Source organism: Streptomyces sp. NPDC005878 (assembly GCF_040629815.1).
Lineage (GTDB): Bacteria > Actinomycetota > Actinomycetes > Streptomycetales > Streptomycetaceae > Streptomyces.
In genome coordinates, this window is sequence record NZ_JBEXWK010000033.1 from 55006 (window position 1) to 96099 (window position 41094).

The following is a 41094-nucleotide window of genomic DNA, read 5'->3' on the forward strand; positions in this document are numbered from 1 at the left end:
ACCGCTCGGTGGGGAGCCCGGCGTGGCAGTCGGAGGAGATGATCAGGTACGGGTCGTGGTGCCCGCCCTCGGGTGTGCTGTGCTGCTGCGGCATGACGGACTCCTCGCGGGTCAGTCGAGAATGAAGCTCTCCAGGTACGACGGGTTGGCCCGGTCCAGCATCGAGCGCGACCTCGCCCTGATCTGGCGGTCGCTGTGCTCGCTCTGCGGGAGCATCCAGAAGCGGTCGGCGCGGATGCCGTCGACGACCGTTCCGGCGACCTCCTCGACGGGGGTGAACGCGATCTCGTGCCCGGCCTCCCGCATCGCCGCCTCCCACTGGCCGAGGCTGCGGTAGGGCGCCCTGCGCGGGCGCTCCTTGGCGTACCGGGCGGGCCGGTTGCGGTGCGACTCCCACAGGCCGGTGCGCAGCATGTGGGGTCCGGGGAAGAGCACGGACGCGCCCACGCGCGCGTGCTCGGCCCTCAGATGCGCGTACAGCGACTCGGTCATGGTGACGACGGCGGCCTTGGTGACCGCGTACACGGAGGCGGTCGGCAGCGGCGCGATCCCCCCGTCGGCGGAGGAGGTGTTGACGACGTGGCCGGGCTCGCCGGACGCGATCATGCGGGGGACGAACGCCTGGATGCCGTGGAAGACGCCCCACACGTTGACCGCGAAGGCCCACTTCCAGTCGTTGACCTCGTGCTCCCACATCCGGCCCTCGGCGCCCGAGCCGACGCCCGCGTTGTTGCACAGGACGTGGACGGCGCCGAACGTGTCGTACGCCGCGTCCGCGAGCTCCCGCACGGACGCGCGCTCGGAGACGTCGACCACGCGCGCGTGGACCCGCGCGCCCTCCTCGCGCAGCTCCGCGGCCGCCTTCTCCAGGGCCGCCTCCTCGACGTCCGCGAGGACCACGCGCAGCCCCTCGGCCGCGAACCGGCGGGCGAGGGCCAGCCCGATCCCGCTCGCCGCGCCGGTGACGACGGCGACCTGCCCCTCGGCGAGGCGCATCACACGCTCCCCGCGGGCGGCCCGTCGAGGATCTGCGCCGGGTCGTCGTAGCGCTGGTGGATGTACGGCAACAGGTCGCGCGCGCTGACCCGTGTCGCCACCCGGCCGCGCTGGTCGGTGGTCTTCTCCCCGATCGTGATCTCCACGACGCGGTGCACGGGCAGGTCCGCCACGGGGTCGTACATGGACTCGCGCAGCACCACGTCGCCGGTGATCCGCTCCAGCTTGCGGACCTTCTCGTGGCGTACGCAGTGCACCAGCACCGGGTCCGCGTCGAAGCCCTCGCCGTCCACGGCCGGCAGGAACTTGAAATAGAAGTCGACCTTCTCGGCGGGCTCCGGCAGCGGCAGGGTCCGGTCGACGGCGCCGCGCACCTCCACGAAGGCGATGCCGTGCCGGGCGAGCGCGGCCCGCACGACGAGTCCGTCCCGTTCGACGGTGACCTCGCCGAGCTTCTTGGGTTCGCCGAACACCTCGCGTCCGCCGGTCAGGGCCCGCTCGTGGGTCATCGGCATCACCAGCGGATACCAGCCGGGCTGCCCGTCGTGCACGGCGGAGACCGCCACCGAGCCCGCGCCCAGCGGGTAGCCGGGCAGGTCGACCCGGCTGATGTTGGCCCGTACGAGTGAATCCCCGGCGGGCTTGAGCGGCGGTGGCAGCACGGCCGCCACCGCGTCGGGATCGCTCTCCCAGACGGCCACCACCCCGGTGGACCAGATGTCGGGGAGACGTGAGCTCGCGGTGCGCGCGGCCCGGATCTCGTCCTCGGTCCGCGCGCCGTACCGTACACGTGCCATGGCGTACCACCCTTCCTGGGTCGTGCCTCGCCGTGCGGTCCCCCGGGTCTGTAACACAGTTACACCGAGCCCGATGAAGGGTAAAGAGCCGTGCGGGCACCGGAGTTGGGAGGCGCGGGCCATGACGCGTACGTCTCTGAGCCGTGAGGAGATCCTGGCGGCCGCCGGGTCCCTGGTCAGACAGCACGGCCCGGCCGCCCTGACCATGCGCAAGCTGGCGGCGGAGCTGGGCACGGCGGTCACCTCGATCTACTGGCACGTCGGCAACCGCGAGTCGCTGCTCGACGCGCTCGTGGAGCGGACCGTGCGGGAGCTGGGCGAGATCCGGCCGCGCGGGCGCACCCCGGCCGCCCGGATCGTCTCGGTCGCCACGGCGCTGCGCCGGGAGCTGCGCGCGCGCCCGCACCTGATCGCGATGGTCCACGAACGCGGCCTGACCGACCGGATGTTCCTGCCCGCCCAGCAGGCCCTGGTCCACGAGGTGCACACGGCGGGGCTGCGCGGGAGCGCGGCCGCGCGGCTGGTGCGGGCCGTCCAGTTCCAGGTCGTCGGCCACGTCCTGGTCGAGCGCTACCGCGAACGCGCCCCCGCCCAGCACCCCGGCGAGGACGAGCTGTGGCACACCGCGCCCGCCGGGCACGACCCGGAGCTCGCCCGCGCGCTGGCCCGGCCGCCGGACGCGGAGCGGCTGTTCGCGGTGTCGGTGCGGGCCCTCGTGGACGGCCTGCTCGCACAGCGGCGTTGACGGGCGCCGGTCGGACTGTCAGTGCGGCCCCGTATTCTCTGTGACCATGCTCGACGACCGTACGACAGCAGCAGCGACGTGGCCGGCCGCCTACCCGCAGGGGTACGCGGTCGTCGACGTGGAGACCACCGGCCTCGCCCGCGACGACCGGATAGTCTCTGCTGCCGTCTACCGCCTGGACGCCCAGGGCAACGTCGAGGACCACTGGTACACGCTGGTGAACCCCGAGCGCGATCCCGGCCCGGTGTGGATCCACGGTCTGACCACCGACGTCCTGGCGGGCGCGCCGCTCTTCCCGGACATCGCCGGGGAGTTCGCCGAGCGCCTGGACGGGCGGGTCCTGGTCGCGCACAACGCGATCTTCGACTGGCAGATGATCGCGCGGGAGTACGCACGGGCGAAGAGCGCGGCGCCGGTGCGCCAGCGGCTGTGCACCATCGCGCTCTCCAAGGAGCTCGCCCTGCCGCTGCCCAACCACAAACTGGAGTCGCTGGCCGCGCACTACGGAGTGGTGCAGCAGCGCGCGCACCACGCCCTGGACGACGCGCGCGTGCTGGCCGAGGCGTTCCGCCCGAGCCTGCACCAGGCGGTGCGGGTGGGGGCGCGGCTGCCGCTGCTCGAATGCCGCCCGCTCACCGAGTGGTCGGACGGGCCCGCCACCCCGCGCATCGGCTACCAGGCGACGGGGCCGTACGGACGGAGTTCGAGCTGGCGCCCCGCGCGCAAGCGCCCGGCGTGTCCGTACCCCAACCCCGGGCGTTACGAAGCGGACAAACCGCTCAAGCAGGGCATGCGGGTGGCGTTCTCCGGTGACACCTCCATCGACCGCGACCTCCTGGAGGACCGCGCGGTCGAGGCCGGGCTGCACGTGGCGAGCAGCGTCTCGCGCCTCACCAGCCTGCTGGTCACCAACGACCCGGACTCGGCGACCTCCAAGACCGTGAAGGCGAAGGCGTTCGGCACCCCGGTCATCGACGAGGCGGCCTTCACCCAGCTGCTGCGGGACGTGGCTCCGGCAGACGGGTGACCGCGTGGCGTGCCGCCCGGTGTTCCGGCGCGGCACGCTCCACCCTGTGGCGCATGGCACGTTGCGAGGTCTGCGGGAACGACTACGGGATGTCCTTCGAGGTGCACGCGCAGGGCGCGGTGCACGTCTTCGACTGCTTCTCGTGCGCCATCCACCGCATGGCGCCCATCTGCGAACACTGCCGGGTCCAGATCATCGGCCAGGGCGTCGAGGTCGAGGGGCACTGGTACTGCGGCGGGCACTGCGCCCGAGCGGAGGGCCAGGTGGGCATCGTCGACAAGGTCTGACCCGCGTACCCCGACCCCCGTGAGAACACCCCGCGCCGGAGTTGTACCGTCGTGGGGTGTACCGCTTCCTGTTGTCCCGGCAGTGGGTGCTCGTCACCCTCCTCGCCCTCGTTCTCATCCCCACGATGATCGAGCTGGGCTTCTGGCAGCTGCACCGCCACCAGCACCGCGTGGCCCAGAACGGCGTCATCGCGGCCAATCTGAAGGCCGAGCCGGTCCCGGTGACCGCGCTCACCTCCCCCGGTCACACCGTCCCGCACGCCCAGTACTGGCGCCGGGTCACCGCCACCGGCACCTACGACACCGCCCACGAGGTCGTGGTGCGCCGCCGCACCGCCGCCGACGGACGGGTCGGCTACCACGTCCTCACCCCGTTCGTCCTCGACGCCGGGCCCACCGTGCTGATCAACCGCGGCTGGGTGGCGGACAACGGCAGCCAGACGGAGTTCCCCCGCATTCCGGCCCCGCCCCGGGGCGAGGTCACCGTCACCGGACGGCTGATGGCCGACCAGACGACCGCGGCCAGCGGCATCAAGGACGTCAAGGGCCTGCCGCCCCGCCAGGTGATGCTGATCAGCAGCGCCCAGCAGCAGAAGACGCTCGGCCGCCCGGTCCTGGGCGGCTACATCGAGCAGACCGCGCCCGAGCCCCCCGGCGACTCCCCCGAGCTGATCCCGGCCCCGGACCACTCCTCCATCGGGCCCCACATGGCGTACGCCGTCCAGTGGTGGCTGTTCACCGCCGGGGTCCCGGTCGGCTGGGTGATCCTGGTGCGCCGCGAGAAGCGCGACCGGGCCGAGGCCGCGGCGAAGGGCGACACGGCCGCGCCGGCGCCCGCGGCCGCCTGACCGGCGCGCCCTCGCGCCCCCGTCCGCGCCGGTCGGGAGCGTCCGGCCGTACGGAGTGACGCACCTGTCTGATTGACAATTCCACCGGGCGGGAACACGCCAGAGCGTGACGCGACGCATCCAACGCATCGAGGACTACGCCCTCATCGGCGACCTCCAGACCGCCGCCCTCGTCGGCCGGGACGGCTCCATCGACTGGCTGTGCCTGCCGCGCTTCGACTCCGCGGCCTGTTTCGCGGCGCTGCTGGGCGACGACGACAACGGCCACTGGCGGATCGCCCCGGCGGGTGCCGGGGACTGCACGCGCCGCGCCTACCTCGACGACTCGCTCGTCCTGGAGTCCGTCTGGGAGACCCGCGGCGGGACCGTACGCGTCCTCGACTTCATGCCGCAGCGCGACACCGCGCCCGACGTCGTCCGGATCGTCGAGGGCATCAGCGGCAGCGTGGAGATGAGCTCCGTGCTGCGGCTGCGCTTCGACTACGGCCGGGTGGTGCCCTGGGTGCGCCGCGCCGACGGCCACCGGGTCGCGGTCGCCGGCCCCGACTCGGTCTGGCTGCGCACCGACCCCGAGGTCAAGACGTGGGGGCAGCAGCTCAGCACCCGCTCGTCGTTCACCGTCGACGCCGGCGAGAAGGTCGCGATGGTGCTGACCTGGCACCCCTCGCACGAACCGCGCCCGTCGATAATCGATCCGTACGAAGCGCTGGAGCAGAGCCTGGAGGACTGGCGCGCCTGGGCCGGCAAGTGCCGCGACTGCGGCCCCTACCGGGACGCCGTCGTCCGCTCCCTGATCACCCTCAAGGCCCTCACCTACGCACCGACCGGCGGCATCGTCGCCGCCCCCACCACCTCCCTCCCCGAGGAGATCGGGGGCGTGCGCAACTGGGACTACCGCTACTGCTGGCTGCGCGACTCGACGCTGACGCTGGACGCGCTGGTCTCGGCGGGCTACCTCGACGAGGCGGCGGCCTGGCGCGACTGGCTGCTGCGGGCGGTCGCGGGCGACCCGGCCGACCTCCAGATCATGTACGGCCTCGGCGGCGAGCGGCGGCTGCCGGAGCTCGAACTGCCCTGGCTCAAGGGCCATCTGGACTCCGCCCCGGTCCGGATCGGCAACGCCGCCGTCAAACAGCTCCAGCTCGACGTGTACGGGGAGGTCATCGACTCCCTCCATCTGGCCCGCACCTCCGGCATGGCCGCCAAGCGGCACACCTGGAACGTCGAGCTCAGCCTGCTCGGGTTCCTGGAGGCGCGCTGGCGCGAGCCGGACGAGGGGCTGTGGGAGGTGCGCGGGGAGCGCCGCCACTTCGTCCACTCCAAGGTGATGGCGTGGGTCGCCGCGGACCGCGCGGTCAAGGCCCTGGAGTCCGACCCGTCCCGGCGCGGGGACGCGGAGCGCTGGCGGCGCATGCGGGACGAGGTGCACCGGGAGGTGTGCGAGAAGGGCTTCGACGCCGAGCGGAACACCTTCACCCAGTCGTACGGGTCCACCGAGCTGGACGCGGCCACCCTGCTCATCCCCCGGGTCGGCTTCCTGCCCGGCGACGACCCGCGGGTGATCGGGACGGTCGACGCGGTCCGCGCCGAGCTGGGCCACGACGGCTTCGTACGCCGCTACTCCACCGAGGGCGCCACGGTCGACGGGCTGCCCGGTGACGAGGGCACCTTCCTGGTCTGCTCGTTCTGGCTCGCCGACGCGCTGCGGCTGACCGGCCGCGAGAAGGAGGCGCGGGAGCTGTTCGACCGGCTCCTCGGGCTCCGCAACGACGTCGGGCTCCTCGCCGAGGAGTACGACCCGGTGGCCGGCCGGCAGCTGGGCAACTTCCCGCAGGCCTTCAGCCACATCGGACTGGTGGCGACCGCGATGGGGCTGGAGGCAGGATAGGCGCATGGATCTTGGACTGAAGGACCGCGTCTACGTCGTCACCGGCGCCTCCCGGGGGCTGGGCCTCGCCGCCGCGCGGGCGCTCACGGCCGACGGCGCGAAGACGGTGGTCAGCGGACGCGACGAGAAGGCGGTGACCGCGGCGGCCGGGGAGCTGGGCGAGAACGCGCTGGGCGTGGCCGTCGACAACGCCGACCCCGCCGCCGCCTCCCGGCTGATCGCCACCGCCCGCGAACGGTTCGGCCGCTTCGACGGCGTACTGATCAGCGTCGGCGGGCCGCCGCCCGGCTTCGTCGCCGACAACACCGACGAGCAGTGGCGGTCGGCCTTCGAGTCGGTGTTCCTGGGCGCGGTACGGATGGCGCGCACCGCGGCGGAGGAGCTGGACGAGGGCGGGGTGATCGGCTTCGTCCTGTCGGCCTCGGTCCACGAGCCCATCCCCGGCCTGACCGTCTCCAACGGCCTGCGCCCGGGCCTCGCGGGCTTCGCCAAGTCCCTCGCGGACGAACTGGGCCCGCGCGGCATCCGCGTGGTCGGCCTGCTCCCGTCCCGCATCGACACCGACCGGGTGCGCCAGCTGGACGCCCTCTCCGGCGACGCGGAGGCCGCCCGCACGGCCAACGAGTCCCGCATCCCCCTGCGCCGCTACGGCACCCCCGAGGAGTTCGGCCGCACGGCCGCGTTCCTGCTCTCACCGGCCGCCTCGTACCTGACGGGACTGATGCTGCCGGTGGACGGCGGCGCCCGACACGGTTTCTGAGCCCGGCGGAACGGCAGGCGCCCGCCCCGGGAGGGGGTAGGAACGCCCCATGGAGGAACCGGAGTTCACGTCCCGGTACGACGAGGCGCTGGCCGACTCGGCGGACATCCTCGCCATGGCCGAGGCGCTGGCCGCCGCACGGCCCGGCACCTACCTGCCGGACCTCGCCGAGGCGCTCGCCGGTCACGCCGCACTGCTGGCCCACGCCGGCCGGTACGCGGAGGCGCTCGGGCCCGTCGAGCGGTCGGTGGCCGTCCGGCGCGAGCTGGCGGCCGCGGGCCCCGGCGCCCACCGCGAACCGCTGGCCGGGGCGCTCGGCGCGCTCGCCGCGGTGCTGGGCGCGCTGGAGCGGTACGCGCCCGCCCGGGAGGCCGCCGAGGAGAGCGTCGAGCTGTACACCCGGCTGGCCCGGGAGGACCCCCTTGCCCATCGGCCCGCTCTGGCGGCCGGGTTGAGCGCTCTCGCCGTGCTCCTCGACGCGCTGGGCGAGCGGCGCGCCGCCCGGCGGGTGTCGAGGCGGGCCGGGCGGGTCCGCGGCAGGCTGGACCGGGACCGCGGCGGTCCGCTCCGGGCCGGGGTCAGGTCACCCGGTGGGCGCGGTGTTTGACCGCGCGCATACGGACCTCGGCCGGGAGGGCCGCGAGGCCCGCCGAGTCGCGGGCGTGGGCCAGGGACTCCGCGGTGAGGCGGGAGAGGGCGTCGGCGGGGGCCGCGTGGGGTTCCAGGAGCAGGGCCACACGGGCGGCGGGCGTGGTGCGGCGGCCGTGCAGGGTCGCCCGGGCACGGGCCACCCCCGGCAGCGCCTCCGCCTCGCCCGCCAGCACCGTCTCCAGGGCGCGGCCGCGCAGCAGCGCGCCCTCACCGTCGCCCGAGTCCACCAGGACCTCGGCCAGCCGCGCCCGGCGCAGCTGGGCGAGCAGCCACCACAGGGTGAGCAGGACGAGCACGGCGAGCGCGGCGATCACCGTCGGCCACCACCAGCCGTGGTCGTGCCAGCGTTCGCGGCGGGCCCGGCTGAGCAGGACGTCGCCGGTGTCCGTCCACGGCCACCACGACGGCACCGACAGACCGGCCCCGGCCGCGAGGACCGCGCCTCCCACCGCCGTCAGGGCCAGCCCGGCGAGGCCGGTCAGTACCCGGTTCACGGTCCTGAGCATGGGTCACCTCTTCCTGGCGGCACGGCCCACCCGCACGGAGAGCCCGGGCTGTCCGGCCAGCCCGAGCTCCTTGATGGCCGCGCCGAGCGCGGCGTCCAGATCGGCCCGTACGTCGTCGAGCTCGCGGAAGTGCGAGACGGCCCGTACGGCGACCTTGGCGCGGCCCGTCCTGACCCGCACCGACTGCACACCCGGGACCTCCATGGCCCGGTCCCGCAGCACCAGCGCGGCGGCGGAACGGTCGAGCCCGGCGCGTACCGAGGCCGAGGTGCGGCGCATCGGCAGCACGTCCCGCAGCCCGGGCGTCACCGCCAGCACGACCAGCCAGAGCCCGAGGGCCACGGCGACGCCTGCGCCGATGAGCACCACCACGTCGTCCACGCTGTGCCGGGCCAGCCAGTGCGCGAGCTCGCGGCGCCAGCGCATCGCGGGGCGGTCCGCGCGTACGGCCGCGACGTCGTACAGCAGTAGCCCGGACGCGGCCAGGACGACCAGGGCCACCAGGGCCGCGGGGATCCGCCGCGCGGACCAGAAGCGCCCGGCCCGGCGGCCCCCGCCCTCGTCCTCACCCTCGGCGAGGACGGGTACGGGGTCGTAGGCGGCGGACGAGTGCGACTGGTCGAGCCCGTTGTCTCCGACGCCCGCCCCGGGGGTCTTCTCCATGACGACGGGCAGCGGCCGGGTGGCACCGTCCTCGCCGCCGTACGCGTCGTCGCGCTCCGGCCGGCCGGTCCCGCTCATGTGATCCTCCCCCGGTCCGCCGCACCGGTGTGCGCCGCGTGCAGCCGCTCGATCTGCACCGCCACCTCGGGCACCTCCATGCCCGCCAACGCCCTTACCCGCTCGGCCACGCGCCGACGCACCGCGCCGCACTGGGCGCCGAGGTCGGAGGGGTAGCCGAGTTCCAGGCTGACCCGGACCCGGGCCACCTCCTGGTGGACCGTCACCGCCGCGTGGGGCGCGTTGCCGCCCTCAGGGGGCGCGCCCAGCGCCTCGCGCGCCGCCTGTGCGGCGATCTTCGCGACCACCCGGTCGGCGATCCGCGTCGCCCCGCGCCCGGCGGGCGCGACACGACCCGGAGTGGTGACACGCGCGGGCGCGCCGGAGCCGGAGGAGCCCGGCGACGCCGTCGACGACACCGTCATCGGAGCGCGTCACCTCAGCCGGTCGCCGCGGTCCCGGGGACGGAAGAAGTCCCCGGGTTCGAGATCGCCCTCCAAGAACCTGCCCACCACGAACCCGATCGCGCCCAACGCCGCGACCAGCAGGAACGCCCCGAATCCGCCGAAGTATCCGGCGAAGCCGAGCGCCATGCCGGCCACCAGTCCGATCACCGCCATGCTCATTCTGAGCTCCTCAGTCGCTCCTCGTCGGGGGCCGGGCCGCACCGGGGCCTCACTGGAGCCGCGGCTCCGGCTCGTCCTCTTCCTCGTCCGGCAGTTTCACGTCACTCACCGCGATGTTGACCTCGACGACCTCGAGCCCGGTCATCCGCTCGACGGCCGCGATCACGTTCTCCCGTACGGCACGGGCCACATCCGAGATCGACACGCCGTAATCGACGACGATCTCGATGTCGAGCGCCGTCTGGACCTCGCCGACCTCGGCCTTCACCCCGCGCGCCACCGCGGCCTTGCCGCCGCCGGGTACCCGGTCGCGCACCGCGCCGAACGTACGGGACAGTCCGCTGCCCATCGCGTGCACACCCACGACCTCGCGGGCCGCCATCCCGGCGATCTTCTCCACCACGCCGTCGGCGATGGTGGTGCGTCCGCGCGTGCCGGGGTCGCCGCCGCCGCGCCGGGCGGGGGAGTTCTTTCTGGTCCCGCCGATCCCGCCCTCGGACTCCCGGTCGCCCGGGCCGGACGGTTCGGGGCGGCTGCTTCCCATGGTGTCGCTCATGGCGTTCATCCCTTTCGGCTTTCCCCCTCCCCTCAGGTGCCCACACTAAGCGCGGTTGCCCCGTCTCGCGCCCGGGATGCGGCAGGGTGGAGCAATGACGCCAGACGCATGGAGCACGGAGGTACGCCGCCGACTCGCCCTGGGCAGGCTGCTGCCTCTCGGGGACGCGGCGGACGGCGCGTGGATCACGGAACGGGCGGCCGGGGCGGTGCTGCGGGCGGCCTGCGCGCCGGTGCCGGGCCTGGCCGTGGCGTCCCTGCGCCTGTCCCTGGCGGACCCGGCGGCGGCCGGGATCCCGGTGGTCGCGCCACCCCCCAGCGGGCTGCCGCCCGGTGAGCTGCGGGCGGTGCTGGAGGTGGCGGTCTGGGGCGCGGAACGTCCCCGGACGGAGGAGGTACGGGAGGCGGTCCTGGACGCCTCGCACGCCCGCCTGGGCCTGCGCGTCTCCCGGGTCGACATCCGGGTGGCGACCCTGCTGGACGCCCCGGCGGATCCCGCTCCCCCGATTCCCCCACCCGAGGTACACCCGTCCCCCGACCCCGCGCTGCGGGCGGTGCCCGGGGTGGCGGGGGTGACGTCGGAGCTGCCGGGCTCGCTGGGGGGCGGGGACGGTCCGGGGTGGGTCGAGGTGGTGGTCGCGGCGGGGTACCGGGCGGTGGATGTGGTGCGCGGGGTTCGTGGGGTGGTGGGGGGTGGGGTGCTGGTGACATGGGTGGGGTGAGGTGCGGCGTTACCGGTCCCCCACCCCGCCCCTTCCCGAAAGCCCTCGGCCAGGCGGCTGCTTCGTCGCCGTCCGCCCCCGAGTGGGGCCTGATCGCGCAGTTCCCCGCACCCCTGGGGGTGCGGTGTGTTGCGCATCGTCGGAGTGCCGGGGGCCGGAGGTCCCTTCAAGGGCCCGAGGAACTGCGCGTCCAGCCCCCACGGGCCCGCAGACCAAAGGGATTCGGGGGCCGAAGGCCCATCCAGGGGCGCGGGGAACTGCGCGACCAGCCCCCACCGGCCCGCAGACCGAAGGGATTCGGGGCGCAGCCCCGAGCGGGGCCCGGGGGGAGCCCACGGCAGCGCGCCGACCATCCCGGCCCACCCCCGGAGGGTTCCCCACCCCCGGAGGGTCCCCCACCCCAAAGAATTACTCCCCCACCCCCGCCAGATCCCGCAGACGCCTCCCCTGAGCCCCCCGCTCAGCCACCCGCTGCTCCTCGTACGACCGCCCGGCCACCCCCCGCAGCAACGCCTTCGTCTCGATCACCGCATCCCGCGGCGCCGCGACGAGCGCGGCCGTCAAGTCCCGTACCGCCGCGTCCAGTTCGGCCACCGGCACCGCGAGGTTCGCCAGCCCGATCCGCTCCGACTCCTCCGCTCCGACGAAGCGGCCGGTCACACAGATCTCCAGGGCGCGGGCGTAGCCCACCAGGCCCACGAGGGGGTGGGTGCCGGTCAGGTCCGGCACCAGGCCCAGGCTGGTCTCGCGCATGGCGAACTGCACGTCGTCCGCGACGACGCGCAGGTCACAGGCGAGCGCGAGCTGGAAGCCCGCCCCGATCGCATGCCCCTGGACCGCCGCGACCGACACGATGTCGTTGCGGCGCCACCAGGTGAACGCCTCCTGGTATTCGGCGATGACCCCGTCCAGCTCCTCGTCGGAGCCGCGCGCGAGGTCGAGGAAGGAGGGCTCGCCGTCGAAGCCCTCGGGAGTGAAGGCCTGACGGTCGAGCCCGGCGGAGAAGGACTTGCCCTCTCCCCGCAGGACGACGACCCGGACGGTGCCGGGCAATTCCTGACCGGCCGCCGCCAACGCCCGCCACAGAGCGGGAGACTGGGCGTTGCGCTTGTCCGGATTGGTCAGGGTCACCGTGGCGACAGCGTCGTCGACGGTGAGCCGGACGCCGTCCTTGTCGAGTACGGGGTCGGGCGAAGCCATGGGGCGCCTCCGGGTCGGGTGCGGTCAAAATAAGTGACTGCACAGTAACCACCCGGTCGACCGCGCGGCCGACCGGGTGGCAACCCGACCCGACGGGCCCCGGAGCCGTGTCCCGAGGGACCGCTCCCGGACCCGCCCGGGCCCCGGTCAGGCCGAGGCGGTCTTCTTGCCGCGTGTCGCTCCGCCGCGTCCGCGCAGTACCACCCCGGACTCGCTGAGCATCCGGTGGACGAATCCGTAGGAGCGGCCGGTCTCTTCGGCCAACGCCCGGATGCTCGCACCGGAGTCGTACTTCTTCTTCAGGTCTGCCGCGAGCTTGTCGCGCGCGGCGCCGGTCACCCGGCTGCCCTTCTTCAGAGTCTCGGCCACCCGTGCCTCCTCATGGGAAGTGCGCTCTGGACTTCTCATGATCACCCCTCCCGGGCTTCCTGGCCACCCATTCGGCAAGGTCGGTGCAAGCGGGTTTCGGCGCAGGACGGTGCGAGACAGGGCCGGAAGAAAGAATTCCGCTCGGCCGCGGAACCACCCCGGATCCCAGCGGGCCAAGAACCCGCTGGTCAGAGGTGTGCTCGGGGTCACACTCCGGAATCGGTCCGTCCCGTACGCACCGGATCTTGATCCCGTGCATGACACGCCGGGGTACGAGACGCACTCACTCAGATTGAGGATCACGCGTGAGCCGAATGATCCATATGGAGTGGATCAGTCGCCCAGCGTCACGCCAGGGCGACCAGATCCGCGTAGTCCGGACCCCACAGGTCCTCGACCCCGTCGGGCAGCAGAATGATGCGCTCGGGCTGTAGAGCCTCGACCGCGCCCTCGTCGTGCGTCACTAGAACGACCGCGCCCTTGTACGTACGCAGCGCGCCCAGGATCTCCTCGCGGCTGGCCGGGTCCAGGTTGTTGGTCGGCTCGTCGAGGAGCAGGACATTGGCGGACGAGACCACCAGCGTGGCCAGGGCCAGCCGGGTCTTCTCGCCGCCGGAGAGCACGCCCGCGGGCTTGTCCACGTCGTCGCCGGAGAACAGGAACGAGCCCAGCGTCTTGCGGACCTCGACCAGGTCGAGGTCGGGGGCGGAGGAGCGCATGTTCTCCAGGACCGTGCGGTCCGGGTCGAGCGTCTCGTGCTCCTGGGCGTAGTACCCCAGCTTGAGGCCGTGACCCGGCGTGACCTGGCCGGTGTCGGCCTTCTCGGCACCCGCGAGCAGCCGCAGCAGGGTCGTCTTGCCGGCGCCGTTGAGACCGAGGATGACGACCCTGGACCCCTTGTCGATGGCCAGGTCGACGTCGGTGAAGATCTCCAGCGAGCCGTACGACTTGGACAGGCCCTCGGCGGTCAGCGGGGTCTTGCCGCAGGGCGCCGGGTCGGGGAAGCGCAGCTTGGCGACCTTGTCGGAGACGCGGACCGCGTCCAGGCCCGAGAGCAGCCGCTCGGCGCGCTTGGCCATGTTCTGCGCGGCCACCGTCTTGGTCGCCTTGGCGCGCATCTTGTCGGCCTGGGAGTTGAGGGCGGCGGCCTTCTTCTCGGCGTTCTGGCGCTCGCGCTTGCGGCGCTTCTCGTCGGCCTCGCGCTGCTGCTGGTAGAGCTTCCAGCCCATGTTGTAGACGTCGATCTGGGAGCGGTTGGCGTCCAGGTAGAACACCTTGTTGACGACCGTCTCGACCAGGTCCACATCGTGGGAGATCACGATGAAGCCGCCCCGGTAGGACTTGAGGTAGTCGCGCAGCCAGACGATGGAGTCGGCGTCGAGGTGGTTGGTCGGCTCGTCGAGGAGCAGGGTGTCGGCGTCCGAGAACAGGATGCGGGCGAGTTCGACACGGCGGCGCTGACCGCCGGAGAGGGTGTGCAGCGGCTGGCCGAGCACCCGGTCGGGCAGGCCGAGCGCGGCGGCGATGGTGGCGGCCTCGGCCTCAGCGGCGTACCCGCCCCGGGTGAGGAACTCCGTCTCCAGGCGCTCGTACTTCTTCATCGCCTTCTCGCGCGTGGCGCCCTTGCCGTTCGCCATGCGCTCCTCGTTCTCGCGCATCTTGCGCAGCACCTCGTCGAGGCCGCGCGCGGAGAGCACGCGGTCGCGCGCGAGGACGTCGAGGTCGCCGGTACGGGGGTCCTGCGGCAGATAGCCGACCTCACCGGAGCGGGTGATGGTGCCGGCGGCCGGGATGCCCTCACCGGCGAGGCACTTGGTGAGGGTGGTCTTGCCGGCTCCGTTGCGGCCGACGAGGCCGATGCGGTCGCCCTTGGCGACGCGGAAGGAAGCGTTCTCGATGAGGATGCGGGCGCCGGCGCGCAGCTCGATGCCGGTGGCGGTGATCACGGAAATACTCCAGGGCGGTATGGACGGCGGGGTGGACGGGGGTCGAAGGAGTGTCGACGCCGTCTAATGCACAAGGAGAATTGCCATGGGCCAATTCTAGCGGGGGCGTGCAACTGCTTTTACGTGCGGTGATCCCTTGGGCAAGGTCGTCCGCGGGGCCCGGCGGCGGCCCTCCCCGAACGCCGTCACACGCCCCGTGCGGCGCCCACGCGCGCGGGGAGCTCGTTGCCCAGCGGGGTGCGGCCGGGCGCGACGGGTCCGAGGGTGTCGACCGCCACCAGCTCCTGGGTCCACACGTCCCGGTCGGCGCAGGGCTGGGCGAGGATCAGCACGCCCGCCACGCGCGCGACGCGGCCCGGGTCGAAGGCGCACCCCGGCCGGGCGGGCAGCGTCCAGCGCAGGTCCCCGTCGGCGGTGCGGTACGCGGCGACGCGCTCGGGGGTGACGACGGCCAGCATCCCGTCACCCCGGGGGGCCGGGGCGAACTGCTGGAGGACGCCCGCGGCCCGGCCGGGGCGCCCGGCGAGCCAGCCCGCGAGGCCGGGGACGGCCCGGTGCCAGCGGACGGCTCCGGCGGAGAGCACGCGCGCGGTGTCGGTGACCATGCCGTCGCTCCACAGGGCGAAGGCGTGCCCGGGCGCGCCGCGCACCGCGAGCGGACGGCGTCCCTCGCGGCGGTAGGTCCAGCTGCGCGCCCCGCTCCTGGGGTCGTACGCCTCGACGGCCGCGCCCCGCACCCGTACCGCGGGGCGGGCCGGCGCGGCGGCGGGCAGCACGGTGAGGCGGTCGCCGTAAGGGGCGGGCCGGGCCTGCTGGGCGGCGGTGACGAGGGGGAGGGCCAGTACGGCGGCGACGGCGGCCAGCGCGAGACGGTTCCGGTCCATGAGGCGCCGAGCGTATCGGCCGCCGTGCCGAAACGGGCGCAACACCATGACGTGTTCCATACTCGTGGGTGGTACCGCGTGACGGAGGGTGGTGGCCCGTGCAGTTCGACGACGACGCCGATCTGGACACGTCCGAGGTCAAGGACGTCCGGGGCAGCCGGGTCCCCGGCGGCAGAGCCACCATCGGCGGCGGCCTCGTCGGGATCGTCGCGCTCGTCCTCGGCCTGCTCTTCGGCGTCGGACCCGACCAGCTGGGGCTCTCCTCCGGCGACTCCGACCCGACGACCTCGGCGTCGGCGCAGGGGCAGGTGCAGGCGAGCTGCCGCAAGGGGCGCGACGCCAACACCAAGGAGGACTGCCGCGTCCTGGCGGTCGTCAACAGCGTGCAGGACTTCTGGTCGCAGGAGCTCCCGCGCCGGGGCGGGCGCTACACGTCCGCGCAGACGGTCTTCTTCACCGGCCGCGTCCCCACCGCGTGCGGGACGGCGACCTCGGCGGTGGGGCCGTTCTACTGCCCGGGCGACCGGCAGGTCTATCTGGACCTGGGGTTCTTCGACGACCTGCGGACCAAGTTCGGCTCCACGGGCGGACCGTTCGCCCAGGCGTACGTGGTGGCGCACGAGTACGGGCACCACATCCAGAACCTGATGGGCACCCTCGCCCGGTCCCAGGACGGGCGGCAGGGCGCGGACAGCGCCTCCGTCAGGGTCGAGCTCCAGGCCGACTGCTACGCCGGGGTGTGGGCGCACCACGCGACGACCACACCGGATCCCAGAACCGGCAGGCCGCTGCTGACCCGGCTGAGCGACCAGGACGTCAGGGACGGCCTGGACGCGGCGGCGGCCGTGGGCGACGACCGGATCCAGGAGAGGTTCCAGGGCCGGGTCACCCCCGAGTCCTGGACGCACGGCTCGGCCCAGCAGCGTCAGCAGTGGTTCCGCACCGGTTTCCAGTCGGGCGACACGGCCCGCTGCGACACGTTCGCCCGCTGAGCCGCCCGGGATCGCGGGCCGCCCGCACACGGCCCTCGGGGCGTTGTCAGTGCCGGGTGCGAGACTGAGATCCAGGTCACAGCGGGCCGCTACGAGGGCGGCGGCGACAGGGACGGGAGTGCGTCATGAGTGTGTATCCGACGATTCTGTACAGGGACGCGAAGGCCGCGATCAGGCTGCTGAAGGACGCCTTCGGGTTCACCGAGACGGCGGTGTTCGAGGACGCGGAGGGCCAGGTGCTCCACGCCGAACTGGCCAGCGGCACCGGTGTGGTGATGCTCGGCTCCAAGGGCCGGGGCGGCGTCTTCGCCAACGCCCTGCGCGACGCGGGCCCGGTGGGCGTCTATGTGGTGGTGGACGACGTGGACGCGCACCACAAGCGGGCGGTGGAGCACGGCGTGGAGATCCTGATGGAGCCCACCGACCAGGACTACGGCTCGCGCGACTACATGGCGCGCGACGCCGAGGGCAACGTGTGGAGCTTCGGTACGTACGCCCCCGGCGCGGCCGGCTGACCCCGGCTACACCCCGCCCGTGTGGACCTGGAAGGCCGCGCGGCGCACGGCCTTGGCGAGGGCCGGGTCCGGATGCGCGGCCGCCAGGGCGACCAGGACCTGCACGGTCCGGGGGTGGCCGACGGCCCTGACCTCGTCGAGCAGGGCGGGGACGGTGCCCTGCACGGCGGAGTCGAGGTGGCGCACCATCAGGTCGACCTCGCCGTGGTCGGCGACCGCCGCAGCGGTGTCGACCCACAGCCAGGTGGACTCCTCGCGGGTGAGGACGGCGGTGGCGTCCTCGGGGTCGGTGCCCTCGTGCTCGGCGAGCCACAGCAGGGCGTAGGGGCGCAGGAAGATCTCGTCGGTGGCGGCGCGCACCTCGGGTTCGGCGGGCGCGCCGACGACCCGGAGCGCCTCGAAGGCGAGCCCGCGCACCAGGGCGTCCTCGCCCCGGGCCGCGTCGAGCAGCTCGGTCACCGCGCTGCCGACGGGCCGGGCGGCGAGCCAGGCGCGGTACTCGGCGCGGGCGGGGCCGGGGGTCAGCCGGGCGCAGCCGCGCAGCATGTCCTCGGCGGACTGCTCGATGTTGCCGGCCGGGCTCTGCGCGGCGACGCAGATCTGCTCCAGCTTGACCCACACCGCCCAGTTGCCGAGCGGGGTGAGGGTGGCCGAGCCCTCGCCGAGGGTGAGCGCGCCGACGGCGGCGAGCCCGGCGAGGGCCCAGTCGAGGAGGAGGGAGAGGAAGGCGAGGGAGGCGGGGCGGTCCCCGCCGGTGGCGTCCGCGCCGGTGGCGTCGGGCACCTCGCAGCGCTCGTCGCGCAGTTCGGCGACGCGCTGGCCGAGCAGGTCGAGCAGGGCCGGTACGAGGACGGGACCGGCCGAGAGCTGGAGGAGGGAGAGCACCTGGGGGACGGCTTCGACGACCTCGGCCACGGCGGCGGGCGCGATGGCGGCCGGGGCGGGGTGGACGATCGACCAGGCGTCGAAGAGGGCGACCCAGCCGCGCAGCACGGCGGCGTCGTCGCGGTCCCAGGCGCGCAGCCGCCAGCCGGGGCGGGCGGTGCCGCCGTGCAGCTCGACGAGTCCGGCGAGCCGGGCGCGGTCCCAGCCGGCCCGCACCTGGGCGGGTGTCAGGCCCAGGGTGACGGAGGCCTGTTCGGCGGCGGCGGCGGAGAGGGTGCCGGTCGGGGCGGGGCGCGGCGCGGTGCCCCGGGCACGCTCGGCGTCGGCCCAGCGGGCGACGCGTACGGCGTCGGCGAGCACCGCTCTGGCCTGGCGGGCCAGTTCGGCGGGGGCCGGGGTGCCCTCGGGCGGCCGGGACGCCCGGGAGCGGCGGTCGCTCACGGCGCGGCGGGCGCTGGCGAGGGGCCGGGCGTCCTTCGCGTGCGGTGTGCGGACAAGCCGCAGTCTGGAGTCTCGCGGCAACTTCTCATCAGGCTTCCGGGACGTCACGGATGCAGTCTTCCCGTTGACGGCCGGAAAGCCCAAACGGAATGGCGGGCACCTGCCTTTCGCACGGGCCCGGGGCGGCGCGGCACGCGGCGGCGGGCCCCGGGGAGGGCGCCTCGCGGTGGCGGCCGAAAGCCGAAGCGGAACAGGCGCCCCGATCGCCGGGGCGCCGCCGGGCGGGCACGCGCGCGCCCCGGGTGGGCACCGGCGCCACGGGTCACATGAGCGGGGTCAGGAAGCGCCGCAGGGCCTCCTCGTACCGGTCCGGGTCGGCGTTCCACATCGCGGCGTGCGGGGCGTCCGGCACTGTGTGAAGGGTCACCAGATCGGGTCGGCGGGCGGCCAGTTCGCGGGTGAGGGGCCAGGAGGCCAGGGTGTCGCCGGGGCCGTGGAAGACCAGGGTCGGCACGCTCAGGGCGGCCGGGTCGGACACCCCGCGCAGCCGGCCGCCGTGCGGGCCGGTGCGGCCCTGCGCGGCCCGGACGGCGAGCGGCAGCAGCGCGCCCGGGGCGCCGTGCGCGACGGCGAGGGCGCGTACGGTGCCCTCCCAGTCGAGCACCGGCGAGTCCAGGACGAGCCCCCGGATCCGCTCGCGCATCCCGGAGTTCGCGGCGGCGAGCAGGGCCATGGTGGCGCCGGTGGACCAGCCGTGCAGGATGACGTGCCGGGCGCCGGAGCGTACGGCGTAGCGGATCGCGGCGTCGAGGTCGCGCCACTCCGCGTCGCCGAGGTGGCCGAGGCCGTCCGGGGGGCGGGGGGCGCCCGCGTCGCCCCGGTAGGCGAGGTCGAGCACCGGCAGCCGGTGGCGGTGCAGGAACCCCAGGACGTTGAGCGGGTGCTCCCGGGTGGTGCCCAGGCCGTGCACGGTGATCACCCAGGTGTCGCGGGCGCCCGGCACCAGCCAGGCGGGCAGCACACCGAGCTCCGCGGGGATCTCGACGTCCTCGTGGCGCAGCCCCAGCGCCCCGGCCGGGGTGCCGTGGTGGACCTGCGGGGTGAGCCGGACCCGGTCCCCGGGCTGCGGGCTGCCCCGGGTGACCCGCTCCAGGCGGCGCACCACGGTGTCCGCGGCGTGCGGCACGTCGACGACCTCGCCGACCACCGCGTGGACGCCGGGGCCCTCGATGCCGTACACACCGGGGCGCAGCGAGGCCAGGCAGCGGGTCAGGGCGATCCGTCCGGGCGCCGTGGCGTGCACGGTGAGCTCGGGGTCGGCGGGCAGCGGGCGGCCCGGCGGCACCTTGAGGGCCGCGTCGCTCGCGTACCGTCCGGCGGCCACCGCTGCCGCGCCGACGCCGATGAGTGTGGTGACGGCCGCTGCCGTCGCTGTAGCCGGGCGCACCGTTCCAGTGTCGGCAGTAAGCGGCGCCACGGCCAGTGGGCGGGGCCCACCGGGACACGTGTGGCGTACGGGACGTCAGCGCTGTCCGTACCCCCGGAACTGCTCGGCGGCCCGGTCGAGGTCCTCGGCCGAGAGCAGGGAGGGGGTGCGGCCGGGCACGGAGGAGGCGGCGAGCCAGAGCCGGCACATCCATTCCAGCTGGGCGGTGCGGTCGTACGCCTGGGAAAGGGTGGCTCCGCAGGTGACCGTTCCATGGTTCTGCAGGAGGCAGCCGGTGCGGCCGTCGAGGGCGCCGAGCATGTTCGCGGCGAGCTCCTCGGTCCCGTACAGCGCGTAGGGCGCGACCCGGACCGGTCCGCCGAGCTCGGCGGTCATGTAGTGGACCGGCGGGAGCTCGGTGACCAGGGTGGAGACGGCCGTGGCGTGGACGGCGTGGGTGTGGACGACGGCCCGGGCGTCGGTGTGCCGGTGGACGGCCAGGTGCAGGGGGAGCTCGCTGGTGGGCCGCAGGGTCCCGGCGACCTGCCGGCCGGTGAGGTCGACGGCGACGGTGTCACCGGGCCCGAGCCGCTCGTACGGCACCCCGCTGGGGGTGACGAGCACCAGGTCCCCGACGCGTACGGAGACGTTGCCCGAGGTCCCCACGACCAGGCCCTCCTCGGCGGTGCGGCGCGCGGTCGCGGTCAGCTCGGCCCAGGCCTCGGCGGTCTCGGCGGCGTCGATCGGCTCTCCCATGGGGGTGATCCTCGCAGGGCCCGTGCCGGGGCGGGAGAGTGAACGGAATCCTGCCCCCCTGGGACCTACGGCCGATATGCCCGTTCCGTACGGAACTGCGTGTCCCAAATCCCGGCCAAGAAGCGCCGGGATACACCGTGCGGTCCGGCTCAGTTCACCTTCCGTTCATTCAGGTTGCTTACGTTCGTCCAGCCACTGACGTCGAACGATTGCCTGGGTAAATGGAACACATCACGCTGCTGCTCGCCATTGTGGTCGTGACAGCTCTAGTGTTCGATTTCACGAACGGTTTCCATGACACCGCCAACGCGATGGCCACGACCATCTCGACCGGCGCCCTGAAGCCCAAAGCCGCGGTCGCCATGTCGGCCGCGCTCAACCTGGTCGGCGCGTTCCTGTCGGTGGAGGTCGCCAAGACGATCTCCGGCGGGATCATCAACGAGAAGGGCCTCCGAACAGAGGTCATCTTCGCGGCGCTCGTCGGCGCCATCCTGTGGAATCTGGTGACCTGGCTGCTCGGACTGCCGTCCAGCTCCTCCCACGCCCTGTTCGGCGGTCTGATCGGCGCGGCCGTGATGTCGGCCGGCTGGTCCTCGGTCAACGGCTCGACCGTCGTCACCAAGGTGCTCCTGCCCGCCGTCGCCGCCCCGATCGTCGCGGGCGTCGCCTCGATGCTGGCCACCCGGCTGACGTACCGGATCAACCGGAACGCCGACCCGGCGGCCGAGAAGGCCACCGCCAAGGGCTACCGGGCCGGACAGATCGCCTCCGCCGGCCTCGTCTCGCTCGCCCACGGCACCAACGACGCGCAGAAGACCATGGGCATCATCACCCTCGCCCTGGTCACCGGCGGCGTGCTGCACCCGGGCGCCAACCCCCCGCTGTGGGTCATCGTCTCGGCCGGCATGGCCATCGCCATGGGCACCTACCTCGGCGGCTGGCGCATCATCCGCACCATGGGCAAGGGCCTGACCGAGCTGGCTCCGCCGCAGGGCTTCGCCGCCCAGTCCGGTGCCGCGACCGTCATCCTGGCCTCCTCGCACCTCGGCTTCTCGCTCTCCACCACCCAGGTCTGCTCCGGCTCCGTCATGGGCGCCGGCCTCGGCCGCAAGGGCGGAGTGGTCCGCTGGTCCACCGCGACCCGGATGTTCATCGCCTGGGGCCTGACCCTGCCCGCCGCGGGCCTGGTCGGCGCCGGCGCCGAGTTCCTCGCCGGACGGGGCACCTGGGGCATCGTCCTCGTGGCGGTCCTGCTGGTCGGGGGCTCCGGCTTCATCTGGAAGCTGTCGCGCCGCCAGCCGGTCGACCACAACGACGTCACCCACGTCCCGGCCGCCGTTCCGGCCGAGCCCGCCGGTGTCGTCACGACCGCGATGGCCGCGGTCACCCCGCCGCCCACCGCCGCCGCCGTGGCCGTCGACCTGACGGCCACCATCCCGGCGCCCGCCCCCGCCGACCCGGCCCGCCCGGCCGTCGTCTGACCCGGCCGCGCTCCCCGAAGGAATCGTCATGCACATCGACTGGGCAGCTCTCGGCACCGTTTTCGGTGTCAGCCTCATCGTCACCGTCGGCCTGGTGGGCCTGTTCACCGTCGGCATCGTCGGCCTCAGCAAGCAGCAGTCGGCGGCGGCCGGCAAGGGCAACGTCGCTGTGGCCCGCACCACCGCCTACCTCTGCTTCGCGCTCTGCGCGGCGGCCGTCGCGTACGGCATCAACCTGATCGTCGCCAAGTAGGCCGACGACCGGCGCCGCACCCTCCACAACCGCCCTCCGGCCCTGCCGGGGGGCGGTTTCCTGTGTGCCTGCGCACACTCTCCCGTCGCAGGTCAGCAGCGAGTTGACGGGCGTTCCCGGGCATGGTGGACTGCCCGAGCCATTTACGGCGGCAGAAGAGGAAGCCGGTGCGAATCCGGCGCGGTCCCGCCACTGTCATCGGGGAATCATCCCCGTGAGCCAGGAACTCTCACCGCCGGTCGACGTCGTACCAGGGCGCGGACACCCTGAGTGAGGACATACCGCCATGCGCGCCTGCCTGTTGCCGGCACCCCCCGGACGTACCGGAGTTCCCCGCGGCGTTGCGGCGGGCTGACCCCATGCGTGCCGATCGCACTTTCGCGTACGGCGCCACCGCCGGTCTCCTCGGTGACCTCCTCCTCGGCGACCCCCGCCGCGGACACCCGGTCGCCGCGTTCGGCCGTGCCGCGGCCGCCGTGGAGCGCGCGCTGTGGCGCGACCACCGTGGCTGGGGCGCGCTGCACACCGCCGTGTGCGCCGGAGGTGCCGCGGGCGCCGCGCTGCTCGCCACCCGTGCCGTACGCCGCAGTCCCGCCGCCTCCGTCGCGCTGACCGCCGCCGCCACCTGGACGGTGGTGGGCGGCACTTCGCTGGGCCGGGAGGCCCGCGCGATCGCCGCGACCCTCCAGGCGGGGGACGTCGAGGCGGCCCGCGCGCGGCTGCCCCATCTGTGCGGCCGCGACCCGCAGTCGCTGGACGCGCCCGGCATCGCGCGCGCGGTCGTCGAGTCCGTCGCCGAGAACACCTCCGACGCCGTGGTGGGCGCGCTGGTGTGGGGGGCGCTCGCGGGCGTGCCCGGCCTGGTGGCGTTCCGCGCGGTCAACACCCTGGACGCGATGGTCGGCCACCGCTCGCCGCGCCATCTGCGGTACGGGTGGGCCTCGGCGCGCCTGGACGACGTGGCGGGCTGGCCGGGCGCCCGGCTCACGGCCGCGCTCGCGGTCGTGGCGGGAGGCGCGCCGCGCGCCGCCACGCGCGCGTGGCGGTCGGACGCGGCCAAGCACCCGAGCCCCAACGCCGGGCCCGTGGAGGCGTCGTTCGCGGGGGCGCTCGGCGTACGGCTCGGCGGCACCCTCGCGTACGGCGGCCGTGTCGAGCACCGGCCGGTGCTGAACGGGGACGGCCGGGCGGTGGAAGTGGCGGACATCGAGCGGGCGGTGCGGCTGTCGCGCCGGGTGGGCTGGCTGGCGCTGGGTGTGGCGATCGCGGTGAGGAAGGTACGGACATGAGCGGCGGACTGCTGGTCGCGGGCACCACGTCGGACGCGGGGAAGAGCGTCGTCACCGCCGGGATCTGCCGGTGGCTGGTGCGCCGGGGTGTGAAGGTCGCGCCCTTCAAGGGACAGAACATGTCCCTCAACTCCTTCGTGACGCGCGAGGGCGCGGAGATCGGGCGCGCGCAGGCGATGCAGGCGCAGGCGGCGCGCGTGGAGCCGTCCGCGCTGATGAACCCGGTGCTGCTCAAGCCGGGGAGCGACCGTTCGAGCCAGGTCGTGCTGATGGGCAAGCCGGTGGGCGAGTTGAGCGCCCGCGGCTACCACGGCGGGCGCCAGGAGGCGCTTCTGGGCACGGTCGTGGACTGCCTGGAGCGGCTGCGGGGCACGTATGACGCCGTGATCTGCGAGGGGGCGGGCAGCCCGGCCGAGATCAACCTGCGGCGCACCGACATCGTCAACATGGGCATCGCGCGCGCCGCGAGGCTGCCGGTGGTGGTGGTCGGCGACATCGACCGGGGCGGGGTGTTCGCCTCGTTCTTCGGTACGACGGCGCTGCTGAGCCGCGAGGACCAGGCGCTGGTCGCCGGATACATCGTCAACAAGTTCCGGGGCGACGTCTCGCTGCTCGAACCCGGTATCGACATGCTGCGCGGCCTCACCGGGCGCCCCACGTACGGGATCCTGCCGTTCGCGCACGGGCTCGGCATCGACGAGGAGGACGGCCTGAGAGTGTCCCTCCGGGGCGCCGTGCGCGAGTCCGTGGTGGCGCCGCCGGTCGGCGAGGACGTGCTGCGGATCGCGGTGTGCGCGGTGCCGCTGATGTCCAACTTCACGGACGTGGACGCGCTCGCCGCCGAGCCGGGCGTGATCGTACGGTTCGTGGACCGGCCCGAGGAGCTGGCCGACGCGGATCTGGTCGTGGTGCCGGGAACCCGGGGCACGGTCCGGGCGTTGGAGTGGCTGAGGGAACGGGGGCTGGCGCGGGAGCTGGCGCGCAGGGCGGCCGAGGGGCGTCCGGTGCTGGGGATCTGCGGCGGCTACCAGCTGCTCGGCGAACACATCGAGGACGACGTCGAGTCACGGGCGGGTTCCGTGACGGGTCTCGGACTGCTGCCCGTGCGGGTGCGGTTCGCGGCCGAGAAGACCCTCGCCCGGCCGGCCGGCGAGGCGCTGGGCGAGCGCGTGGAGGGATACGAGATCCACCACGGCGTCGCCGAGGTGCTGGGCGGGGATCGGTTCATCTCTGATGACGATGGACACAGCTTGGACGGATGCCGGGTCGGTGCGGTCTGGGGGACGCACTGGCACGGATCACTGGAGAGCGACGGTTTCAGACGGCGGTTCCTGGAGCGGGTCGCGAGCGCCGCCGGTCGGCGTTTCGTGCCCGCCCCCGACACGTCGTTCGGGGTGCTGCGCGAGGAGCAGCTGGACCGCCTCGGCGACCTCATCGAAGAACACGCGGACACGGACGCGCTCCTGCGGCTGATCGAGCAGGGCGCGCCCGCAGGACTTCCCTTCATCGCACCTGGAGCACCCGCATGAGCACTGTGCTGTTGTTGTCGACCGCCGACACGGATCTGCTGGCGGCCCGGGCCTCCGGGGCGCCCTTCCGGATCGGCAACCCCACCCGTATCGACGTGGCGGAGGAGCTGCCCGCGCTGATCGAGGGCGCGTCGGTGGCCGTCGTGCGCCTGCTGGGCGGCAAGCGCGCCTGGGAGGACGGTCTGGCCGCGCTGAAGGCGTCCGGCATCCCCACGGTGCTGCTGGGCGGCGAGTCCGTGCCGGACGCGGAGCTGATGGCCGAGTCCTCGGCCCCGGCCGGGGTGGTCGCCGAGGCCCTGCGCTATCTCGTCGAGGGCGGCCCCGGCAACCTCGTGGAGCTGTCGCGGTTCCTCTCCGACACCGTGCTGCTCACGGGCGTCGGCTTCGCGGAGCCGCAGAAGATGCCGGAGTGGGGCGTGCACGGCACGCGCGCGTACGTGGAGGGCCGCCCCACGGTCGGCGTGCTCTTCTACCGCGCCCATCAGCTCTCCGGCAACACCTCCTTCGTCGACGTGCTGTGCGACCGCATCGAGGCGCAGGGCGCCAACGCCCTCGCGGTGTACGTGGGGTCGCTGCGCGGCGCGGACCCGGCGCTCTACGAGACGCTGGGCCGGGCGGACGCGCTGATCGCCACCGTCCTGGCGGCGGGCGGCACCACCGCCTCGCAGGCGAGCGCGGGCGGCGACGAGGAGGCATGGGACATCGGCGCCCTGGCCGACCTGAACGTGCCGGTGCTGCAAGGGCTCTGCCTCACCTCGTCCAAGGCCGCCTGGGAGGCGTCGGACGCGGCCCTCTCCCCCATGGACGCGGCGATGCAGGTCGCCATCCCCGAGTTCGACGGCCGGCTGATCACCGTCCCGTTCTCCTTCAAGGAGCAGGGCCCCGACGAGGTACCGGTGTACGTCGCCGACCCGGAGCGGGCCTCCCGCGTCGCCGGGATCGCGGTGCGCCACGCCCGTCTGAAGCACAAGCCGAACGCGGAGAAGAAGCTGGCCCTGGTCTTCACCGCCTACCCCACCAAGCACTCGCGCGTGGGCAACGCGGTGGGTCTGGACACGCCCGCCTCGGCGGTCCGGGTCCTGGACGCGCTGCGGGACGCCGGTTACCGGGTGGAGGGCCACCCGGACAACGGCGACGAGCTGATCCACCGGCTGATCAACGCGGGCGGCCACGACGTGGAGTGGCTCACCGAGGAGCAGCTCGCGGCGGCCCCCGCGCGCGTGCCGCTCGCGGACTACCGCGCCTGGTTCGAGAAGCTGGAGCCGGAGCTGCGCGACAGCATGCTGGAGCACTGGGGCGAGCCCCCGGGCCAGTTGTACGTGGACGGCGACGAGATCGTGCTCGCCTCCCTGCAGTTCGGCAACGTCGTGGTGATGATCCAGCCGCCGCGCGGCTTCGGCGAGAACCCGATCGCGATCTACCACGACCCGGACATGCCGCCCTCGCACCACTACATGGCCGCCTACCGCTGGCTGGAGAACAGCTTCGGCGCCGACGCGATCGTCCACATGGGCAAGCACGGCACCATGGAGTGGCTGCCCGGCAAGGGCCTCGGGCTGTCCTCGGGCTGCGGTCCCGACGCGGTCCTGGGCGACCTGCCGCTGGTCTACCCGTTCATCGTCAACGACCCGGGCGAGGGCACCCAGGCCAAGCGGCGCGGCCACGCCACGGTCGTGGACCACCTCGTCCCGCCGATGGCCCGCGCCGACACCTACGGCGACCTGGCCAAACTGGAGCAGCTCCTCGACGAGTACGCGCTGGTGAGCGATCTCGACCCGACGAAGGCCCCGGCGGTGCGGGCCCAGATCTGGACGCTGGTCAAGGCCGCCGAGCTCCACCACGACCTGCACGTCGACGAGCAGCCGGACGACGGCGACTTCGACGAGTTCGTCATGCACATCGACGGCTACCTCTGCGAGATCAAGGACGTCCAGATCCGCGACGGCCTGCACATCCTGGGCGGCGGCCCCGAGGCCGAGCCCCGGGTCAACCTGGTGCTCGCGGTGCTGCGCGCCTCCCAGGTGTGGGGCGGGCAGGCCAACGCGCTGCCCGGTCTGCGCGCCTCGCTTGCCGAGCACTTCGGCCTGGTGGAGAAGGAGCTGCTGGCCGAGCCGGGCGCGCCGGTGAAGGTGCCGGTGGAGCTGACGGACCTGGTCGAGGGCCCGGCCCGTACGGCGGCCGACACGATCGACCTCCTGGAGCACCTGTGCCGCCGTCTGGCGGAGGGCATGGAGGAGCGCGGCTGGTCGGTGCCGGCCTGCGCCCCGCTGGTCGCCGAGGTCCTGGGCGCCGAACTGCCGGACGCGGTGGCGGTGCTGGAGTTCGCCTGCCGTGAGGTGGTGCCGCGCCTGGCGCGCACGACCGACGAGATCACCCACATCCTGCGGGCGCTCGACGGCGGCTACGTGCCGGCGGGCCCGTCCGGCTCCCCCACCCGGGGCCTGGTCAACGTCCTGCCGACCGGCCGCAACTTCTACTCGGTGGACCCCAAGGCCATCCCCTCGCGGCTGTCCTGGGAGGTCGGCCAGGCACTCGCCGACTCGCTGGTGGCGCGCTATCTGGCGGACACCGGGGCGTACCCGAAGTCGGTGGGCCTGACCGTGTGGGGCACCTCCGCGATGCGCACCCAGGGCGACGACATCGCCGAGATCCTGGCGCTGCTGGGCTGCCGCCCGGTGTGGGACGAGGCGTCCCGCCGCGTCACCGGCTTCGAGGTGGTCCCGGTCGCGGAGCTGGGCCGTCCCCGCATCGATGTGACGGTCCGCATCTCCGGCTTCTTCCGGGACGCGTTCCCGCACGTGGTCGGGCTGCTCGACGACGCGGTGCGGGCGGTGGCGGAGCTGGACGAGCCGGCCGAGTCCAACTACGTCCGGGCGCACGCCGACGAGGACACCGCCGAGCACGGCGACCGCCGCCGCGCCACGGCCCGTATCTTCGGCTCCAAGCCGGGGGCGTACGGGGCGGGCCTGCTCCCCCTGATCGACGCGCGCAACTGGCGCAGCGACGCCGACCTCGCCGAGGTGTACGCGGTGTGGGGCGGCTACGCGTACGGGCGCGGTCTCGACGGACGCGCGGCGCGCGGCGACATGGAGACGGCGTTCCGCCGGATCGCGGTGGCCGCGAAGAACGTCGACACGCGCGAGCACGACCTGGTCGACGCCGACGACTACTTCCAGTACCACGGCGGCATGGTCGCCATGGTCCGCCATCTGACGGGCGAGTCCCCCGAGGCGTACGTGGGCGACTCGGCCACCCCGGACCAGATCAAGACCCGCACCCTGGGCGAGGAGACCCACCGCGTCTTCCGCGCGCGCGTGGTCAACCCGCGCTGGATGGCGGCGATGCGGCGCCACGGCTACAAGGGCGCCTTCGAGATGGCCGCGACCGTGGACTACCTGTTCGGGTACGACGCGACGGCGGGCGTGGTCGACGACTGGATGTACGAGAAGCTCAGCGCGGAGTACGTGTTCGACGAGACGAACCGCGACTTCATGAAGAAGTCCAACCCCTGGGCGCTGCGCGGCATCACGGAACGCCTCCTCGAGGCCGCCGACCGCGGCCTGTGGGCCGAACCGGACGCGGAGACGCTGGAGCAGCTCCGCGCGACCTATCTGCAGCTCGAGGGCGACCTGGAGGGTGACGACGCATGAGCACGCCTTATCCGTTCACCGCGATCGTCGGACAGGACGATCTGCGCCTCGCCCTGCTGCTGAACGCGGTGAGTCCCGCCGTCGGCGGTGTCCTCGTCCGGGGCGAGAAGGGCACCGCGAAGTCGACGGCCGTGCGGGCGCTCTCGGCGCTGCTGCCCGAGGTCGAGGTGGTCACGGGCTGCCGCTTCTCCTGCGACCCGGCCGCGCCCGACCCGGCGTGCCCCGACGGGCCGCACGAGGCCGGGACCGGGGCCGCCCGGCCCGCCCGGATGGTGGAGCTGCCGGTCGGCGCCTCCGAGGACCGCCTGGTGGGCGCGCTGGACATCGAGCGGGCGCTCGCCGAGGGCGTGAAGGCCTTCGAGCCCGGTCTGCTCGCCCAAGCCCACCGGGGCATCCTCTACGTGGACGAGGTCAACCTCCTCCACGACCACCTGGTCGACCTGCTGCTCGACGCCGCCGCGATGGGCGCCTCGTACGTGGAGCGCGAGGGCGTCTCGGTACGGCACGCCGCGCGCTTCCTGCTGGTGGGCACGATGAACCCGGAGGAGGGCGAGCTCAGGCCGCAGCTCCTGGACCGGTTCGGGCTGACCGTGGAGGTCTCGGCGTCCCGGGAGCCGGACCAGCGGGTCGAGGTGGTCCGCAGGCGCCTGGCGTACGACGACGAGCCGGCCGCGTTCGCGGCGCGCTGGGCCGACGAGGAGAGCGCGGTCCGGGCGCGCATCATCGCCGCGCGGGCGTTGCTGCCCCGGGTCCGGCTCGGTGACGGCGCGCTGCGGCAGATCGCGGCCACCTGCGCGGCCTTCGAGGTCGACGGCATGCGGGCCGACATCGTGATGGCGCGCACCGCGACGGCGCTGGCCGCCTGGGCGGGGCGCGAGGAGGTGCTCGCCGAGGACGTGCGGCAGGCGGCGCTGCTGGCGCTGCCGCACCGCCGCCGGCGCAACCCCTTCGACGCCCCGGGCCTGGACGAGGACAAGCTCGACGACACGCTCCAGGAGTTCGGGGACACGGGTGAGGACGACGACCCGGACCCGGACGGTCCGGGCGGCGGGGGCGGACAGCCCCCGCAGGACGGCGGCCCGGCGCCGGAGGCGGGCACGGGCGACACCCCCGCGCGCCCCGAGGCGGGCGAGGGCGGCGAGCCGCAGCCGTCCGGCGCGGGCGAGCAGCAGGCGGTCCGGGCGGGTGAGCCGTTCCGTACGAAGATGCTGAGCGTGCCGGGCCTCGGCGAGGGCGCGGCCGGGCGCCGCTCGCGGGCCCGCACGGCGCACGGGCGCACCACCGGCGCCCGCCGCCCCCAGGGCGCCCTCACCAAGCTGCACCTGGCGGCGACGGTCCAGGCGGCCGCGCCCCACCAGCGGGCGCGCGGGCGTTCGGGGCGCGGGCTCGTCGTGCGGCGCGACGATCTGCGCCAGGCGACCCGGGAGGGCCGCGAGGGCAATCTGGTGCTCTTCGTCGTCGACGCCTCGGGGTCGATGGCGGCCCGGCAGCGGATGGGCGCCGTCAAGGGCGCGGTGCTGTCGCTGCTCCTCGACGCCTACCAGCGGCGGGACAAGGTCGGTCTGATCACCTTCCGCGGCAAGGACGCGGAGGTGGCGCTGCCGCCGACGTCGTCGGTGGACGCGGCGGCGGTCCGTCTGGAGACGCTGCCGACCGGCGGGCGCACCCCGCTGGCGGCCGGGCTGCTGAAGGCGCACGACGTGCTGCGGGTGGAGCGGATGCGCGATCCGTCGCGGCGGCCGCTGCTCGTGGTGGTGACGGACGGGCGGGCCACCGGTGGCGTGGACCCGGTGGCGCTGGCGGGCCGCTCGGCCCGGCTGCTGGCGGCCGAGGGGGTCGCGTCGGTGGTCGTGGACTGCGAGGCGGGCGCGGTGCGCCTGGGGCTCGCGGCGGAGCTGGCGCGCGAGCTGGGCGGTCCCGCGGTGACGCTCGACGAGCTGCGGGCCGACTCGATCGCGGGCCTGGTCAAGGACGTACAGGGGACGAACAGGAGGGCCGCCTGATGCCGCAGGGACAGCCGAGTGTGGTGCCGGAGGACGGTCTGACGACCCGTCAGCGGCGTAACAGGCCGCTGGTCGTGGTCCATACGGGCATCGGCAAGGGCAAGTCGACGGCCGCGTTCGGGCTCGCGCTGCGGGCCTGGAACCAGGGCTGGCCGATCGGGGTGTTCCAGTTCGTCAAGTCGGCGAAGTGGAAGGTCGGCGAGGAGAACGCGCTGAAGGTGCTCGGCGCCTCCGGCGAGGGCGGCAGCGTCGCCTGGCACAAGATGGGCGAGGGCTGGTCGTGGATCCAGCGCGCCCCCTCGGAGGGCGAACTCTCCAACGAGGAGAAGGCCCGCGAGGGCTGGGAGCAGGTCAAGCGGGACCTGGCCGCCGAGACGTACCGGCTGTACGTGCTCGACGAGTTCGCCTACCCCATGCACTGGGGCTGGATCGACACCGACGAGGTCGTCGCGGTGCTGCGGGACCGCCCCGGCACCCAGCACGTGGTGATCACCGGGCGCAACGCCCCGGAGAAGCTGGTGGACTTCGCGGACCTGGTGACCGACATGTCCAAGGTCAAGCACCCGATGGACGCCGGCCAGAAGGGGCAGCGGGGCATCGAGTGGTAGCACGTCTCGTCATCGCGGCCCCCTCGTCGGGCAGCGGGAAGACCACGGTCGCGACGGGCCTGATGGCCGCGCTCGCCGCGACCGGGCTCACCGTGTCCCCGCACAAGGTCGGCCCCGACTACATCGACCCCGGCTACCACGCCCTGGCCACGGGGCGCCCGGGGCGCAACCTCGACGCGTACCTGTGCGGGGAGTCGCTGGTGGCACCGCTGTTCGCGCACGGGGCGCGAGGGTGCGACATCGCGGTGGTCGAGGGCGTGATGGGGCTGTACGACGGGGCGGCCGGGCTCGGTGAGCTGGCCTCCACCGCCCAGGTGGCGAAGCTGCTGCGGGCGCCGGTGGTGCTGGTCGTCGACGCGTCCTCGCAGTCGCGGTCGGTGGCGGCGCTGGTGCACGGCTTCGCGTCCTGGGATCCCGGGGTGCGGATCGGCGGAGTGATCCTCAACAAGGTGGCCTCGGACCGGCACGAGGCGCTGCTGCGGGAGGCGCTGGACGAGTCCGGCGTCCCGGTCCTCGGCGCCCTGCGGCGCGCGGCCCCGCTGTCGACGCCGTCGCGCCATCTGGGCCTGGTGCCGGTGGCCGAGCGGCGCGCCGACGCGGTGGCCGCGGTGGCGGCGATGGCGGAGCGGGTGCGGCAGGGGTGCGATCTGGCCGCGCTGATGGGGCTGGCGCGGTCGGCGCCGCGGCTCGGGTGCGAGCCGTGGGACGCCTTGGAGGTGTTGCTCCCCCACCCCGCCCCTTCCCCGAACCCTCCGGGGGCGGGGGTGGGTGAAGGTGCTTTCCCGGGGGCTGTGCCCCCGGACCCCGAGCGGGGCCTGCGGCCCCCGGCCCCCGCCTCGGGGCTCCGCCCCGGACCCCGCTCCTCAAACGCCGGAGGGGCTGGAGGTGCCCTTGAGGGGCGCGGGGAACTGCGCGACCAGCCACAGACTGCCCGCAGACGAACACCGGACTCAGAGCCGCGCCCCGTCGTCGCCCTCGCCGGCGGCCCCGCCTTCACGTTCTCGTACGCCGAGCACGCCGAACTGCTCGCCGCCGCCGGGGCGGAGGTCGTGGTGTTCGACCCGCTCAGGGACGAGGCGCTTCCCGACGGCACCGCCGGACTCGTCATCGGCGGCGGCTTCCCCGAGGTGTACGCGGCCGAGCTCAGCGCCAACGAGCCGCTGCGGGAGGCCGTCGGCGCGCTCGCGCGGTCGGGGGCGCCCGTCGCCGCCGAGTGCGCCGGGCTGCTCTATCTGGCGCGTTCGCTGGACGGACAGCCGATGTGCGGCGTCCTGGACGCCGACGCGCGGATGACGGAACGGCTGACACTCGGGTACCGCGAAGCCGTGGCCGTGGGCGACAGTTGCCTGGCCGAGGCCGGAACGCGGCTGCGCGGCCACGAGTTCCACCGGACCGTCCTGGACCCGGGGGCCGGACCCGCGCCCGCGTGGGGCCTGGTGCACCCGGAGCGCCGGGTCGAGGGGTTCGTCCAGCAGGGCGTGCACGCGAGCTATCTGCACACACACTGGGCCGCACGGCCCGCCATCGCCCGTCGGTTCGTCGAGAGGTGCCCGCAATGAGCAAGCTGGTCGGAGTCGGAGTGGGGCCCGGCGACCCGGAGTTGGTGACCGTCAAGGGCGTCAAGGCGCTCCAGGCCGCCGACGTGGTCGTCGTACCCGTCATGGACACCGGGGAGCGCGGCCGCGCCGAGGCGACCGTGCTCCACTACGTGGACGGCGCCCGGATCGTCCGGGTCGTCTTCGCGCTCAACGAGCGCACCGACCGCGGCCGGCGCGAGGCGGCCTGGGACGCGGCGGGCGAGACGGTCGCCGCGCTGCTGCGCGCGCACGAGCGCGTCGCCTTCGCGACCATCGGCGACCCCAATGTGTACTCGACGTTCACCTACCTCGCCCAGACCATCACCGAGCTGGTGCCGGGCACGGAGATCGTCACCGTGCCCGGGATCACCGCCATGCAGGACCTCGCCGCGCGTTCGGGCGCCGTGCTCACCGAAGGCACCGAGCCGCTCACGCTGGTCCCCGTCACCGCCGGGGCGACCGTCCTGAAGGACGCGCTGGAGGGGCCGGGGACGGTCGTGGCGTACAAGTTCGGCCGCCAGGCCGGTGAGGTGGCGGCCGCGCTGCGCGCGACCGGGCGGATCGACGACGCGGTGTGGGGCTCGGCGCTCGGCCTGGACGAGGAGCTCATCAGCCCGGCCGCCGAGCTGGACGGCCGCACCCTGCCCTACCTCTCGACGCTCATCGCGCCCGCGCGGCGCGAGGGCGGACGCGGCGGCAAGCTGTGACCGCGCCGCCGCCCCCGCCCCGGACGCCCCGGGGCTCATCCCGCGATGCCCACCACCAGCCAGATGAAGGCCACGCCCGCGACCGTGCAGAGCAGGGTCGAGCGGGCCGGGTGGTCGTGGTGCGCCTCGGGCAGGATCTCGGCGGCGGCCAGATACAGCAGCACCCCGCTGAAGAAGCCCAGATAGCCTCCGAGCAGCTCGGCCGGAAGAGTGAACAGCAGGGTGGAGGCGGCGCCGGCCATCGGGGCGAACGCGTCCGCGACGAGCATGGCGACGGCCTTGCGCTTGTCGTTCCCGTACAGGCTGGTGATCGTGTAGGTGTTGAAGCCGTCGGCGAAGTCGTGGGTGATCACCGCGACCGCCACGGCCGCGCCCATGCCGCCGCCCACCTGGAACGCGGCGCCGATCGCGATGCCGTCCATCAGGCTGTGCCCGACCATCGCCGCGGCGGCCGTCAGGCCCACCTGCGGCGCCCTCTCGTCCGCCCCATGGGCCGCCCGGCGCACCGCCAGGAGGCGTTCCACCAGGTGGGCGAGGAGGAAGCCGCCCACGAACAGCAGGAGCCCGGCCGGTACGCCGAAGACGTCGTCGCCCGCCGCCTCCAGCGCCTCCGGCAGCAGGTCGAGCCCGACCACGCCGAGCATCAGGCCGCCCGCCAGTCCCAGCACCAGATGGCGCCGGTCGGTGACGCGCTGGGCCGTCCAGCCGCCGACCAGTGTCATCAGGAAGGCGCCGAGCGCCACGATCACCACCATGCGCCCTTGCTAACCGACTGACCCACCCCCGCGCATTTCGCTTTACCGACTGTGTGACGTACGAGAGGACCCCTCCCATGGCCGATGCCCCCACCGGCAGGCTGACCGTCGTCGGCGCCGGCCCCGGCGCCGCCGACCTGCTGACGTTCCGTGCCGCCCGGGCGATCGCCGAGGCCGACGTGGTCATCTGGGCCGCGAGCCTGGTCCAGGCCGAGGTCCTGGACCACGCGCGCGAGGACGCCGAGATCCTGGATTCGGCGGCGATGTCCCTGGAGGACGTCGTCGGCGTGTACGAGCGGGCCGCCCGCGAGGGCCTGAAGGTCGCCCGGATCCACTCCGGCGACCCGGCGCTGTGGGGCGGCACCCAGGAGCAGCTCGACCGGGTGGCGGGGCTCGGCCTGGAGGTCGAGATCGTCCCGGGCGTCTCCTCGTTCTCGGCGGTCGCGGCGATCGCCCAGCGCGAGCTGACCATCCCGGAGGTGGCCCAGTCCGTGATCCTCACCCGTCTGGGCGGCGGCAAGACGCCGATGCCGCCCGGCGAGGAGGTGCGCGAGTTCGCCCGGCACGGCACGACCATGGCCGTCTTCCTGTCGGCCGCCCGCTCCGGCCAGCTGGTCGAGGAGCTGCTTGAGGGCGGCTATCCGACGTCGACGCCGGTCGTCGTGGCGTACCAGGCGACCTGGCCCGAGGAGCTGGTGCTGCGCTGCACGATCGGCACGCTGGAGGAGACGGTCAAGGAGCACAAGCTCTGGAAGCACACGCTCTTCCTGGTCGGCCCCGCCCTGTCGGCGTCCGGCACCCGCTCGCACCTCTACCACCCGGGCCACTTCCACGGCTTCCGCCGGGCCGATCCGGCGGCCCGGCGTGCGCTGAAGGCCGAGAACGCCGAGAAGGCGGAGCGCTCCCCGTCATGATCACCGTCATCGGTACGGGGACGGGCGCGCCGCTGGCCCCGGACGCCCTGGCGGCGCTCGCCGGGGCCACGCTGGTCACCGGCGCGGCCCGCCATCTCGCGGCGGCCGAGGTCCCGCCGGGCGCCAAGCAGGTGGTGCTCGGTCCGCTGGCGCCCGCCCTCGACGCCATCGCCGAGCACCGCGAGCGCGGCGGCCGGGTCGTGGTGCTGGCCTCCGGCGACCCCGGGTTCTTCGGGATCGTCCGGGCGCTGGCCGAGCGGTTCGGCCCGCGTGAGCTGGACGTACGGCCGGGGACCGCTTCGGTGGCCGTGGCCTTCGCCCGGCTGGGGCTGCCCTGGGACGACGCGCTGGTGGTCAGCGCGCACGGGCGGGATCTGCGCACGGCCGCCAACGTGTGCCGGGCGCACCCCAAGACCGCCGTGCTCACCGGCCCCGGCGCCGGGCCCGCCGAGCTCGGCGCGGAGCTCGCCCGCCGGGCGCCCGAGCGCGTCCTGGTGGTCGCGTCGGCCCTGGGCGACCCGCGGCGGGAGCGGCTGGTGCGGGTGACCCCGGCGGAGGCCGCGGCCCGGGAGTGGGACGCGGTCAGCGTGATCATCTGCCTGGACGAGGAGCAGGCGCTCTCGCCGGTGCGCACGGTCGCGGGCGGGCGGGCCACACCCGACCGCTGGGCACTGGAGGAGAGCGCGTTCGCCCACCGCGACTCGATGATCACCAAGGCCGAGGTCCGGGCCCTCGCGCTGGCCCGGATCGGCCCCCGCCTGGGCGATCTCGTCTGGGACATAGGAGCCGGGTCGGGCTCGGTGGCCGTGGAGTGCGCCCGGTTCGGGGCGGCGGCGGTCGCGGTCGAGAAGACCGCCGAGGGCTGCGAGCACGTCCGGGCCAACGCGGCGGCGCACCACGTGGACGTGCGGGTGGTGCACGGCGCGGCGCCCACGGTCCTGTCGGACCTGGCCGACCCGGACGCGGTGTTCATCGGCGGGGGCGGCCGCGAGCTGCCCGCGATCGTCACGGCCTGCGCCCGCCGGGCCCGGCGCACGGTGGTGGTGGCGCTGGCCGCGCTCGACCGTGTTCCGGCGGTGCGGGCGGCGCTGGCCGGGGCCGGTCTGGAGACCGACGGAGTGCTGCTCCAGGCCTCGCGGCTCGCGCCGCTGCCCGGCGACGTGACCCGGCTCGCCGCCGCCAACCCCGTCTTCCTGCTGTGGGGCGACCGCCCCGCACCCTCTGCCGTATCGGTTGTCGAAGGAGCTGTTCAGTGATCGGCCTGATCTCCGCCACCGCGGCGGGCGCCATCGCCCGCGACCGGTTGGCCGCGGCCTGGCCCGGCCGGGTCCGGGTGTACGAAGGACCCGTGCGGGAGGCCGTCGGGCAGGCCTTCGCCGAGTGCGAGGCGCTGGTGTGCTTCCTCGCCACCGGGGCCACGGTCCGGCTGCTCGCCCCGCTCCTGGCGGACAAGGCGTCCGACCCGGGCGTGGTCTGCGTGGACGAGGCCGGGCGCTTCGCCGTCTCCCTGCTCGGGGGCCACGGGGGCGGTGCCAACGCGCTGGCCGGCGAGGTCGCCGAGGTCCTCGGCTGTACGCCGGTGGTGACCACGGCGACGGACGCGGTGGACGTGCCGGGCCTGGACACCCTCGGCCTGCCCGTCGAGGGCGCGGTGGCCGCGGTCTCGCGCGCGGTGCTCGACGGCTCCCCGGTGGCGCTGCGCGCGGACGGGGTGTGGCCGCTGCCCGCCCTCCCGCCGAACGTGCGCCCCGACGCGGAGGGCCCTGCCACCCTCCACCTCACCGACCGGCTGCTGGAACCGGGCCCGGACGAGGCCGTACTGCGGCCGAAGTCCCTGGTCGTCGGCGTCGGCGCGTCCAAGGGCGCCCCCGTGGAGGAGGTGCTCGGCCTGATCGGGGACACCCTCGCGGGCGCGGGCCTGAGCGCGCTGAGCGTGGCGGCGCTGGCCACCGTGGACGCGAAGTCCGGGGAGCCGGGCATCGTGGAGGCCGCCTCCCGGCTCGGGGTGCCGCTCACCACGTACAGCGCCGAAGAGCTCGCCGGGATCACCGTGCCGAACCCGTCCGACGCGCCGCTGGAGGCCGTCGGGACGCCGAGCGTCGCGGAGGCCGCCGCGCTCGCGGGCGGGGGTGAACTGCTGGTGCCCAAGCGGAAGTCGAGCCCCGAGGGGCGTGCCGCGATGGCCACCTGCGCGGTGGTGCGGCGCGCTCCGCGCGGACGGCTCGCGGTCGTCGGGCTCGGCCCCGGTGCCCGGGACCTGCTCACCCCGCGCGCCAAGGACGAGCTGCGCCGGGCCTCGGTGCTCGTCGGGCTCGACCAGTACGTGGACCAGATCCGCGATCTGCTGCGGCCCGGCACCACGGTCCTGGAGTCGGGGCTCGGCGCCGAGGAGGAGCGGGCCCGTACCGCCGTCGCCCGGGCGCGCGCCGGGCACGCGGTCGCGCTGATCGGCTCCGGCGACGCGGGGGTGTACGCGATGGCGTCGCCCGCGCTCGCCGAGGCCGCCGACGACATCGAGGTGGTGGGCGTGCCGGGCGTGACGGCCGCGCTGGCCGCCGCCGCGATCCTGGGCGCGCCGCTGGGCCACGACCACGTCTCCATCTCGCTCTCGGACCTGCACACGCCGTGGGAGGTCATCGAGCGCCGCGTCCGTGCGGCGGCCGAGGCGGACATCGTGGTGACCTTCTACAACCCGCGCAGCCGGGGCCGCGACTGGCAGCTGCCCAAGGCGCTCGGCATCCTCGCCGGGCACCGCGCCGCGCACACCCCGGTCGGCGTGGTGCGCAACGCCTCGCGCCCCGACGAGAACAGCCGGCTGACCACGCTCGGCGCGCTGGACCCGGCGACCGTGGACATGATGACCGTGGTGACCGTGGGCAACACGGCCACCCGGGAGATCGCCGGCCGCATGGTGACCCCGCGCGGCTACCGCTGGCAGACCTCCTCCCCCGGGGAGGCCGAGTGAGCAGGCCCTGGGAGCGTACGGTCCACCCCATCGAGGTGGAGTCGTACCGGCGGATGCGCGCCCGCCTCGACACCTCGCACTTCGCGCCGCTGACGAGGGCGGTGGTGGAGCGGGTCGTCCACTCCGCCGCCGACCTCGGCTACGCCACGGACCTCGTCATGGACGAGGACGCGCTGGTCCAGGCCCATGCGGCGCTGCACGCCGGGGCGCCGGTCGTCACCGACGTGGAGATGGTCGCGGCCGGGATCACCCGGCGCGAGACGGTCTGCCGCCTCCGGGACGCCGAGTCCGGTCCCGGGCTCACGCGGTCGGCCCACGCCGTCCGGCTCGCGTACGAGCAGGTGGGCCCCGGCGCGCTCTGGGTGATCGGCAACGCGCCCACCGCCCTGGAGGAGCTCCTCACGCTCGACGCCGCGCCCGCGCTGGTGATCGGGCTTCCGGTCGGCTTCGTAGGCGCCGTCGAGTCCAAGCAGGCACTGCGGGAGAGCGGCCTGCCCGCCGTCAGCAACGTTTCCGAGAAGGGCGGCTCGGCGGTGGCCTCCGCCGCGCTCAACGCCCTTCTGTACCACCCCCTCGCCAAGGAGAAGCAGTGACCACCCCCCAGACCAAGCCCGCCCTGCTCATCGCCGGGCACGGCACCCGGGACGACGCCGGGGCCGAGGCGTTCCGCGCGTTCGTCGAGGAGCTCGGCCGCCGCAACCCCGAACTGCCCGTCGCGGGCGGCTTCATCGAGCTGTCGCCGCCGCCGCTGGGCGACGCCGTGACCTCGCTCGTCGAGCAGGGGGTCAAGCGGTTCGCCGCGGTGCCCCTGATGCTGGTGTCGGCCGGACACGCCAAGGGCGACATCCCGGCCGCGCTCACCCGCGAGAAGGAGCGCCACCCCGGCATCTCCTACACCTACGGCCGCCCGCTCGGGCCGCACCCCTCGCTGCTCGCGGTCCTGGAGCGCCGGGTCGACGAGGTCATCGACGGCCTCGACCGCTCCGAGGTGACCGTCCTCCTGGTCGGCCGGGGCTCCACCGACCCCGACGCCAACTCCGAGGTCCACAAGGCGGCCCGGCTGTTCTGGGAGGGCCGCGGTTACGCGGGCGTGGAGACCGCCTTCGTCTCGCTCGCCGCGCCCGACGTGCCGGCCGGTCTCGACCGCTGCGAGAAGCTGGGCGCGCGGAACATCGTCGTCCTGCCGTACTTCCTCTTCACCGGCATCCTGCCGGACCGGGTGCGGCAGCAGACCGAGGAGTGGGCGGCGGCGCACCCCGCTCTCGACGTGCGCTCCGCCGACGTCATCGGCGCGGCCGAGGAGCTGCACACGCTGGTCATGGAGCGGTACGAGGAGGCGGTGAAGGGGGATCTGCGGATGAACTGCGACTCCTGCGTCTACCGGATCGCGCTGCCCGGATTCGAGGACAAGGTGGGAATGCCGCAGCAGCCCCACTTCCACCCGGACGACGACGGCCACCATCATCACCACCATGGCAGCCATGCGCACGCACATCACTGAGCACGATCTGCGCCACCACGGGGACGCGGAGGTCCGTGACGCCGGCACGGGTCTCACCGACCTCGCGGTCAACGTACGGGCGGACACTCCCCCGGAGTGGCTGCGGGAGCGGATCGCCGCGTCCCTGACCGGGCTCGCCGCCTACCCCGACGGGCGTGCGGCGCGGGCGGCGGTCGCGGAGCGGCACGGTCTGCCGGTGGAGCGGGTGCTGCTCACGGCGGGGGCGGCGGAGGCGTTCGTGCTGCTCGCGCGGGCCCTTCCGGTCCGCCACCCCGTGGTGGTGCATCCGCAGTTCACCGAGCCCGAGGCGGCCCTGCGGGACGCCGGGCACGAGGTCCGGCGGGTCCTGCTGCGCCCTCGGGACGGCTTCCGGCTCGACCCGGCGGCCGTCCCCGAGGAGGCGGACCTGGTCGTGGTGGGCAACCCCACCAACCCCACGTCGGTGCTGCACCCCGGCGGGGTGCTGGCCGCGCTCGCCCGGCCCGGGCGGACGCTGGTCGTGGACGAGGCGTTCATGGACGCGGTGCCGGGCGAGCGGGAGGCGCTGGCGGGGCGTACGGACGTGCCGGGCCTGGTGGTCCTGCGCAGCCTCACCAAGACGTGGGGCCTGGCGGGCCTGCGGATCGGCTACGTCCTGGCCGAGCCGTCGGTGGTGGCCGCGCTCTCCCGGGCCCAGCCGCTGTGGCCCGTCTCCACGCCCGCCCTGGTGGCGGCGGAGGCGTGCGTGTCGCCGAGGGCGCTGGCGGAGGCGGAGGAGGCGGCCCACCGCCTCGCCGCGGACCGGGCGCATCTGGTGGCGGGGCTGGGCGAGTTCGAGGAGGTACGGGTGGTGGAGGCGGCCCAGGGCCCGTTCGTCCTGGTACGGATGGACGCTGCCGTGGAGGTACGGGCGCGGCTGCGGGGCCTGGGGTTCCTGGCGCGGCGGGGCGACACGTTCCCGGGCCTCGGCCCGGAGTGGCTGCGGCTGGCGGTGCGGGACCGCGCGACGACGAATCGTTTCCTCCAGGCCCTGGACCAGGCCTTGACGCTGACGTCGGCGTGACCTTCCGGGGGCGGGGGGCCGAAACCGGGCCGCAGGGACGCGCCCACGACCCCCGGACGGGCTTCCCTCATCTGCGGCCCGGTGGTGGGCCGGTCGCGCAGTTCCCCGCGCCCCTGGAGGGGCCTGCGGCCCCAGGCGGCTTCATTCGACTGCGGACCGTGCTGGGGCACCCGCGCGGTTCCCCGCGCCCCCAGGTACTCAGGGGTCGCCGCATCTGCCGCCGCTGTAACCGCAGCATCGCCACCACCAGCGCCTTCGTCCTGTGGCCGCACGGGCGG

Annotated in this window: 41 protein-coding genes and 1 riboswitch (1 of these 42 only partly in view); of the genes, 25 read left to right on the plus strand and 16 right to left on the minus strand. The window is 74.3% G+C overall.

What is annotated here, in order from left to right:
• The 3 genes in view from ABZ404_RS33265 to ABZ404_RS33275 are tightly spaced (at most 17 nt apart) and all read right to left on the minus strand, a layout consistent with a single transcriptional unit that may run on beyond the window.
• Positions 1-94 carry the 5' portion of an amidohydrolase family protein gene (locus tag ABZ404_RS33265; protein ID WP_358831972.1) on the minus strand. It extends 1223 nt beyond the left edge of the window, so only the first 94 of its 1317 coding nucleotides appear in the window; its start codon is at positions 92-94; its stop codon lies beyond the left edge, outside the window.
• Between the two features lie 17 nt (positions 95-111).
• Complete coding sequence (locus ABZ404_RS33270) at positions 112-996, minus strand: SDR family NAD(P)-dependent oxidoreductase (RefSeq protein WP_358831973.1); 885 nt, start codon at positions 994-996, stop codon at positions 112-114.
• The gene (locus tag ABZ404_RS33275; protein WP_358831974.1) at positions 996-1793 is read right to left on the minus strand and encodes an acetoacetate decarboxylase family protein; all 798 of its coding nucleotides are present in this window, start codon (positions 1791-1793) and stop codon (positions 996-998) included. Before ABZ404_RS33275 ends, ABZ404_RS33270 begins: the two co-directional genes overlap by 1 nt.
• Positions 1794-1914: 121 nt before the next feature.
• Between ABZ404_RS33275 and ABZ404_RS33280 the strand changes: the two genes are divergently transcribed.
• The 7 genes from ABZ404_RS33280 to ABZ404_RS33310 all read left to right on the plus strand — a co-directional run bounded on the left by ABZ404_RS33280 (position 1915) and on the right by ABZ404_RS33310 (position 7955).
• Positions 1915-2538, plus strand: coding sequence for a TetR family transcriptional regulator (locus ABZ404_RS33280; RefSeq protein WP_358831975.1), 624 nt, complete (start codon positions 1915-1917; stop codon positions 2536-2538).
• Positions 2539-2578: 40 nt separating this feature from the next.
• The gene (locus ABZ404_RS33285) at positions 2579-3565 is read left to right on the plus strand and encodes a DEDDh family exonuclease (RefSeq protein ID WP_358831976.1); all 987 of its coding nucleotides are present in this window, start codon (positions 2579-2581) and stop codon (positions 3563-3565) included.
• Between the two features lie 53 nt (positions 3566-3618).
• The gene (locus ABZ404_RS33290; protein WP_266991763.1) at positions 3619-3852 is read left to right on the plus strand and encodes a hypothetical protein; all 234 of its coding nucleotides are present in this window, start codon (positions 3619-3621) and stop codon (positions 3850-3852) included.
• Positions 3853-3908: 56 nt separating this feature from the next.
• Positions 3909-4700, plus strand: coding sequence for an SURF1 family protein (locus ABZ404_RS33295; RefSeq protein WP_358831977.1), 792 nt, complete (start codon positions 3909-3911; stop codon positions 4698-4700).
• 106 nt (positions 4701-4806) lie between these two features.
• Positions 4807-6588, plus strand: coding sequence for a glycoside hydrolase family 15 protein (locus ABZ404_RS33300; RefSeq protein WP_358831978.1), 1782 nt, complete (start codon positions 4807-4809; stop codon positions 6586-6588).
• A gap of 4 nt (positions 6589-6592) precedes the next feature.
• Positions 6593-7348 (plus strand): SDR family oxidoreductase, encoded by a 756-nt coding sequence (locus ABZ404_RS33305; RefSeq protein WP_358831979.1) that lies wholly within the window; start codon positions 6593-6595, stop codon positions 7346-7348.
• Positions 7349-7397: 49 nt separating this feature from the next.
• On the plus strand, positions 7398-7955 hold the full coding sequence (locus ABZ404_RS33310) for a tetratricopeptide repeat protein (protein WP_358831980.1): 558 nt from the start codon (positions 7398-7400) through the stop codon (positions 7953-7955).
• Here ABZ404_RS33310 and amaP read toward each other — a convergent pair.
• From amaP to ABZ404_RS33335, 5 genes are all read right to left on the minus strand, one after another.
• Complete coding sequence (gene amaP, locus ABZ404_RS33315; RefSeq protein ID WP_358831981.1) at positions 7927-8505, minus strand: alkaline shock response membrane anchor protein AmaP; 579 nt, start codon at positions 8503-8505, stop codon at positions 7927-7929. The genes ABZ404_RS33310 and amaP overlap by 29 nt on opposite strands.
• Before the next feature lie 3 nt (positions 8506-8508).
• Entirely contained in the window at positions 8509-9168 is a 660-nt protein-coding gene (locus ABZ404_RS33320) for a DUF6286 domain-containing protein (RefSeq protein ID WP_358831999.1), read from the minus strand.
• A gap of 74 nt (positions 9169-9242) precedes the next feature.
• A complete protein-coding gene (locus ABZ404_RS33325) occupies positions 9243-9650 on the minus strand; it encodes a hypothetical protein (RefSeq protein ID WP_358831982.1) in 408 nt (135 codons plus the stop codon).
• Between the two features lie 9 nt (positions 9651-9659).
• Positions 9660-9851 (minus strand): hypothetical protein, encoded by a 192-nt coding sequence (locus ABZ404_RS33330; protein WP_358831983.1) that lies wholly within the window; start codon positions 9849-9851, stop codon positions 9660-9662.
• A gap of 49 nt (positions 9852-9900) precedes the next feature.
• Entirely contained in the window at positions 9901-10407 is a 507-nt protein-coding gene (locus tag ABZ404_RS33335; protein WP_358831984.1) for an Asp23/Gls24 family envelope stress response protein, read from the minus strand.
• 94 nt (positions 10408-10501) lie between these two features.
• Between ABZ404_RS33335 and ABZ404_RS33340 the strand changes: the two genes are divergently transcribed.
• Positions 10502-11128, plus strand: coding sequence for a hypothetical protein (locus tag ABZ404_RS33340; protein ID WP_358831985.1), 627 nt, complete (start codon positions 10502-10504; stop codon positions 11126-11128).
• A gap of 408 nt (positions 11129-11536) precedes the next feature.
• Here ABZ404_RS33340 and ABZ404_RS33345 read toward each other — a convergent pair whose 3' ends face one another.
• The 4 genes from ABZ404_RS33345 to ABZ404_RS33360 form a co-directional block, all read right to left on the minus strand.
• The gene (locus ABZ404_RS33345) at positions 11537-12328 is read right to left on the minus strand and encodes an enoyl-CoA hydratase/isomerase family protein (RefSeq protein WP_358831986.1); all 792 of its coding nucleotides are present in this window, start codon (positions 12326-12328) and stop codon (positions 11537-11539) included.
• A gap of 147 nt (positions 12329-12475) precedes the next feature.
• A complete protein-coding gene (locus tag ABZ404_RS33350) occupies positions 12476-12697 on the minus strand; it encodes a helix-turn-helix domain-containing protein (RefSeq protein ID WP_067157635.1) in 222 nt (73 codons plus the stop codon).
• Between the two features lie 347 nt (positions 12698-13044).
• On the minus strand, positions 13045-14643 hold the full coding sequence (locus ABZ404_RS33355) for an ABC-F family ATP-binding cassette domain-containing protein (protein WP_358831987.1): 1599 nt from the start codon (positions 14641-14643) through the stop codon (positions 13045-13047).
• A gap of 185 nt (positions 14644-14828) precedes the next feature.
• Positions 14829-15527, minus strand: coding sequence for a hypothetical protein (locus tag ABZ404_RS33360; RefSeq protein WP_358831988.1), 699 nt, complete (start codon positions 15525-15527; stop codon positions 14829-14831).
• A gap of 98 nt (positions 15528-15625) precedes the next feature.
• On the opposite strand from ABZ404_RS33360, the gene ABZ404_RS33365 reads away from it, so the two are divergent.
• Complete coding sequence (locus tag ABZ404_RS33365) at positions 15626-16519, plus strand: neutral zinc metallopeptidase (protein WP_358831989.1); 894 nt, start codon at positions 15626-15628, stop codon at positions 16517-16519.
• 125 nt (positions 16520-16644) lie between these two features.
• Positions 16645-17034, plus strand: a complete 390-nt coding sequence (locus ABZ404_RS33370) for a VOC family protein (RefSeq protein ID WP_358831990.1) — start codon at positions 16645-16647, stop codon at positions 17032-17034.
• Positions 17035-17040: 6 nt separating this feature from the next.
• On the opposite strand, the gene ABZ404_RS33375 is transcribed toward ABZ404_RS33370, so the two are convergent.
• The 3 genes from ABZ404_RS33375 to ABZ404_RS33385 form a co-directional block, all read right to left on the minus strand.
• Entirely contained in the window at positions 17041-18360 is a 1320-nt protein-coding gene (locus ABZ404_RS33375) for a hypothetical protein (RefSeq protein ID WP_358832000.1), read from the minus strand.
• Positions 18361-18682: 322 nt separating this feature from the next.
• Positions 18683-19807, minus strand: coding sequence for a hypothetical protein (locus ABZ404_RS33380; RefSeq protein WP_358831991.1), 1125 nt, complete (start codon positions 19805-19807; stop codon positions 18683-18685).
• Positions 19808-19882: 75 nt separating this feature from the next.
• Positions 19883-20542: a class II aldolase/adducin family protein gene (locus ABZ404_RS33385; RefSeq protein ID WP_358831992.1), complete on the minus strand. Its 660-nt coding sequence runs from the start codon at positions 20540-20542 to the stop codon at positions 19883-19885.
• 221 nt (positions 20543-20763) lie between these two features.
• On the opposite strand from ABZ404_RS33385, the gene ABZ404_RS33390 reads away from it, so the two are divergent.
• From ABZ404_RS33390 to cobI, 9 genes are all read left to right on the plus strand, one after another.
• Positions 20764-22023, plus strand: coding sequence for an inorganic phosphate transporter (locus ABZ404_RS33390; protein ID WP_358831993.1), 1260 nt, complete (start codon positions 20764-20766; stop codon positions 22021-22023).
• 28 nt (positions 22024-22051) lie between these two features.
• Positions 22052-22276 (plus strand): hypothetical protein, encoded by a 225-nt coding sequence (locus tag ABZ404_RS33395; protein ID WP_358831994.1) that lies wholly within the window; start codon positions 22052-22054, stop codon positions 22274-22276.
• Positions 22277-22385: 109 nt separating this feature from the next.
• A riboswitch (cobalamin riboswitch) is annotated at positions 22386-22528 on the plus strand.
• Between the two features lie 107 nt (positions 22529-22635).
• A complete protein-coding gene (locus ABZ404_RS33400; protein ID WP_358831995.1) occupies positions 22636-23565 on the plus strand; it encodes a cobalamin biosynthesis protein in 930 nt (309 codons plus the stop codon).
• Positions 23562-25094 carry a cobyric acid synthase gene (locus tag ABZ404_RS33405; RefSeq protein ID WP_358831996.1) on the plus strand — a complete coding sequence of 511 codons (1533 nt, stop codon included), beginning with the start codon at positions 23562-23564 and terminating at the stop codon, positions 25092-25094. Before ABZ404_RS33400 ends, ABZ404_RS33405 begins: the two co-directional genes overlap by 4 nt.
• A complete protein-coding gene (gene cobN / locus ABZ404_RS33410) occupies positions 25091-28744 on the plus strand; it encodes a cobaltochelatase subunit CobN (RefSeq protein WP_358831997.1) in 3654 nt (1217 codons plus the stop codon). Before ABZ404_RS33405 ends, cobN begins: the two co-directional genes overlap by 4 nt.
• Positions 28741-30747, plus strand: a complete 2007-nt coding sequence (locus tag ABZ404_RS33415; protein WP_358991223.1) for a putative cobaltochelatase — start codon at positions 28741-28743, stop codon at positions 30745-30747. The genes cobN and ABZ404_RS33415 overlap by 4 nt, the downstream gene beginning before the upstream one ends.
• Positions 30747-31355, plus strand: coding sequence for a cob(I)yrinic acid a,c-diamide adenosyltransferase (gene cobO / locus ABZ404_RS33420; RefSeq protein ID WP_358837838.1), 609 nt, complete (start codon positions 30747-30749; stop codon positions 31353-31355). Before ABZ404_RS33415 ends, cobO begins: the two co-directional genes overlap by 1 nt.
• Positions 31349-32914: a cobyrinate a,c-diamide synthase gene (locus ABZ404_RS33425; RefSeq protein ID WP_358991226.1), complete on the plus strand. Its 1566-nt coding sequence runs from the start codon at positions 31349-31351 to the stop codon at positions 32912-32914. The genes cobO and ABZ404_RS33425 overlap by 7 nt, the downstream gene beginning before the upstream one ends.
• A complete protein-coding gene (gene cobI, locus ABZ404_RS33430; protein WP_358836616.1) occupies positions 32911-33639 on the plus strand; it encodes a precorrin-2 C(20)-methyltransferase in 729 nt (242 codons plus the stop codon). The genes ABZ404_RS33425 and cobI overlap by 4 nt, the downstream gene beginning before the upstream one ends.
• Positions 33640-33674: 35 nt before the next feature.
• Here cobI and ABZ404_RS33435 read toward each other — a convergent pair whose 3' ends face one another.
• Positions 33675-34394: a ZIP family metal transporter gene (locus tag ABZ404_RS33435; RefSeq protein WP_358836617.1), complete on the minus strand. Its 720-nt coding sequence runs from the start codon at positions 34392-34394 to the stop codon at positions 33675-33677.
• 77 nt (positions 34395-34471) lie between these two features.
• Here ABZ404_RS33435 and cobM point away from each other — a divergent pair, with 77 nt between their 5' ends.
• From cobM to cobC, 6 genes are read left to right on the plus strand one after another with little or no spacing between them, the layout of a single operon-like run.
• Positions 34472-35308, plus strand: coding sequence for a precorrin-4 C(11)-methyltransferase (cobM, locus tag ABZ404_RS33440; protein ID WP_358836618.1), 837 nt, complete (start codon positions 34472-34474; stop codon positions 35306-35308).
• Entirely contained in the window at positions 35305-36564 is a 1260-nt protein-coding gene (cbiE, locus tag ABZ404_RS33445; RefSeq protein WP_358836619.1) for a precorrin-6y C5,15-methyltransferase (decarboxylating) subunit CbiE, read from the plus strand. The genes cobM and cbiE overlap by 4 nt, the downstream gene beginning before the upstream one ends.
• A complete protein-coding gene (cobJ, locus tag ABZ404_RS33450) occupies positions 36561-38273 on the plus strand; it encodes a precorrin-3B C(17)-methyltransferase (protein ID WP_358836620.1) in 1713 nt (570 codons plus the stop codon). The genes cbiE and cobJ overlap by 4 nt, the downstream gene beginning before the upstream one ends.
• Positions 38270-38866 (plus strand): precorrin-8X methylmutase, encoded by a 597-nt coding sequence (locus ABZ404_RS33455; protein WP_358836621.1) that lies wholly within the window; start codon positions 38270-38272, stop codon positions 38864-38866. Before cobJ ends, ABZ404_RS33455 begins: the two co-directional genes overlap by 4 nt.
• Positions 38863-39774: a sirohydrochlorin chelatase gene (locus ABZ404_RS33460; RefSeq protein ID WP_358836622.1), complete on the plus strand. Its 912-nt coding sequence runs from the start codon at positions 38863-38865 to the stop codon at positions 39772-39774. Before ABZ404_RS33455 ends, ABZ404_RS33460 begins: the two co-directional genes overlap by 4 nt.
• Entirely contained in the window at positions 39746-40816 is a 1071-nt protein-coding gene (gene cobC / locus ABZ404_RS33465; protein ID WP_358836623.1) for an Rv2231c family pyridoxal phosphate-dependent protein CobC, read from the plus strand. The genes ABZ404_RS33460 and cobC overlap by 29 nt, the downstream gene beginning before the upstream one ends.
• Positions 40817-41094 lie beyond the last annotated feature (278 nt).

Coding starts and splice junctions, on each gene's coding strand:
- ABZ404_RS33270 (WP_358831973.1), bottom strand. CDS start 996: ATGCGCCTCGCCGAGGGGCAGGTCGCCGTCGTCACCGGCGCGGCGAGC.
- ABZ404_RS33275 (WP_358831974.1), bottom strand. CDS start 1,793: ATGGCACGTGTACGGTACGGCGCGCGGACCGAGGACGAGATCCGGGCC.
- ABZ404_RS33280 (WP_358831975.1), top strand. CDS start 1,915: ATGACGCGTACGTCTCTGAGCCGTGAGGAGATCCTGGCGGCCGCCGGG.
- ABZ404_RS33290 (WP_266991763.1), top strand. CDS start 3,619: ATGGCACGTTGCGAGGTCTGCGGGAACGACTACGGGATGTCCTTCGAG.
- ABZ404_RS33305 (WP_358831979.1), top strand. CDS start 6,593: ATGGATCTTGGACTGAAGGACCGCGTCTACGTCGTCACCGGCGCCTCC.
- ABZ404_RS33310 (WP_358831980.1), top strand. CDS start 7,398: ATGGAGGAACCGGAGTTCACGTCCCGGTACGACGAGGCGCTGGCCGAC.
- amaP (WP_358831981.1), bottom strand. CDS start 8,505: ATGCTCAGGACCGTGAACCGGGTACTGACCGGCCTCGCCGGGCTGGCC.
- ABZ404_RS33320 (WP_358831999.1), bottom strand. CDS start 9,168: ATGGAGAAGACCCCCGGGGCGGGCGTCGGAGACAACGGGCTCGACCAG.
- ABZ404_RS33325 (WP_358831982.1), bottom strand. CDS start 9,650: ATGACGGTGTCGTCGACGGCGTCGCCGGGCTCCTCCGGCTCCGGCGCG.
- ABZ404_RS33330 (WP_358831983.1), bottom strand. CDS start 9,851: ATGAGCATGGCGGTGATCGGACTGGTGGCCGGCATGGCGCTCGGCTTC.
- ABZ404_RS33335 (WP_358831984.1), bottom strand. CDS start 10,407: ATGAGCGACACCATGGGAAGCAGCCGCCCCGAACCGTCCGGCCCGGGC.
- ABZ404_RS33340 (WP_358831985.1), top strand. CDS start 10,502: ATGACGCCAGACGCATGGAGCACGGAGGTACGCCGCCGACTCGCCCTG.
- ABZ404_RS33345 (WP_358831986.1), bottom strand. CDS start 12,328: ATGGCTTCGCCCGACCCCGTACTCGACAAGGACGGCGTCCGGCTCACC.
- ABZ404_RS33360 (WP_358831988.1), bottom strand. CDS start 15,527: ATGGACCGGAACCGTCTCGCGCTGGCCGCCGTCGCCGCCGTACTGGCC.
- ABZ404_RS33370 (WP_358831990.1), top strand. CDS start 16,645: ATGAGTGTGTATCCGACGATTCTGTACAGGGACGCGAAGGCCGCGATC.
- ABZ404_RS33385 (WP_358831992.1), bottom strand. CDS start 20,542: ATGGGAGAGCCGATCGACGCCGCCGAGACCGCCGAGGCCTGGGCCGAG.
- ABZ404_RS33390 (WP_358831993.1), top strand. CDS start 20,764: ATGGAACACATCACGCTGCTGCTCGCCATTGTGGTCGTGACAGCTCTA.
- ABZ404_RS33395 (WP_358831994.1), top strand. CDS start 22,052: ATGCACATCGACTGGGCAGCTCTCGGCACCGTTTTCGGTGTCAGCCTC.
- ABZ404_RS33400 (WP_358831995.1), top strand. CDS start 22,636: ATGCGTGCCGATCGCACTTTCGCGTACGGCGCCACCGCCGGTCTCCTC.
- ABZ404_RS33405 (WP_358831996.1), top strand. CDS start 23,562: ATGAGCGGCGGACTGCTGGTCGCGGGCACCACGTCGGACGCGGGGAAG.
- cobN (WP_358831997.1), top strand. CDS start 25,091: ATGAGCACTGTGCTGTTGTTGTCGACCGCCGACACGGATCTGCTGGCG.
- ABZ404_RS33415 (WP_358991223.1), top strand. CDS start 28,741: ATGAGCACGCCTTATCCGTTCACCGCGATCGTCGGACAGGACGATCTG.
- cobO (WP_358837838.1), top strand. CDS start 30,747: ATGCCGCAGGGACAGCCGAGTGTGGTGCCGGAGGACGGTCTGACGACC.
- cobI (WP_358836616.1), top strand. CDS start 32,911: ATGAGCAAGCTGGTCGGAGTCGGAGTGGGGCCCGGCGACCCGGAGTTG.
- ABZ404_RS33435 (WP_358836617.1), bottom strand. CDS start 34,394: ATGGTGGTGATCGTGGCGCTCGGCGCCTTCCTGATGACACTGGTCGGC.
- cobM (WP_358836618.1), top strand. CDS start 34,472: ATGGCCGATGCCCCCACCGGCAGGCTGACCGTCGTCGGCGCCGGCCCC.
- cbiE (WP_358836619.1), top strand. CDS start 35,305: ATGATCACCGTCATCGGTACGGGGACGGGCGCGCCGCTGGCCCCGGAC.
- cobC (WP_358836623.1), top strand. CDS start 39,746: ATGGCAGCCATGCGCACGCACATCACTGAGCACGATCTGCGCCACCAC.